General features: G+C 51.8%; 49 protein-coding genes, 1 tRNA gene and 3 pseudogenes (1 of these 53 running past the window's edge). 27 read left to right on the top strand and 26 right to left on the bottom strand.

Annotated elements, in window-relative coordinates; translation table 11 throughout:
• A protein-coding gene (locus tag GOV45_RS21425; protein WP_170481987.1) for an arylsulfatase crosses the window boundary here: on the bottom strand, positions 1 to 1,087 show its 5' portion. It extends 524 nt beyond the left edge of the window; the window shows 1,087 of its 1,611 coding nt (coding positions 1–1,087); it begins with the start codon at positions 1,085 to 1,087; its stop codon lies beyond the left edge, outside the window.
• 201 nt (positions 1,088 to 1,288) lie between these two features.
• On the opposite strand from GOV45_RS21425, the gene GOV45_RS21420 reads away from it, so the two are divergent.
• Positions 1,289 to 1,969, top strand: a complete 681-nt coding sequence (locus tag GOV45_RS21420) for a Crp/Fnr family transcriptional regulator (RefSeq protein WP_170481985.1) — start codon at positions 1,289 to 1,291, stop codon at positions 1,967 to 1,969.
• Between the two features lie 2 nt (positions 1,970 to 1,971).
• Here GOV45_RS21420 and GOV45_RS21415 read toward each other — a convergent pair whose 3' ends face one another.
• The 8 genes from GOV45_RS21415 to GOV45_RS21380 all read right to left on the bottom strand — a co-directional run bounded on the left by GOV45_RS21415 (position 1,972) and on the right by GOV45_RS21380 (position 10,403).
• Positions 1,972 to 3,192 (bottom strand): BatD family protein, encoded by a 1,221-nt coding sequence (locus GOV45_RS21415; RefSeq protein ID WP_170481983.1) that lies wholly within the window; start codon positions 3,190 to 3,192, stop codon positions 1,972 to 1,974.
• Complete coding sequence (locus GOV45_RS21410) at positions 3,189 to 4,694, bottom strand: VWA domain-containing protein (RefSeq protein WP_170481981.1); 1,506 nt, start codon at positions 4,692 to 4,694, stop codon at positions 3,189 to 3,191. Before GOV45_RS21410 ends, GOV45_RS21415 begins: the two co-directional genes overlap by 4 nt.
• Positions 4,691 to 5,674, bottom strand: coding sequence for a VWA domain-containing protein (locus tag GOV45_RS21405; RefSeq protein WP_170481978.1), 984 nt, complete (start codon positions 5,672 to 5,674; stop codon positions 4,691 to 4,693). Before GOV45_RS21405 ends, GOV45_RS21410 begins: the two co-directional genes overlap by 4 nt.
• Complete coding sequence (locus tag GOV45_RS21400; protein WP_170481976.1) at positions 5,671 to 6,147, bottom strand: DUF4381 domain-containing protein; 477 nt, start codon at positions 6,145 to 6,147, stop codon at positions 5,671 to 5,673. The genes GOV45_RS21405 and GOV45_RS21400 overlap by 4 nt, the downstream gene beginning before the upstream one ends.
• A complete protein-coding gene (locus tag GOV45_RS21395) occupies positions 6,144 to 7,091 on the bottom strand; it encodes a DUF58 domain-containing protein (protein ID WP_170481974.1) in 948 nt (315 codons plus the stop codon). The genes GOV45_RS21400 and GOV45_RS21395 overlap by 4 nt, the downstream gene beginning before the upstream one ends.
• Before the next feature lie 19 nt (positions 7,092 to 7,110).
• The gene (locus GOV45_RS21390; RefSeq protein WP_170481972.1) at positions 7,111 to 8,088 is read right to left on the bottom strand and encodes an AAA family ATPase; all 978 of its coding nucleotides are present in this window, start codon (positions 8,086 to 8,088) and stop codon (positions 7,111 to 7,113) included.
• Between the two features lie 113 nt (positions 8,089 to 8,201).
• Positions 8,202 to 9,314, bottom strand: coding sequence for an acetoin utilization protein AcuC (locus GOV45_RS21385; protein WP_170481970.1), 1,113 nt, complete (start codon positions 9,312 to 9,314; stop codon positions 8,202 to 8,204).
• Positions 9,315 to 9,317: 3 nt separating this feature from the next.
• Positions 9,318 to 10,403: an AI-2E family transporter gene (locus GOV45_RS21380; RefSeq protein ID WP_170481967.1), complete on the bottom strand. Its 1,086-nt coding sequence runs from the start codon at positions 10,401 to 10,403 to the stop codon at positions 9,318 to 9,320.
• A gap of 170 nt (positions 10,404 to 10,573) precedes the next feature.
• Here GOV45_RS21380 and GOV45_RS21375 point away from each other — a divergent pair, with 170 nt between their 5' ends.
• From GOV45_RS21375 to GOV45_RS21365, 3 genes are all read left to right on the top strand, one after another.
• Complete coding sequence (locus tag GOV45_RS21375; RefSeq protein WP_170481965.1) at positions 10,574 to 11,443, top strand: YihY/virulence factor BrkB family protein; 870 nt, start codon at positions 10,574 to 10,576, stop codon at positions 11,441 to 11,443.
• Positions 11,440 to 13,368 (top strand): multiheme c-type cytochrome, encoded by a 1,929-nt coding sequence (locus tag GOV45_RS21370; RefSeq protein WP_367648714.1) that lies wholly within the window; start codon positions 11,440 to 11,442, stop codon positions 13,366 to 13,368. Before GOV45_RS21375 ends, GOV45_RS21370 begins: the two co-directional genes overlap by 4 nt.
• Positions 13,369 to 13,455: 87 nt before the next feature.
• On the top strand, positions 13,456 to 13,650 hold the full coding sequence (locus tag GOV45_RS21365) for a hypothetical protein (protein ID WP_170481962.1): 195 nt from the start codon (positions 13,456 to 13,458) through the stop codon (positions 13,648 to 13,650).
• A gap of 1 nt (position 13,651) precedes the next feature.
• Here GOV45_RS21365 and GOV45_RS21360 read toward each other — a convergent pair whose 3' ends face one another.
• The 3 genes from GOV45_RS21360 to GOV45_RS21350 form a co-directional block, all read right to left on the bottom strand.
• Positions 13,652 to 14,353, bottom strand: coding sequence for an RlmE family RNA methyltransferase (locus tag GOV45_RS21360; RefSeq protein ID WP_170481959.1), 702 nt, complete (start codon positions 14,351 to 14,353; stop codon positions 13,652 to 13,654).
• Positions 14,354 to 14,439: 86 nt separating this feature from the next.
• Entirely contained in the window at positions 14,440 to 15,555 is a 1,116-nt protein-coding gene (locus tag GOV45_RS21355) for an acyltransferase family protein (RefSeq protein ID WP_170481956.1), read from the bottom strand.
• A gap of 35 nt (positions 15,556 to 15,590) precedes the next feature.
• Positions 15,591 to 16,703, bottom strand: coding sequence for a Ppx/GppA phosphatase family protein (locus GOV45_RS21350; protein ID WP_170481953.1), 1,113 nt, complete (start codon positions 16,701 to 16,703; stop codon positions 15,591 to 15,593).
• Positions 16,704 to 16,941: 238 nt separating this feature from the next.
• Here GOV45_RS21350 and GOV45_RS21345 point away from each other — a divergent pair, with 238 nt between their 5' ends.
• From GOV45_RS21345 to GOV45_RS21335, 3 genes are read left to right on the top strand one after another with little or no spacing between them, the layout of a single operon-like run.
• The gene (locus GOV45_RS21345) at positions 16,942 to 17,238 is read left to right on the top strand and encodes a virulence factor (protein WP_170481950.1); all 297 of its coding nucleotides are present in this window, start codon (positions 16,942 to 16,944) and stop codon (positions 17,236 to 17,238) included.
• A gap of 26 nt (positions 17,239 to 17,264) precedes the next feature.
• Positions 17,265 to 18,191 carry a methylenetetrahydrofolate reductase gene (locus GOV45_RS21340; RefSeq protein WP_170482074.1) on the top strand — a complete coding sequence of 309 codons (927 nt, stop codon included), beginning with the start codon at positions 17,265 to 17,267 and terminating at the stop codon, positions 18,189 to 18,191.
• Positions 18,192 to 18,200: 9 nt separating this feature from the next.
• Positions 18,201 to 19,259 (top strand): methyltetrahydrofolate cobalamin methyltransferase, encoded by a 1,059-nt coding sequence (locus GOV45_RS21335; RefSeq protein ID WP_170481947.1) that lies wholly within the window; start codon positions 18,201 to 18,203, stop codon positions 19,257 to 19,259.
• A gap of 69 nt (positions 19,260 to 19,328) precedes the next feature.
• On the opposite strand, the gene GOV45_RS21330 is transcribed toward GOV45_RS21335, so the two are convergent.
• The gene (locus GOV45_RS21330) at positions 19,329 to 19,865 is read right to left on the bottom strand and encodes a winged helix-turn-helix transcriptional regulator (protein WP_170481944.1); all 537 of its coding nucleotides are present in this window, start codon (positions 19,863 to 19,865) and stop codon (positions 19,329 to 19,331) included.
• Between the two features lie 40 nt (positions 19,866 to 19,905).
• Between GOV45_RS21330 and GOV45_RS21325 the strand changes: the two genes are divergently transcribed.
• Both GOV45_RS21325 and GOV45_RS21320 read left to right on the top strand, forming a co-directional pair.
• Entirely contained in the window at positions 19,906 to 20,280 is a 375-nt protein-coding gene (locus GOV45_RS21325; RefSeq protein WP_170481941.1) for a VOC family protein, read from the top strand.
• A gap of 101 nt (positions 20,281 to 20,381) precedes the next feature.
• The gene (locus tag GOV45_RS21320) at positions 20,382 to 21,209 is read left to right on the top strand and encodes a polyphosphate kinase 2 family protein (protein WP_170481938.1); all 828 of its coding nucleotides are present in this window, start codon (positions 20,382 to 20,384) and stop codon (positions 21,207 to 21,209) included.
• A gap of 98 nt (positions 21,210 to 21,307) precedes the next feature.
• Here the strand turns inward: GOV45_RS21320 and GOV45_RS21315 are convergent, their stop codons facing one another.
• The gene (locus GOV45_RS21315) at positions 21,308 to 22,159 is read right to left on the bottom strand and encodes a class I SAM-dependent methyltransferase (protein ID WP_170481935.1); all 852 of its coding nucleotides are present in this window, start codon (positions 22,157 to 22,159) and stop codon (positions 21,308 to 21,310) included.
• Between the two features lie 26 nt (positions 22,160 to 22,185).
• On the bottom strand, positions 22,186 to 24,228 hold the full coding sequence (locus tag GOV45_RS21310) for an ASKHA domain-containing protein (protein WP_170481933.1): 2,043 nt from the start codon (positions 24,226 to 24,228) through the stop codon (positions 22,186 to 22,188).
• Positions 24,229 to 24,446: 218 nt separating this feature from the next.
• On the opposite strand from GOV45_RS21310, the gene guaB reads away from it, so the two are divergent.
• From guaB to GOV45_RS21295, 3 genes are all read left to right on the top strand, one after another.
• The gene (gene guaB, locus GOV45_RS21305; RefSeq protein ID WP_170481930.1) at positions 24,447 to 25,895 is read left to right on the top strand and encodes an IMP dehydrogenase; all 1,449 of its coding nucleotides are present in this window, start codon (positions 24,447 to 24,449) and stop codon (positions 25,893 to 25,895) included.
• Between the two features lie 63 nt (positions 25,896 to 25,958).
• Positions 25,959 to 27,122, top strand: a complete 1,164-nt coding sequence (locus GOV45_RS21300; protein ID WP_170481927.1) for an RsmB/NOP family class I SAM-dependent RNA methyltransferase — start codon at positions 25,959 to 25,961, stop codon at positions 27,120 to 27,122.
• 109 nt (positions 27,123 to 27,231) lie between these two features.
• Positions 27,232 to 29,523 (top strand): ATP-binding protein, encoded by a 2,292-nt coding sequence (locus GOV45_RS21295; RefSeq protein WP_170481924.1) that lies wholly within the window; start codon positions 27,232 to 27,234, stop codon positions 29,521 to 29,523.
• Positions 29,524 to 29,528: 5 nt separating this feature from the next.
• Here GOV45_RS21295 and GOV45_RS21290 read toward each other — a convergent pair whose 3' ends face one another.
• Entirely contained in the window at positions 29,529 to 30,122 is a 594-nt protein-coding gene (locus tag GOV45_RS21290; protein ID WP_170481922.1) for a sulfotransferase family 2 domain-containing protein, read from the bottom strand.
• A 191-nt stretch (positions 30,123 to 30,313) separates the two neighbouring features.
• On the opposite strand from GOV45_RS21290, the gene recA reads away from it, so the two are divergent.
• The 4 genes from recA (at position 30,314) to GOV45_RS21265 (ending at position 35,495) form a co-directional block, all read left to right on the top strand.
• Positions 30,314 to 31,381 (top strand): recombinase RecA, encoded by a 1,068-nt coding sequence (recA, locus tag GOV45_RS21285; RefSeq protein WP_170481920.1) that lies wholly within the window; start codon positions 30,314 to 30,316, stop codon positions 31,379 to 31,381.
• 176 nt (positions 31,382 to 31,557) lie between these two features.
• Positions 31,558 to 34,230, top strand: a complete 2,673-nt coding sequence (alaS, locus tag GOV45_RS21280) for an alanine--tRNA ligase (RefSeq protein ID WP_170481918.1) — start codon at positions 31,558 to 31,560, stop codon at positions 34,228 to 34,230.
• 1 nt (position 34,231) lies between these two features.
• Positions 34,232 to 34,519, top strand: coding sequence for a DUF1330 domain-containing protein (locus GOV45_RS21275; RefSeq protein ID WP_170481916.1), 288 nt, complete (start codon positions 34,232 to 34,234; stop codon positions 34,517 to 34,519).
• 352 nt (positions 34,520 to 34,871) lie between these two features.
• Positions 34,872 to 35,495 carry a transglutaminase-like cysteine peptidase gene (locus tag GOV45_RS21265; RefSeq protein WP_254448086.1) on the top strand — a complete coding sequence of 208 codons (624 nt, stop codon included), beginning with the start codon at positions 34,872 to 34,874 and terminating at the stop codon, positions 35,493 to 35,495.
• A gap of 96 nt (positions 35,496 to 35,591) precedes the next feature.
• Here the strand turns inward: GOV45_RS21265 and GOV45_RS21260 are convergent, their stop codons facing one another.
• The 4 genes from GOV45_RS21260 to GOV45_RS21245 form a co-directional block, all read right to left on the bottom strand.
• Positions 35,592 to 36,560, bottom strand: a complete 969-nt coding sequence (locus tag GOV45_RS21260) for a hypothetical protein (protein ID WP_170481914.1) — start codon at positions 36,558 to 36,560, stop codon at positions 35,592 to 35,594.
• Positions 36,561 to 36,848: 288 nt separating this feature from the next.
• On the bottom strand, positions 36,849 to 38,666 hold the full coding sequence (typA, locus tag GOV45_RS21255; protein WP_170482067.1) for a translational GTPase TypA: 1,818 nt from the start codon (positions 38,664 to 38,666) through the stop codon (positions 36,849 to 36,851).
• Between the two features lie 475 nt (positions 38,667 to 39,141).
• Positions 39,142 to 39,387 (bottom strand): hypothetical protein, encoded by a 246-nt coding sequence (locus tag GOV45_RS21250; RefSeq protein ID WP_170481912.1) that lies wholly within the window; start codon positions 39,385 to 39,387, stop codon positions 39,142 to 39,144.
• Complete coding sequence (locus GOV45_RS21245; protein WP_170481911.1) at positions 39,387 to 40,040, bottom strand: alpha/beta hydrolase; 654 nt, start codon at positions 40,038 to 40,040, stop codon at positions 39,387 to 39,389. The genes GOV45_RS21250 and GOV45_RS21245 overlap by 1 nt, the downstream gene beginning before the upstream one ends.
• A 177-nt stretch (positions 40,041 to 40,217) precedes the next feature.
• On the opposite strand from GOV45_RS21245, the gene GOV45_RS21240 reads away from it, so the two are divergent.
• The 11 genes and pseudogenes from GOV45_RS21240 (at position 40,218) to GOV45_RS21195 (ending at position 49,292) form a co-directional block, all read left to right on the top strand.
• Positions 40,218 to 40,676 (top strand): Rrf2 family transcriptional regulator, encoded by a 459-nt coding sequence (locus tag GOV45_RS21240; RefSeq protein WP_170481909.1) that lies wholly within the window; start codon positions 40,218 to 40,220, stop codon positions 40,674 to 40,676.
• Positions 40,677 to 40,736: 60 nt separating this feature from the next.
• Positions 40,737 to 41,780, top strand: coding sequence for a cysteine desulfurase family protein (locus GOV45_RS21235; RefSeq protein WP_170481907.1), 1,044 nt, complete (start codon positions 40,737 to 40,739; stop codon positions 41,778 to 41,780).
• An 18-nt stretch (positions 41,781 to 41,798) separates the two neighbouring features.
• The gene (sufB, locus tag GOV45_RS21230) at positions 41,799 to 43,319 is read left to right on the top strand and encodes a Fe-S cluster assembly protein SufB (protein ID WP_170481905.1); all 1,521 of its coding nucleotides are present in this window, start codon (positions 41,799 to 41,801) and stop codon (positions 43,317 to 43,319) included.
• Positions 43,320 to 43,387: 68 nt separating this feature from the next.
• Complete coding sequence (gene sufC, locus GOV45_RS21225) at positions 43,388 to 44,143, top strand: Fe-S cluster assembly ATPase SufC (RefSeq protein ID WP_170481902.1); 756 nt, start codon at positions 43,388 to 43,390, stop codon at positions 44,141 to 44,143.
• Positions 44,143 to 45,423, top strand: coding sequence for a Fe-S cluster assembly protein SufD (gene sufD / locus GOV45_RS21220; RefSeq protein ID WP_170481899.1), 1,281 nt, complete (start codon positions 44,143 to 44,145; stop codon positions 45,421 to 45,423). Before sufC ends, sufD begins: the two co-directional genes overlap by 1 nt.
• Positions 45,423 to 45,908, top strand: coding sequence for a YIP1 family protein (locus GOV45_RS21215; RefSeq protein ID WP_170481897.1), 486 nt, complete (start codon positions 45,423 to 45,425; stop codon positions 45,906 to 45,908). The genes sufD and GOV45_RS21215 overlap by 1 nt, the downstream gene beginning before the upstream one ends.
• Positions 45,905 to 46,498 carry a YIP1 family protein gene (locus GOV45_RS21210; protein ID WP_170481893.1) on the top strand — a complete coding sequence of 198 codons (594 nt, stop codon included), beginning with the start codon at positions 45,905 to 45,907 and terminating at the stop codon, positions 46,496 to 46,498. The genes GOV45_RS21215 and GOV45_RS21210 overlap by 4 nt, the downstream gene beginning before the upstream one ends.
• Positions 46,491 to 47,711 carry a cysteine desulfurase gene (locus tag GOV45_RS21205; protein WP_170481891.1) on the top strand — a complete coding sequence of 407 codons (1,221 nt, stop codon included), beginning with the start codon at positions 46,491 to 46,493 and terminating at the stop codon, positions 47,709 to 47,711. The genes GOV45_RS21210 and GOV45_RS21205 overlap by 8 nt, the downstream gene beginning before the upstream one ends.
• 77 nt (positions 47,712 to 47,788) lie before the next feature.
• A tRNA-Arg gene (locus GOV45_RS21200) sits at positions 47,789 to 47,865 on the top strand.
• Between the two features lie 504 nt (positions 47,866 to 48,369).
• Positions 48,370 to 48,474 (top strand): annotated as a pseudogene (locus GOV45_RS23395) (IS6 family transposase); the annotation flags it as partial.
• 188 nt (positions 48,475 to 48,662) lie between these two features.
• The gene (locus tag GOV45_RS21195; RefSeq protein WP_170481889.1) at positions 48,663 to 49,292 is read left to right on the top strand and encodes a hypothetical protein; all 630 of its coding nucleotides are present in this window, start codon (positions 48,663 to 48,665) and stop codon (positions 49,290 to 49,292) included.
• A 67-nt stretch (positions 49,293 to 49,359) separates the two neighbouring features.
• Here the strand turns inward: GOV45_RS21195 and GOV45_RS21190 are convergent.
• The 6 genes and pseudogenes from GOV45_RS21190 to GOV45_RS21165 all read right to left on the bottom strand — a co-directional run.
• Positions 49,360 to 50,067 (bottom strand): annotated as a pseudogene (locus tag GOV45_RS21190) (transporter substrate-binding protein); the annotation flags it as partial.
• A gap of 56 nt (positions 50,068 to 50,123) precedes the next feature.
• Positions 50,124 to 50,684, bottom strand: a pseudogene (locus GOV45_RS21185) (IS5 family transposase); the annotation flags it as partial.
• Positions 50,685 to 50,750: 66 nt separating this feature from the next.
• Positions 50,751 to 51,470: a transporter substrate-binding domain-containing protein gene (locus tag GOV45_RS21180; protein ID WP_170481886.1), complete on the bottom strand. Its 720-nt coding sequence runs from the start codon at positions 51,468 to 51,470 to the stop codon at positions 50,751 to 50,753.
• A gap of 151 nt (positions 51,471 to 51,621) precedes the next feature.
• Positions 51,622 to 52,647: a pentapeptide repeat-containing protein gene (locus GOV45_RS21175; RefSeq protein ID WP_170481883.1), complete on the bottom strand. Its 1,026-nt coding sequence runs from the start codon at positions 52,645 to 52,647 to the stop codon at positions 51,622 to 51,624.
• 28 nt (positions 52,648 to 52,675) lie between these two features.
• Positions 52,676 to 56,593, bottom strand: a complete 3,918-nt coding sequence (locus GOV45_RS21170; RefSeq protein WP_170481880.1) for a response regulator — start codon at positions 56,591 to 56,593, stop codon at positions 52,676 to 52,678.
• Positions 56,594 to 56,606: 13 nt separating this feature from the next.
• The gene (locus tag GOV45_RS21165; protein WP_170481877.1) at positions 56,607 to 57,548 is read right to left on the bottom strand and encodes a type IV pili methyl-accepting chemotaxis transducer N-terminal domain-containing protein; all 942 of its coding nucleotides are present in this window, start codon (positions 57,546 to 57,548) and stop codon (positions 56,607 to 56,609) included.
• Positions 57,549 to 57,671: the final 123 nt, after the last annotated feature.

Genomic DNA, 57,671 nt, shown 5'->3' with positions numbered 1-57,671 from the left:
GATGAACGATCTCGTTTGTCACCGATCCTGCCTCGATCTGACCGGGCCAGCGAACCATCGAAGGTACACGCCAGCCACCTTCCCAATTGGTGTTCTTTTCCCCCCAGAATGGTGTCGCAGCAGCGTCCGGCCAAGTATTCATATGTGGGCCGTTATCCGTCGAGTAATGAACGATCGTGTTATCAGCTATGCCCAGCTCATCCAGCAAGTCCAGCAACTGTCCAACATGCATGTCGTGTTCGATCATCCCAGCCGTGTATTCATCTGCAACGCCACCAATGATTTCATTGGCCTGAGCCCGCATTTCGTCTTTGACATGGGTGCGGAAGTGCATGCGCGTACCGTTCCACCAAACGTAAAATGGCTGTCCCTGTTCATGCGCGCGTTTGATGAAATCGATGGCTGCAGCGACCGTTTCGTCATCAACGGTTTCCATGCGCTTCTTGGTCAATGGGCCAGTGTCTTCTATGGTTCCATCGGACTTTGATTTGATTACCCCACGGGGACCATAGGCTTCGCGGAAAGTGCGTCCGTCAGCCAGGACCATGTCGCCCGGATAATCTTCGTTTTCAGGCTCTTCTTCGGCGTTCAAGTGATAGAGGTTGCCAAAAAACTCATCAAATCCATGGTTTGTCGGTAAATGCTCATCTTTATCGCCCAAATGGTTTTTGCCAAATTGACCGGTCACATAACCGTGGTCTTTGAGTAACCCGGCAATTGTGGGATCTTCGGTTTGCATACCAAGATCAGCTCCCGGCAAGCCAACCTTGGAAAGTCCTGTCCTGAAAACAGACTGGCCCATTATGTACGATGATCTGCCCGCAGTGCAGGATTGCTCGCCATAATAGTCGGTAAAGATCATGCCCTCGTCGGCAACCCTGTCGATGTTCGGGGTCTGGTATCCCATCAGACCCATTGTATAGGCAGATATGTTCGACTGGCCGATGTCATCGCCCCAAATCACAAGGATATTTGGCTTTTGATCCTGCGCCCAGGCGGGCACCGCCAGCGCAAAAGCCACAGAGGCGACGGCGAAACGGCGCAAACCGCGACGCCAACTATCTGCTATGGAAAAAGGTGGTGACATGATGAGCTCCCTGAATTGTTTGGGTCTTAATGACCCGTTTATTGTAAAGTCATCGATGGCGGCTAGTTTTCTATAGCAATCCGCCAACAAGTTCCTGAATCCCGGCGATAAAAAACCTGAATAGGACGGGAATCGTACCAAAGTAGTCTAGGCTATGATAATACCCTGAAACCTATCATATGATGAGATTGATGAATACTAATGTTTGATATTCAGGATGATAGAAAGCAATTGTTGGCCACTGGTTGGTTCGGCTCGCGGGCAGCTAGGTTTCAAAAGGATTTGCTCGAATGCGCCACCAAAAAGACTTTCGGAGCGTTTGAAACCCTTTATCACAGCGGCGATCCTGCCAACGGTGTTTACACTGTTTTGGACGGCGCGGTACAGATCACCGCCCCGGCCGACGATGGTCAAGAATTTGTTCTTCATCGTCAGGGAGGTGGTTTTTGGATCGGCGATTTAGCTTTGTTTGCTGATGCCCAGAGACTTGTTAGCGTGGTCGCCACGCAAGAAACGCGAACGTTGTTTTTTCCGAGCACCCGAGTGGACAGATTGGTAAAGGAAAACCCTGAATACATTCGGGATTTTTACGCTTTATCCCATGAGAATATGCAAACAGCCCTTCGTATTATGGCTAACCTTGCGGTCACTGGTACGGAAAAGCGTTTGGTGCTGCGACTACTTCATCTGGATGAAGGAACGTCGAAGTCTAATGGATGGATAACGGTGTCGCAGGATGAACTGGCAGAAATGGTTGCCGTGTCGCAGCCAACACTTCATCGCAATCTTCACCGCTTGGCAGATCTCGGTTTAATCGAACTTGGCTACGGCCGCGTTCGACTGAGAAACCGCCGAAAACTCATCGCAAGCTGTCAAAGTTGACCTCATGGATTGAGCGGAGGAAGTTTTTCTGGTCGTTTTTCACTCATGAGCCGCAAAGATTTCAATTCTGCTATTGCTTCGGACCATTCCTCAGCGTTGGGGAATGCCTTACCCGAATACCGCCTTGCGCCTATGTCAGCCAGTCGATTTTCAATCCCAGCGACATCAGGAGGATCACAGAGGGCTTTCAGTGAATCCAACGCCGAATAAGCTGCAGAAAGATCATGCTCTTGGAGAGCGTGCTTGAGTTTTTTTTGCACGATTTTCGGTGACGCCTCATACGCAATACGCCTCTTGGTCCTCCACGAGTTTATACGAGGACGCAAAAACCGCATAAACGCCCATATAGCGAGAGCTAGCAAGGTGATCCAAAAAACAAAGGTTCTTATCGTGTCGGCGTCAGGTGGTTCCCACTTGGGGGGGGCAAGTGTCAAACTTACTGCTTGGATGTCGATGGTTTCCACATTGTCCGTTTCCAGGTTGTACCATTGGACAGATATTGCTGGCAGCTGTGTCTCGCCGCCGTCCTGTGCAAGGTAAACGACTTCGTCGACTCTTTGACCGGAAAGTACACCTCGGTCCTCGTTTTCCGCAAAGCGAGGCTCTTTGGGATATGCGCGCAGCAGCGGGTCCTGCACCTCGGGTATCATTGTTGGGATTAGGAAGGGTGTTGTTCCCGATATTTTGGCGGTCAGTCGGCGGGTTATGGCACCTCCGTTTTGCATGTCGGTTTCGCCTTCAATCTGCTGATTCAGCCCAAAATCCGTGGCGAGTATCAACGGATTGAGATCTCTGGCTCCTTCGGGCACCGTCGCCGTCAGGGTAAGGGCAGGCAGCGGGACCGACACCTGCTTCGGTTCGTTTGTTTCGGGATCAGCAAACGTCACAGAAACGTCCAGAGCGCCCAGATCGATGTCTCCTGCCTGTAAAGGGTACAGACGATAACTACGCTGGACGCCCGACCAAGTTTCACCCTCCACGGACTCGCTTATGGGACCAGACGCCCCCTCCGGCAGGCGTACAAGCAAGTTTTCTTTTTCCAGCGACGGAAACACAGGTGGGGACGGCATGAAAGTTGGCACCAACACTTTGATCCGAACGATAGCCGGTTGCCCGACCACAACTGGATCGCTTGGTGCTGCAATCGTCACTTGAGGCTGCTCCGAGGCTTGAGCAAACCCTCGAATTGGAAACAACAACATGAGGAATATGACGTATCTCATTGCTGTTGCACCTGATTTTCCAACAAAAATCGATTGCGTAAGAAGTCTTGCATGTCAGTGTCGATCGTGCTGATCCACTGATCTGCAGTCATTGCCTGCCCACCATCAACTGATGCGTTGATGGTTGTTTCTTTACCGCGGCCTGCCTCATTATCAAAAACAGTGTCATCAGCCCCAATTCCTGCTTCTTCACCAGTATCCGACTGTTCGCGCGTGGTTTCGACGAACTCCAGTATGGCTTTGGATATTTCTAGGTTGTGCTGAGCCTCAGGCCAATCTGGGCGGCGTTCCAAGGCTGTCTCAAAGGCGGAAATGGCAGGCCTGTATTCCCGGTTGCGGATCCTTGCGATGCCTTCGGAAAATGCAGCCTCTGGCGTATTCAACTCAGCGAAAATTGCGGATGCTTCGGGATATTGCCCGGCCTTAAGATGAGCGTATCCCCGTCGGTAAGGGTCCTGAAACAGCGCGGCGGCTTCAGCAAATCGTTTTTGATTCATTGCGATTTGGCCTTGTTGATCGGCTGTTAGGAACCAGTCTCTCCACCCATCGGCGAAAACGGGTCCGGATGGCGAAGTAAAGAACATTATGACGAATGCCCAACGTATGACCCAGCCTCTGCGAAACCACAGAAGGGACAACAACGCAGCAGGCCACACGAGGATCCAACCGCGGTCTTCCCAGTCTAACCGATTATCATCATCCAGTGCAGCTGAATATGCTGACTGAATTCTGCGCTGAAGTAGGGTGATATCCCTGTCATCATTGGAAAAGGGAACAACAGTGGCGTTGCTCAGCGTGTCGACCTGCGCGATGCGTTGATCGTCGGGCAAAGTGGTAAGAAAGAATAACGGCACGGTCGCAGTCTCGAAACCGGTTAGTTGCGAAGGGTCAAGATCGTCCAGGACAAACAGCACTGCGCCGGGAGTTTTACTATCGAATAAAATCGATTCTGATAAAGACAGTGCATCGGCAGCGGCGTCGCCCTGCTTTGGCATAACGGCTGGTGACAGCCCTTCAAGGAGTGGACGCAGGATATTAGCATCCTCTGTCAACGGAGCGACGCGATGAGATGTTCCGGCGTAGGCGATCAAAGCTGTTTGCGCACCCGCCCTTGCTTTTATCAAGTCAGCCACTTTGAACTTGGCGCGATCCAGACGCGACGGCGCGAGGTCACTATTTTCCATACTGTCGGTGACCTTCAAAGCTATGACCAGCGGAGCCGTATCCGCGATTAAAGGATTGGGCGCCCGAGACCAGCTAGGGCCGGAAACCGCTAAAGTGATCAGAATTGCCGCGATCATTGCGAAGTCGACGGGGTAGGCTTTCTGTGTTTCACCTGCCCCAGTCTGCAACACTCGTGCAAGATGCGGGGCAATCCCCGCCGGCAGTTGAGCGTCAGATTTTGTTCTTGGTCGCACAAGCCACCAAATGAAAAAAATTGGGATTAGCAACAGCAACCAATATGTTCGAATAAAATGGAATTCCGCCAGCGCGCCTATCATGCCGTACCTCCGCGCCTTTGAATGATATACTGCCCCAGGGAACCGCCAAGTATAAGCAAGAGCGCAATTCCCAGCGGATAGTGTGCCATACTTTGGCGTGGGCGATAGCTCTGTGTTTCGACCGTTCGGGGATTGAGCTCGTCGATGCGCTGATAGGTTGCTTGCAGCGCGGCCTCATCGTCGGCATAAAAATATTCCCCGCCGGTACGGTTAGCGATGTCCTGCAGCGCGTCCAGATCAACTCGATCTTCACCCGAAGCGTTGGGGTCGCCGACCCCAACCGTGTAAATTACAACGCCTTTGTCTGCTGCGACAGCAGAAGCATTGACTGGCGTCATTCGGCTGGACGTGTCAGCGCCATCGCTCAATACAATCATTAATCGTTGTTCCACGTCGCTTGACTCGAACGTGCGGATACCCAGACCGATAGCATCGCCAAGCGCTGTGTTTGGGCCTGCCATTCCCACTTCGGTCTGGTCCAAGAAGCCATTCAGGCTTTTTAAATCTTCAGTGAACGGTGCCTGAACAAATGCGCGGGTGCCGAAGATAATCAGGGCCATGCGATCGCCTTGCCGATCGGCGATGAAATTACTCAGAACGTCTTTGACCGCTGCTAGGCGTTGTTTTGGCGTGCCATCAGGTGCTTGAAAGTCTCGCTGATCCATCGAACCAGAAATGTCGAGCGATAGAACGACGTCGCGCGCCGACTTTTCGATAATTACTGGGTCCCCAAGTTTTTCAGGACGAGCCAGCGCAGTCAACAGCATCAACCAGATAAAGATTACCAAAACGGTTTGGGCCCACGTGCGGGTTCGAATGATAGACCCTGATCTCGGTTCGATCCCCGCAGCTTGAACCACATGGCGGAAGAACGGAATACGGATGGCGTTACTTTCTTCCCGATGCGGTGGAGCGAACCAATATACCAATAGCGGCAAAGGCAACAGCAAAAACACCCATAGCGAAGCGAAAGAGATCATCGCGCTCTTTTCTCCGGTTGGTGGGTCCTGATCCACCGCTGAGCGAAATTAGTTAGACAGGGGTTGTCTGGATTGTCTCGATATGGCGCCTCCAAAAGAATCTGACCTAATTCGTTCGTTAGTTCATTTTTTTCAGCTGTTTGCCTTAAAAAGTTCAGCCAATTTTCTCCGTACAAACTGGCAACTTGACGGCGTGGGTAAGCGACCAGAGCTGTCCTGCGAAGGATCTCGGCGATTTTAGCCGGGTTGTCGTTGGAAACTCCCAATTCCAACAGTGCTTGGCGCCGGTAGGCGTTGATATTTCGATGCCGGAGGTAGGTTAGCGCAGCGAGAGCAATCAACCCAAAAAGTAAAACTGCTAAAACAACCCACCCCCATGTCTGAGGCATCATCGAAATTGGGTTTGGCACTGGGGCTGGCTCCAGCATGTCTAGCAACTCAACAAGCGATTTTCCTTCAACATCAACGCTCATTGCTGACCTCCTTGATGGCCAAAGAGCTTTAGAAGTTGTTTGAGGGTCGGTTCAGCCGTAGTCAGCGGAACGATCGAAAATCCATATCTGCGCGACCAGAGTTGAAGTTGGTCCAGGCGATCCTCCATCGCGGCACTAATGCGAATGGATAGTTCAGGATTGGAACTGTCGAGCTCAATCTGCTGATTGCCATCAGAAACCGTCAGCTTTAGATCGGGCTTTAGCGCCTTGGAACTAGGGTCGGAAATATTAAACAGTATCAGGTCGTTGGATGCCGCCAACCTCCGTATCAATCCTTCCGAAGCTGTGTCCAATCCATCGAAGTCGGAAAACACGCAGATGATAGTGTTATTGTGCGCAATTCGTATCGCCTGAGTAAGAACGTTGTTCAAAGTGACCGTTGGTTCAGGCTGCATGGACGCATTCAACATTGAGTTCAAAGCGCCGACAGACGAAAGGAACCGGGTCAGTGCAGCAGCGCGGCGTTGTGGTCGGTGTTCCGCCAGATCGGTATCGCCGAAAACAATACCGCCGACCCGATCCCCCTGACCAAGCACGCGATGCGCGATTATTGCGGCCGCTTCCGCGGCTATGACCGATTTCATGAATGATTCAGTTCCAAAAAACATCGAAACCCTTTGATCTACCAGCAAAAGAGCAGGGCGGTCGCGTTCTTCGGTGTAGACCCTGACATGGGGTTCGCCCGTTCGGGCGGTAACTTTCCAATCAATGGTTCGAATGTCATCGCCCGGCAGATAATTACGCACCTCTTCGAAATTCAATCCTCGCCCGCGCAAACGCGAGGCATGACGGCCATTCAAAATTGATCGGGCTGGCTGTCGCGGCAAAAGGCTGATCGCGCCCGAGTTTAGACCAAGCCGCAGCAGGTGGGGCCCATCGACATGGATGCGCGGATCATTCGGATATACGGCGGTCTTGGACACGCGGCTTTTTCCTCGGTCGTCAGGGCAACGCCACAAGGCGAAGAATTTCTGCGATTACGTCGTCTGCAGACTTCGCATTTCCTTGCGCTTCAAAACTCAACGTTATGCGATGGCGGAACACATCGTGTGCTATCGCGCGTATATCTGCGGGATCAACATAATCGCGCTGGTTCATCCAGGCGTGCGCTCGACCGCATTTGTCCAACGCCAACGAAGCGCGCGGGCTGGCGCCAATTTCGATCCAACTGGCAAGTTCAGAACTCAGGTTTTCAGGCGTCCGAGTGGCTTGTACTAAATCCGCCATGTAACGGTCCATAGCATCAGAAACGTGAATATTCCCAATTTCGGATCGGGCCTCAAAAACGATACTCTGCGGTATCGGAGACGGCGTTTCGGATGGTGTTCCAGCTCCGGCCGCGATTTCTTCGCCGCGGACCAAACGTATAACCTCGACCTCATCCTGAACCGGCGGATAGGTAATCTGCACATGCATTAGGAAGCGGTCCATCTGGGCCTCGGGCAGGGGATAAGTACCTTCCTGCTCGATTGGGTTCTGAGTCGCCATCACGATAAACAGAGGTTCCATCTTATGCGTGGTGCCAGAGACGGTAACTTGCCGCTCCTCCATCGCCTCCAACAAGGCTGCCTGAACTTTGGCAGGTGCCCGATTGATTTCATCGGCAAGCACGATGTTCGCGAATATCGGCCCTGGTTCGAACCGAAAAGTACCACCCTGATCTGTTTGCTGATACACTTCTGTCCCGGTTACGTCAGACGGCAACAGGTCAGGGGTGAACTGAATACGGCTGAACTTTGCATCTAGATTACGCGCCATCGCCTTGACTGCGCGGGTCTTCGCGAGCCCGGGCAAGCCTTCAATTAAAAGGTTTCCATTGGCCAGCATCCCGATGAGCAACCGGTCGATCACATCGGTTTGACCGATAATGTCCCGCCCCATTCGGGCTTTTAAGTCATTTATCTGATTGTGTGCATTCATTTTGGTGTCCACGCTCCGCCAACTTCTGTGAAATAGCGAGTTCGTCAGCCATGATCCTGGCGGGATGAAAAGTTTTGTAATGTCGGCAGGTTAGCAGGCTTTAGCGAATCGATCTACCGCGAAGTCCGAACCGCAAGTTGGCGGAGATCGCTCAGTAATTCCTGCCGAATTGCCCCATGATTTGGTGCATCTCTAAGAGTCTGAAACCAATGCAGCGGCGGTTTCCGACCTGCTGCTCGGTTCCAATTCAAACTACTCAGAATTTGTTGTGATTGGGCATCCAAAAGCGCAGGGATTTCAAAGCCGTTCAACATTGCCCACACTCCGCTCCACAACCGTGCAACGGACCAAGGGTTATACCCGCCTCCGCCCAGAACCAGAAGTCGGGGAGCAAGATCGCGCAATTGCACAATAGTGCGCCAATGAGAATTATTGGATAAAGCAAGGCGCGACAGAGGGTCCTCGGCGACAGCATCTGCGCCGCACTGGAGAACAATTGCCTGAGGACGAAACGCCTCGGTCGTTGGTAGGATCAATTGGTCCAAGATGACGCTAAATTCGTCATCGTTTAGGCCCTTTGCCACCGGCAAGTTCCACGCAGCGCCACCGGCGTGATTGTTTAGCAGTCCAGTAAACGGCCATCTGCGCGCTTCGTGCACAGAAATCATCCGGACCTTGTCCGAGCCTTGAAAAGCGGATTCGACACCATCGCAATGATGCGCGTCGATATCGACATAAACGACGCGACCCATGCCCATTCTTAATAACGTCAAAATGGCAAGAACTGGATCATTTAGGTAGCAGAAGCCATTGGCACGGCTTGGTAATCCGTGATGTGTACCTCCGGCCGGATTGAACACGATGCCGCCATCTCGGATCAATTCGGCACCCAACATAGATCCGCCTGCCGCCGTTGCGGGACGCCGATACATTTCTGGAAACACCGGGTTCGACAAGGTGCCCAGCGCATATTTTTCACGCTCAGTGTCAGTGACAACTTGAGACTTTTCTGCCGTTTGCAGGATCTCAATGTAGTCTGGCGTATGGAACGCGTGCAAAGCGTCAGGTTTTGCACAAGGGCTGATCCTGTAATTTTCTGAGTTTAGCCAACCAAGTGCACGGCAAATGTCAATTACAGTAGACACCCGCGGAATCGCCAGAGGATGTTTGGAACCATATGTAGAATGGCGATATATTTCGGACCCTAAAAAGACAGGGTTCTGCATGGCTTATCGCACGTCTGTTGCAGGCTCGGTGTCGCCCAGCCTTCCGTCCAGCGACATCAGAATGGCAACCGGCCTTAGCGCGGGAATATGGCTGAAGATGATAAGTATGCAGACGGTCAGCGGCACACTGAGAAACGCACCTATAAGGCCCCAGACGGTGGTCCAGAATGTCAGGGCCAGTACTACAAGAAAAGTCGACATGTTGAGTGAGCGACCCAACATTGCGGGATCCAGGAAATTGCCAATTAAAAACTGAATTGTCCCACATCCCAAAACGATGATCAGAAACGGACCAATAGTTTCGAACTGAACCAGTGCGATCATAGCAGGGAAAAACACGGCGATAATCGATCCGATGGACGGGATGAAATTCAGCGCAAAGGTCAAAACGGCCCATGTTTCGGCGTATTCTAGGCCAAGAACCCGAAAGACCGTGTAACTGATCGAAGCGGTTACCAGGCTGATAAAAGTCTTTACACCCACATATCTTTGCAAGCTGAAAGAGATAGCGTCCAGAACGGTTGCTAATTCGGCCCCCAATTGCGGATTTCCCGCAGCCAGTTGTATCTTTTTGCGAAATGCCAGCCGCTCTGCCATCAGAAAAGCAACATAGAGGCTAATCAAGAAAAACTGATTTAGCAGTGAGGTTGCGCTGCCCAGCAGTAACCTTGCGACATAGGACATGTCGATACTGATCAGGTTGTCACGAATAAATGAGGTAACATCATTCCCCACCAGACCAGTGATACGATTCACAGCGCCATCAAACTGGTTTTCGTAGGTGTTTATGGATCTGGCAAATTGCGTGGCCTGACTGCCTAGTACGTACATGATCGTAAACAAACCGGCTAGAACCACGGTGACCCCGGCTATGTTTGCAAGCCAAACTGGCAGCCGGGTCAACGAAACAACCCGATCGCTGAGGGCGATAATAAGGACATTGACCAAAAGAGCCATGGTCAGTGGGATCAGGAATTTGGCTCCGGCGTAAAGTCCCAAGACGACCAATGTCGCTACGATCGTGATATCGCGCGTCGCCGACAATTTGAGGCGAGGTTTGGCAGGTTTGTTTTGCGGTTCGGACGGCATGCCTTGGTCCTGATCATTGTCGCCGGGGTGTCACGGTCCGACGATACTTGTCGCGATCCTGCACGGGATCAGGGCTTTGTGCAATCCGGTCAGTCAGTTATGCGCGGAAATTAACTGGCGAATTGGCAAATGTGGTTCTGCCAGAAGCAAAGGACGGGTAGGGTCGACGAATGAAACCTATAGCGATTCTTGAAAAAAACCGTTTTGTTGGCGCTCTGTTCCTAGCTTTGCGGAGGTTCGGCAACAAGGATGGTTTTGTCATGAGCAGCCACGTTGCCATGTCTCTGATGATGGCGCTTTTTCCCTTTGTGCTTTTCACTGTTGCCTTGGCGGGAGCATTGTCGCAGGGCTATGTCACCGACGAACTGATCGAATTAATTTTCGGCGCTTGGCCCAGTGATGTTGCAGATCCAATTGTGCGGGAATTACGCGCGGTGTTAGAAAACTCAGGATCCGGAGTAATTACGATTGGGGGATTGCTGGCAGTATATTTTGCCTCAAACGGTGTGGCTGCAGTACGCAAAGCCATGACGCAAGCCTATCATGATCAGGATACCTGGCCGTTTTGGAAGGCACGATTAATGTGCTTTGCCTTGGTCATCATCGGCGGTGCCGCAATTCTCGCTATCGCAGCGGTCGAAGTAGTACTGCCCGTCTACACAAGACTTGTCTCAGAAAATACTGCCTTTGACGTGGGCGGCTGGCTGTCTGTTGACCGTTTGCGTTGGACCTTTACCGTGGCAGTTCCTGCGGGCACTGTAATTCTTGCGCATCTGATACTTCCGACACGACGACACAGGCTGTCACAGATAATACCTGGGGTCATTTTAACCCTCGCGCTTTGGGCAGCGGGCGGCTGGGGTTTTTCCGTCTACATAGCTCAATTCGCGACATATAGTGCGACCTACGCAGGGTTGGCGGGGGCCATGGCTGCATTGATCTTTCTTTATTTGTGTTCTGCAATGTTGATCCTTGGAGCCGAGTACAATGGTGCTCTCATTGATCTTGAAAGTGTCTCAAGTTCGGAGGGAAACGGGTGATCGGTTCCCGCACAAGCTGCATTCCGTGGTTGGCTGTTATATTTCTGGCCTCATTTTTCCCTTTGCCACAGGCAGTTATGGCGCAAAGTTATATCGGGTCCGAGGCATGCGTAGACTGCCATAAGGACATTGCGGACAGCTGGAAAGCTTCACACCATGCCTTGGCTTGGACTGAGGTTTCTGAAGGTTCAATTCAAGCAGATTTCAATGACACGAGTTATGAAGATGACGGCATGTCTGTTTTGTTTTCCAATAAGGACGGAGCGCCGGTTGCGACCGTGACTGAAAAAGACGGTATGACGACAGAGTATTCGGTTCATTCCGTAGTTGGTATCGAACCTTTGCAACAATATCTTTTTGAGACCGAACCTGGGCGTTTACAAAGCTTCGATGTCGTATGGGATACTGATGCAGGTCGTTGGTTTCACCTTTATCCCGATCAGGACCTACCGCCGGATGATGGATTGCATTGGTCGGGGCCTTATAAGAACTGGAACACTCGCTGCGCGGAATGTCATGCAACAGGATTCGTAAAAAACTATGATCCTGTCTCCAGAAGCTATGCGTCGGTTCACTCCGAAATCGGGGTCGGGTGCGAGGCGTGTCATGGACCAGGCTCAGCGCACATTGAGTGGACGAACGGTAAGGCTGTAAATGAAAGCCTGAGCGAGTTTGGGTTTCCGATTAATTGGGGAATAGGTGACACCGAAGCCGAAATTCAGCAATGCGCTGGTTGCCATTCGCGACGCGAGGCCCTGGAGGACGGAAATCCGTTGCCGGGTACACCTTATCACGATGCTTATAATCTGGCGGTACTGAGACCGGGCCTTTATCACTCGGATGGGCAAATTCTTGACGAAGTATATGTTTACGGCTCGTTCCTACAGTCGCGAATGTATGACAAGGGTGTCGGCTGTATGGATTGCCACAATCCCCACAGTGCGAACCTCGTTGCAGAAGGCAACGGCATTTGTACACAATGCCATTCGCCAGCCGGAAATCCGAAATTTCCCTCTCTGATACGCAAAACCTACGATGCACCCGAACACCACCATCACGAGGATGGCTCGGATGGGGCGCAATGCAAGAGTTGTCACATGATCGAACGGGTTTATATGGGCAACGATTGGCGTCGCGACCACAGTTTCCGAATTCCACGCCCCGATCTGGAGTTAGGGCCTGACGCGTGCACAGATTGTCACCAAGATAAAGATCAACGCTGGGCCGCTGCAAATATCGAAACATGGTATCCGGCATCAACCCGGCGCGCGACGCATTTTGGTAGCGCGTTTGACGATGCTGCAACTGGACAGTTACAGGACCCCGAAATACTATTGGAAATAGCAAATGACCCTCAAAACGCAGGGATTGTACGCGCTACCGCCCTTTATCTGCTGCAAGCTTTCGGATCAGCTGAAATAGCTGCGGCTACCGCTGAGAGCCTTTCCGACCCTGACCCCTTGATACGGGCAAATGCGGTTGCCTTGCAACGCGAAGCGACGTTGACCGACCGAATTGAACGTCTTGAACCGTTGCTTTCGGATCCGCTGCGCAACGTACGTTTAACGACCGCCAAGGAGTTCTTGTTGATCCCCGCAGGAGCATTGTCGCCTGCGCAACAGGTTGTTGTACAAAAGTCGATGGCGGACTGGCAGAAGACCATGTCAAATAGGTTGGATTTTCCGGAAACTCATCTGGTTCTTGGGGGGCTGGCGTTGTCGCTTCGAAATTCCCAGGCAGCTGAAGGCGCGTTTCGCGAGGTAGTCCGATTGGATCCCCAGCGAGCCGAAGCCTGGCCGATGTTGGTACAGTTGGCTCATATCAATCGCGGACCGCAGGCCGCGATCCAGACGCTGGATGAGGCCCTAAAAATTCTGCCAAATGACCCGAACCTCAAACAACTTGCAAATCAGTACGCGCGGTAAATCGGCACTTCACAGACCAATTTGTGCCATTTTGCGGGCGAATTTCACCTTTAGTGTCTGGCGGCAGTTAGGTAACCCCGGTGTTTCATGCCCAAAAGGTTTTCGACCAAAACTCAACCCCTAGTGGGTCCGCGCAAAGACAGTTTGGACAAGCGCATAGCGAAGCTGCGCGCGAAGAAACCCATTGATCTGAATCACGGAGAGGCTTTGTTACTGCAGGGCATCGCTTCGTCTTCATTGCGTGAACAGCGCATCGCCGCAGGCAAGTTTCACTTGGATTGAATCATCCTCGATACCCGGTTGCGACAACAAATTTTTCGGAACTGTCTGATCGGGAAGATGGTGGCTTAACGTTAGCTACTTTAGTGAATTTCTGTTTCAGCAACTTTTGCAGATCGCCTTCCGCTCCGCCGGCCAAGACTTTTGCTACAAAAGTACCGCCTTCTTCAAGGACGTCAAAGGCGAAATAGGCTGCTGTTTCGCAAAGCGCCATAATACGCAAGTGATCCGTCTGCTTATGTCCCGACGAGGAAGCTGCCATGTCCGACATAACCACATCAGCCTTGCCGCCAAGCCATGCCTTTACCTTTTTGTCAGCGTCATCCTCCATGAAGTCCAGCTGATGAATCTCGGCACCCGCAATTGGTTCCACCTCTTGCAGGTCAATACCTAAAACCGTTCCAATCCGCTTACCGGACCGTTCACCCAGCGCATTGACCCGCTTTACCGCAACCTGACACCAGCCACCTGGCGCACAACCTAAATCAACCACGCGTGCGCCGGGCACCAGAAATCGGAATTTTTCGTCCAATTCTAAAATTTTGAATGCTGCGCGCCCCCGATAGCCTTCGGCCTGTGCACGTTTCACGTAGGGGTCGTTCAATTGTCGCTCGAGCCACCGGGTCGAACTGAGCTTACGTCCACGCGCGGTTTTGACCTTGGTTTTTAAGTCACGTTGACCGCGACCCGAAGTGTTTTTTGCCATTTCAGGACCTCCTTGAAGCGGGTCTTTGGCCAAGCACATAACGATTTGCCCTTACATAATAAACCCGCCTGACGGGTATTATTCTCTCAAGCACCGGAGGTTTTGGGACGAAAACGAGTAAAATACGCTTCGAGTGTTCGGAAACTGATTTCGGCGATCAAGTAGGATAAAAGACTGTAAACAATTAAGAGCGCCCAAGGGTCCACACCGCCGAAAAGGCCTGTGCTAATGCGGTTAACGACATCCAAAGCGATCAGGTGATACAAGTAAATTCCGTAACTGACGACACCGAACCGGGCCACTGGTGGAAATGTCAGTATTCCAGATAGAATGTTTTTTTCACGAACGACTAGTGCAACTAACGTGTAAGTCATTGCGATGTGTATCAAAAGATTGGGCCAGCCCCGCAAGTCGTAAGGGGCCAGCACCATAAGTGCCGCGATGCTCAACAGTCCAATAGCCGACGCGTAATATCCGCCTGCGAAGCCAGACAATTTTTCAAAGCCCTTTTGTCGGTGCAGCACCACAGCGGACAGTGAACCAAGAATGATTGGAGCGTAGGTCGCGTTGGGTAACTTGAACAGCAAAGGTCCCAGAGAAATTGGCTCGAATGGAAAAAGACCGCTGATGATCGCAACATTCAGACCAACAAAGACGATGCAAACAGGTACTAATAATCGAAATGGCAAGATCAGCAACACCAGAGGCCAGATCATATAATATTGTTCTTCAACGGAAAGAGACCAGGTGATCCCCAGCAGTGGAATATGCTCGGTCAAAAAGTTGGAAAGAAAAAAGTAATAGAACGGCCAAATACCAAGAAGCCCGGTTTGACCCTTAATCACGACATAATATGTGCCAACCAGAGTGACCACAAAGAAGTAAACCGGAAAAATCCTAATAATTCTTCGCAAGTAAAAATTGCGTAGTGAAAACCTGCCGTACCTTTTGGACTCGCGCAGCAGAAGAGTTGTGATTAAAAAACCGCTGAGAACAAAGAAGAAATCTACACCAAGAAACCCCCTTCCGAAAATGTGAGTCTGGCTGTCAGGAAATGGATTCGCGTGGTGCCACAGAACCATCGCAATGCAAATAAACCGAAGACCATCCAAATTCGAAAAGCGTCTTGTTGTTTGATAAGCGTTAAAATCCGGCTGGCCTGAAATGGGTCGATCAGAACCGAGTTCGGCAGTGTCGGTCATTTTGCTCGCCTGAGTATCGTTCAAAATCCTTAGTCTCAGAACGGTCCGTCTTCCAAAACGCCGTCCGCGCTCATTTGAGCGTAAAGAAGACCCTCACGCAAACCGCGGTCCGCAACGGAAAGACGATCAGTAGGCCAACACCTTAGAAGCGCTTGCAGTATCGCAGAGCCAGACATTATCAGCGCTTGGCGATCATCACCAATTCGGGGATCGCGACGACGCCCGTGAGGGCCAAGCTCCAGATATCCCCGAATTACCTTATCTATCTGATCACTTGTCATACGCAACCCGTCAACTTTGGTCCGGTCATATCGTTTGAGGCCCAAATGCGAGGCAGCAACTGTTGTGACGGTTCCACTTGTACCTACGATCTGGAAACCTTCGCGTGCTTGTTCGTCTTTATAGGGTGCAAAATCAGCAAGATTTTCTTCGAAAAACCAACTCATCAGGGCGAACCGGGCCGAATCGTCCTCAACGTCATTAAATTGGTCTCGCAACGTTGCAACGCCGAGTGGGACACTGATCCAATCCACCACTTTAGCTGCAGGAAACGGACTTTCTGCTAAGTGAAAACCGTTATGAAGCCGCATAATAGCTGCTGGTCGATCCCGGCGCGGTACTGACGATATGTCAATCCAAACCAATTCGGTTGAACCGCCGCCGATGTCCACAACAAGCAACTGCTCGGTCTTGGTTGAAACCAGCGGGGCGCAGGAAATGACGGCAAGACGCGCCTCTTCTTCGGGTTGTATGATTTCCAGCGTAAGGCCGGTTTCACGTTTGACTTGCCGAATGAAATCGCGCGCATTCTTGGCGCGACGGCACGCTTCTGTCGCAACCAAGCGCATCCGTCGAACTTTGTTCCGTTTGAGTTTTTGTTGGCATATTCGCAATGCCTGAACGGTGCGGGACATGGACGCCCGCGACAATCGTCCGGTGCGTTCCAAACCCGCGCCCAGTTGCACGGACTTGGAAAAACTGTCTACCACATGGAACCCGCTGCCCTTGGGCTGGGCTATCAACATGCGGCAGCTATTTGTTCCCAAATCCAGCGCCGCATACAATGCATCTGGATCGGGCCTTGCCGGCGCGGGGCTTTCGACCGCCTTCGGGAACGCGCCCGCACCTTTGGGACGCTTGGGCGCCATGGTCACGCCCTCCGATTTTCAAGTTACCCCGACCATAGGTGGCGCAATTCGATCACGCAAGACGCTCATTAAGGTCATTAGAATTTTGATGTTCGGATTCGGCGCTCTGGCCTTTAAAGCTACAACATCTTCAGAAGGCAAAAGGTCGCTGGAAATGCGCCGTGTGTCGAAAACCGACCGACTTGCGCCCACATAGAAGTCTAGAAACTGTCCATCTGGTTAGGAGGAATCAAAGGCAATGCCTGACGTCACCATTGTTTTTTGGCGCGACATTCCCGCTCAGGTCATCGTTGGCAAAGGTCGACGAGGCGCCAAGCGGCAGTTAGAGGAGCGGTTTGAGCAGGCGATCGATCGCGCGGCCATGAAGGTGAACGCCAAGGACAGCGATGCCTACCTAGCTGAGTGGCGCAAGGCCGAGCCTTTCGAGGTCGAAGGCGACCCGTCAGAAATTGCTGAGGCAGAAGCCGTGCGTTTGGAAACAGAGTATGATCAGGACCGTATCAAGTTGCTGATCGCCAATGACGGTTGGGCATGAGCCCGAAACAGCTATGGGAGGCCGCAATGGCTTTGCTGAACTTCAAGAAACGTGATGTGGCCGAAAAAGCCCCAGTGAACCCGACCGTCGAAGCCTTTTTGCAAGGCTATTCGATTGAAGTGATGCCGCGTACTGCTGAAAAGGTGGAGGATTTTCGCGCTTTGCTGCCCATCGGGACCCGTGTCTATATAGCCCACATCGAAGGTACCCCGATTGAGGATATGGTCAAAACAGCCAAGCGTATCGCCGACGAAGGGTATCCAGTGATGCCGCATTTTCCCGCGCGGATCATCAAAGATGCGGCTACGCTGGAAAACTGGATATCCATGTACCAGGGCGAAGCGGGCGTAGATCAGGCGCTGTTGTTGGCTGGCGGTGTTGCCAAGCCGCACGGCGATTTTGACAGTTCCATGCAGTTGCTGGAAACCGGCTTGTTTGACAAAGCTGGGTTCAAGCGTTTGCACGTTGCTGGTCACCCAGAAGGCAATAAGGATATTGATCCTGACGGTTCAACAACAAACGTTAACGACGCGTTGCGTTGGAAGCAAAAGTTCAGCGAAACGACGGACGCAGAAATGGCACTGGCCACCCAATTTGCTTTTGATGCCAAGCCAATCATTGAGTGGGCAGACGGCCTGATGGCGGCGGGCATTGATTTGCCTATCCACATCGGTATCGCGGGTCCAGCCAAGCTGCAGACGCTTATAAAATTCGCTATTGCCTGCGGAGTTGGACCATCGCTGAAGGTCCTGCAAAAACGCGCTATGGACGTGTCCAAACTGTTGCTGCCTTACGAGCCGACTGAAGTGTTGACTGAGTTGGCCAATCACAAAGCGGCAAATCCAGACTTTAACGTTACCAACGTGCACTTCTTCCCACTTGGCGGAATTAAGACAAATGCCAACTGGGCAATCGAAAATGGCGGCGCTTCTGCGAAGCCCGTGAACTCCTAAGGACCAGACATGACCCGTACAGTCGTCGAATCTAAGACAAAAACAGCCATTCTCGGCTTTGACGAACCTTTCTGCGTCATAGGTGAACGCATCAACCCAACTGGCCGAAAGAAATTGGCTGCCGAACTGGAAGCGGGCGATTTCTCGACAGTTGAGAAAGACGCGCTGGCTCAGGTGGCGGCAGGCGCGACCGTGCTGGATATCAACGCGGGCGTTGTTTATAATTCGAACCCCAACCCGAACGAAACCGAGCCACCGCTGATGCGCAAGATCGTCGAGCTGGTGCAGGGTTTGGTTGAGGTTCCGCTCTGCATCGACAGCTCGGTGCCGGGCGCGTTGGAAGCTGGCCTTGAGGCGGCTGAGGGCCGTCCACTCTTGAACTCAGTTACTGGTGAAGAAGAGCGCCTTGAATTGGTTCTTCCGCTGGTAAAAAAATTCAACGTTCCTGTTGTTGCAATATCAAACGACGACACCGGAATATCCGAAGACCCGAACGTGCGCTTTGATGTAGCCAAGAAAATTGTTGAACGCGCTGCCGACTTTGGAATTCCTGCGCATGACATCGTTGTTGACCCGCTTGTTATGCCTATTGGTGCAATGGCTACGGCAGGTCTGCAAGTTTTTGCATTGGTTCGACGTTTGCGTGAAGAACTGGGTGTGAACACCACTTGTGGTGCATCCAACATTTCATTTGGATTGCCCAACCGCCATGGCATTAACAATGCATTCCTGCCAATGGCGATGGGAGCCGGCATGACGTCCGCGATTATGAATCCGGTTGCACTGCCTGTTGGCCCCAAGAAGCTGGCCGAGAAGAAGGCCGAGGTCGAAGCCAAAGGTGTGATTTTGCCACCTGATATGGACGACGAAACTTTCTGCCAGCTGTTTGGTCTGGGATCGACCATGCCCCGTGTGGGAAAAGAGATGGAGGCAATCCGCGCAGCCAACCTGCTGACCAACAATGACCCTCACGGTGGCGAGTGGATCAGGTTCAACAAATCTCCTGACGAAGCAGGAGCGGCAGGCGGAGGACGCCGCGGAGGTGGCCGTCGACGACGTGCCGGATGAAATTTGAGACCGAAAAGGCCGGGCTTAGTCCCGGCCTTTTTCTGTTCTGCAAGTTTTCGGTTCCGTAATTTATCCTCTCAGGGCTATGGCGTGATTGATATCGGCACCTTTGTTTGCAGCGCAATAAGTGGGGAAGGGCGCTCGTGCTGACAATTCAATCTCGCGCTTGACCCAATTTCGATCTTCCAGCTGATGTAGCGAGTTTGAAAGTGCCCGGTCAGTAATAGGTGCTAAATCCGACTTCAGAATCGAAAAGCGTTTAGGTTTTTTGACAAGGGCTAATATTGGTACTGTCCAGTTGCGCCGTAGCAATGCGAGCTCTTTGTCATCCGGAACCGCAGCCATAATTCTGTGAGCTATAATTGCAGCTTCTCTTCCAGCTGGGGTTAGGCGAAATTCGGGCCGCAATGGGTGGCCGTGACCGGGGTTTCTTTCAATCAGTTTGAGTTGAACAAGGTGATCAAGGCTCGCTGAAAATGATGTTCTGCTAGCTGGCGTAGCCTCCAATAAAGGCGCCTGACGACCGGGAACGCCAGAATGCAGAAGTGCCAGAATGTTCAGTGACCAGGCCCGGGAAGTCAGGTTGACAAGCGTTTTTGTGTCCATAAAGTATAGTAACTGTATTTTTAGAACAAAGGAAAGTTCAATGGCGCTTGTTTCTCTTGAAAATACAATAACGCTTGCGATTTCCGTACGTGACCGACACCTGAGCGCGGAATGGTATAGCTCTAAACTTGGATTTGAATTGATCCATGACATTGATGAAGTCGGCTGGAGCGAGATGCAGACAAAGACTCCGGGCGTAACCTTGGGGCTGGGGGAACAGTCTGTGCCTTCGCCGGGTAATTCCGTTCCTGTCTTTGGCGTGGCTGACATTGCGACGGCGCGCAGAGCACTTGAGTCAGAAGGCGTGCGGTTTGATGGTGCAACAGAAACTATTGAGGGCATGGTCAGCACTGCAACTTTCTATGATCCCGATGAAAATGCGTTGATGCTGGCGCAAGACCTAAGTCAAGGCTGATAGCCTCGCCCAAATTGTCGCAGTTCCGCCCCCGATTATTGCCAAACTCGATCAATCAGGGAACACTAAAACAACGCGCGGCGAAAAAAACGGTGGCTGTCATGCAAAAAACACGCCCTCCGAGATTGTCGGATGCGGACCTTTCTAAAAGACTGGGAAAAAAAGAATATTTCGAACAACTGATCGACTTGCAAGCGGTGCTGGCGCGAATTCAGCAAGCCTTTTTGTTTCATGGTCTAAAAGGTGTGATCGTATTGGAAGGCTGGGATGCAGCAGGAAAAGGTGGAGCGATCCGGCGGATCAGTCAGGCCCTTGACCCTCGCAGCTTTAAGGTCTGGCCAATCGGGGCCCCACGAAATTATTACTTGAATCGCCACTATTTGTTACGGTTTTGGGAGCGATTACCCCCTCAGGGAGCAATTTCTGCATTTGACCGCAGTTGGTACGGCCGCGTTTTGGTGGAACGGATAGAGAATCTGACACCTGAACATAGATGGCGCGATGCCTATCGAGAAATCAACGATTTCGAGCGCATGTTGGTTGCTGACGATACGCGCATTGTGAAGTTGTTTTTTCATATCTCTGCTGATGAGCAGATGGATCGTTTTACAGAGCGATTGCGTAACCCTCTTAAGCGTTGGAAGCTAACGTACGAGGATTTCCGAAACCGAGAAAAATGGGCGGAAACTGAAACGGCGGTGGATGAAATGTTGGCGCGAACCTCGACGGACTTTGCTCCTTGGCAAGTTATTGCGGGGAATAACAAACGGTATGCCAGGATCGAAGCTATGAAGGCTATTGTAGCAAGGTTTTCCGAAGGGGTTGACCTCAGCCCTCAGGTTTTGGACCACAAAACGCTCGATGCTGCGGGGCATGCATTGGATGGTGAACAGGATTTAATTGATAGCCTTCGTGCACGGACCGAATAGGCCTCAAGGCAGTGAAGCCTTGTCAGGCTCTGTTGCAAGTGAAGTCTAACCTTTGCGATTGGCAAAAGGCACCGCGTCCGCTGACGCGAACCCACCAGTTATTCTGCGCGTCGGGCCTGAAGCAAGTTGATGACAGCAGGAACGCGTGTTCCATTTGCAGAATGATAGCTCGCAAAAGCGTTTGCAACGCTGCTCTGTATGATTTTAACGTCGTCGTCCGTGCCCTCGAAATGCGCGATCACGCGGGCTGCAGGACCCACACGTGTGCAAAGCTTTGCCGCTTCGTTTAAGTCATCTGGTCCAGTCAGAGTCAGGGGAACAGGTCGGACCTGAATGTCGGTTAATCTTGCTTGGGCCATCAAATTCGCAACACGCTCCCTGTCATGAAAAGCAAGAGGGCCCGGCGCGTTGTGATCGACTTTGGGTGGTTGGCCAAGGTGTTTTACTGCGGCCACATGAGGTATCTTGAACCACGGGTTTTCTGAAAGGCTACCCCACGCGGCGAAGGTTATCCGTGCGCCGGGTTTCAATCCTTGTGCCATGTTAGCAAACGCTGCCACGGGATCCGAGAAGAACATTACCCCAAAGCGGGAGATTAGTGCGTCACAATTCAGTTCGGACAGATCAGCAACCTGTGCATCTGTTACTTTAAATGAGACGTTGGGCATCTGTTCTGCCCGTGACCGCGCCCTTTCAAGAAATTGTTCGGAGATATCCAAACCTTGCACCTCGCCGGAGGGCCCGATTAGGTTTGCGGCAGCAAGCGAGCTTGCCCCAGTACCGCAACCAATGTCCAAGACTTTCATTCCATCCGACAGGTTGGCTTCGTCAAGAACCAGTGCCAATACCGGAGCCAAAAGGTGATCCAGTTGATCCTCGAAGGTCAACCATCTGGATCCCATGTCAGACTTTCCCCAAAACTCGGCTTGGTCGTCGTTTGCGATTTGCATATCGTTCCCCTCACTGGGTGAGTGGACTATGACCTCCTGCGCCTCCGGCGGCCAGACTTTTCCTCATCCGAGCCGGTATTAAATGACGGAGAAGGCAGGGTAACAACTTGGGCAAGTTCCGGAAATGGGTCGGTCTTATGCGGTATTGCATTTGCAGCAACAAAGTGGTCTTGAAACTTCGGTTCGATCGCTGTTTCGACCTTGGTGATTTCGCGTACGACCTGTTCGATCTCGGCCCTGGAGCCTATGTTGCACAGTGCAATCCGCGCCCCAGTGCCAGCTGCGTTTCCCGCACTTGTGACCTTTTCCAAAGGTGCGTCTGGTATCATACCCAGTACCATCGCGTGTTTGGTCGATATGTGCGCACCAAAAGCGCCAGCCAGAACTACACGGTCCACCTTGTCGACCTCCATTTCGTCCATGAGCAAACGCGCACCGGCATAAAGCGCGGATTTTGCCAGCTGGATGGCTCGAATGTCGCCTTGGGTCACTGTAATCTTAGGGCCACCTTCGGCGCTGGCGTCGTGAATCAGGTAGGAGTGAGTGCGGCCTTCGGGAACGCATCTTTCCGTACCGGTTTGCGCCGCTGAACCAATCAGCCCGCTTTCGTCCAAAAGCCCGGCGATACGCATCTCTGCAACCGCTTCAATTATTCCTGACCCGCAGATGCCGGTGATTCCGGTGGTGGCGATATCAAGTTCGAAACCTTCCTCGTCCGACCACTTTTCTGAGCCGATGACCCGAAATCTCGGTTCCTTTGTTGTCGGATCAATCTCAATCCGTTCGATGGCTCCTGGCGCGGCCCGCTGACCAGAGCTGATTTGCGCCCCTTCAAAGGCGGGTCCGGTGGGTGAAGAACAGGCTAGAACACGGCTAGTATTACCCAAAAGAATTTCGGCATTTGTGCCGACGTCGACGATCAAAACAAGATCACTGGATTTTCCCGGTTCTTCGGATAAGGCCACAGCGGCGCAGTCGGCGCCAACGTGTCCAGCGATACACGGTAGGATATAAACCTGAGCACGCGGATTCATGTTGATCAGGTCCATTTCCTGCGCGGGTAAGGACATGCTTTCTGAAGTGGCAAGCGCAAATGGAGCCTGACCAAGCTCTACCGGGTCCAGACCAAGCAGCAGATGATGCATGACCGGGTTGCAGACAAACACCGTTTCGACAATCAATGTTGCATCTATTCCAGCTTCATCAGCGATTGATGTAGTCAGATCATTAATTGCGTCCCGTACCGCGCGTGTCATTTCCTTGTCACCGCCGGGATTCATCATGGCATAAGATACGCGGCTCATCAGGTCTTCGCCAAAGCGGATCTGTGGGTTCATGAGACCTGATGAAGCTTTGACTTCGCCTGTTTCAAGATCGGTCAGGTGTGCAGCGATGGTCGTTGAGCCGAGGTCGATGGCCAGCCCGAAAAGGCCGTTTTCGTGTAGCCCGGGCCAAATTTCCACAATACGCGCCACAGAGCCTTTGTGATCTTTATGAACGGCGACTGTGACCTCCCATTTTCCCTTTCGTAATACCGGTTGCAATTTGGAAAGCAGTGACACGTCGGCAGTAACTGCGTCGATGTGCCATTGTTCGCGAAGCGCGCGCTCTAACCTTTCCAGATCGCCTGTAGGCGAGTGCATGTCCGGTTCTTCCACCACAACGAAATACAATCGCGTGGCTGGGTCCATTGTGATTGCACGTGCGGCGGCAGCTTTGCGAACCACCTGACGATGGACCTGACTTTCAGGGGGAACGTCGATCACGACGTCGCCTTGCACAGAGGCCTGACAACCCAGACGCCGCCCCGGTTTCAACCCGCGCTTGTCATCGTAACGTTGTTCGACTGCATTCCAATCACTCAAAGCGTCTTGGGATACGGTCACGCCATGCTTAGGAAATTCGCCGTAGCTCGGCGTGATTTGGCATTTTGAGCAAATGCCCCGCCCACCGCAAACCGAGTCCAAATCCACCCCAAGTTGGCGGGCCGCAGTTAGGATCGGCGTGCCGACAGGAAAATGTCCGCGTTTGCCCGACGGGGTAAAGACGACAAGTGGATCGGTAGTCATTCAGGCCTGCCTTTTTCAAATTCGCGCGAGTCTCGCGCAAAATATGGTTTTAACCACAAAGGGAAAGGGCTGTCAGCGGCACGATTTGCGCGGCTTGCGTCGTTTTCTGCCTCGGCATTAGCTGGATAGGGTCAACAACATAGCATCAGGGGCTTTTCCTTCGACACAATCCATGCCATAGGGTCACCGCCAAACGGGCTTTTGCATGGGGTTAACAGATGCAGATTCGTGAGGCACTCACCTTTGACGACGTTCTTTTAGTTCCGGGCGCATCTTCTGTGCTGCCGGCGACGGCGGATACGACTACGCGTGTAACGCGCGAAATCTCGATGAATATCCCTTTGCTGAGTTCAGCGATGGACACAGTGACCGAAGCCCGCATGGCCATTGCGATGGCGCAGGCTGGCGGCATCGGTGTTGTTCATAAGAACCTTTCAGCGGAAGAGCAGTCCCGCGAAGTGCGGCGCGTCAAGCGTTTCGAGTCGGGTATAGTTTATAACCCCGTGACTCTACGTGCCGATCAAACCTTGGCTGATGCCAAGGCTCTGGTCGAGCGGTACAACTTCACTGGTTTTCCTGTGACAGATGATAAGGGGCGCGTAGTCGGTATTGTCACAAATCGAGATATGCGCTTTGCCACTTCAGACGACACTCCGATCAAGGCGATGATGACCTTTGACAATTTGGCAATGCTTCAGGAACCTGCTGATCTTGAAGAGGCCAAAAGCCTGATGCGCGCACGTCGGATCGAAAAGCTGTTGGTTGTAGACGGTCAAGGAAAACTTACTGGTCTGTTGACCTTGAAGGACACCGAACAAGCCGTTCTAAACCCGACCGCGTGCAAGGATCAATTGGGCCGGCTTCGGGTTGCTGCCGCCACTTCTGTCGGCGACGCTGGTTTTGAACGCTCAGAAATGCTTGTGGACTCGGGCGTCGATATCATCGTTGTGGACACTGCCCATGGCCATTCTCAGGGCGTTATTGATGCAGTGAAACGAGTAAAGACATTGTCGAACGAGGTCCAGATTATCGCTGGCAACGTGGCGACCCAAGAGGCAACCCGCGCTTTGATCGACGCCGGCGCGGATGCCATCAAAGTTGGTATTGGTCCTGGTTCGATTTGTACCACCCGAATGGTTGCCGGGGTGGGGGTTCCGCAATTGACGGCAATAATGGATTGTGCAGCGGCGGCTGGCGATGTTCCGGTAATTGCCGACGGCGGTATAAAGTTTTCTGGCGACTTCGCGAAAGCCATCGCCGCGGGCGCATCATGTGCGATGGTCGGTTCGATGATCGCAGGAACGGATGAAAGCCCCGGTGAAGTGATCTTATATCAAGGCCGGTCGTTCAAATCCTATCGTGGGATGGGAAGCCTTGGCGCGATGGCGCGTGGTTCAGCGGACCGTTATTTCCAAAAGGATGCCGCCAGCGACAAGTTAGTGCCCGAAGGGATCGAAGGGCAGGTGCCTTACAAAGGATCCGCTAGCGCGGTTGTACATCAGCTCGTGGGTGGATTGCGCGCCGCCATGGGTTACACAGGTTGCGCCACGATCGATGAGATGCGGCGTGATTGCAACTTTGTCAAAATCACGGGTGCAGGCCTGAAGGAAAGCCATGTGCATGACGTGCAAATCACTCGGGAGAGTCCCAATTACCGGATTATGTAAAATTAGTGCGGCGCACGCGCTGTTGCCTAATGAAGTCGCTTAGGCGGAGGACTTGAAACTAACATGACGCCCTCCGCCCGAGTTCAGGCAGCAATAGAAATATTGGATGATATTCTTGATGGATCGCCCGCCGAAAAGGCTTTGACCGGGTGGGCTCGAAGAAGTCGATTTGCTGGCTCGAAGGATCGCGCGGCAGTCCGCGATCATGTGTTTGACGCGCTTCGGTGCCGCCGGTCATTCGCAGCGCGTGGAGGCTCAGAAAACGGGCGCGGCCTAATGATCGGCGCAATAAGGTCCTTGGGAGCTGATCCTAATGAGTTGTTCACAGGTGATCGGCATGCGCCCGATCCGCTTGAGGAAAGCGAAGTTGGCCGGGACTTTGTGACCGAGTCAGAAAGGTTTGATGTCCCAGAATGGCTGTGGCCAGAGTTTCAACGTTCGCTTGGTGACGAGGCGCAGGCGGCGGCGACCGCGCTTCAAAGTCGTGCGCCATTACATTTACGTGTAAATTTGCAAAAGGTTAATCGCCAGCAAGCTGCCCAAGAACTTATGCGGGAGGGGATCAGCACAGAGGTTCACCCAGCTTGTGAGACGGCACTTGAAGTAAAAGAAGGTGCCCGCAAGGTCGCCCAAAGCCACGCTTATTTATCTGGATTGGTGGAGTTACAAGATGCTGCCAGTCAAGCTGTTGTTGCTGCGCTGCCTTTGCGTCCGGGTATGCGGATTATTGACTATTGTGCCGGAGGCGGCGGAAAGGCTTTGGCCATTGCAGCCCTTTCCAATTCTGTAAAAATTTTTGCGCATGATGCGAACCCAGCCAGAATGCATGATCTACCAGCACGCGCCCAACGCGCAGGGGCTGAGATCAAGATTTTATCTACTGAAGAAGTGTTCGCGCACCCCGGATTTGACATCATTCTTATCGATGCACCGTGTTCCGGTAGCGGATCCTGGCGCAGAGCGCCCGCAGGTAAGTGGGCGCTAACTCCAGACCGCCTTTCAAAACTTGTTAGTGCTCAGATGAAAATCCTTGGTTCAACAGCACCGCTTGTTTCACCTGGCGGATTGTTGGCCTATGTTACCTGCTCGATTTTGTCGGCTGAAAACGATTCAGTGGTGGAGGGTTTTTTGAATAATCACCCGGGTTGGCAGTCTGACTGGCGTAAGCAGTGGATGGTATCCAAACGGACCGACGGGTTCTTTTCTGCGCACTTGACGCGATCGTAACTATATGAAATATAGTCAAAAATAGAGTTTTCGCATTTTGTGCGTGTTAAGCTATGGTTAACCAATTCGAACCAATACTGGTTATAAAAGTCTATAACCTGAGAATTTTATGTCTGATAATTTGGAACTTTCTTTTAATCCGTCTGGCCAATGGCGCGTCGGACACCGGCGCGTCGCTTCGTTGGCGGTTTTTGCAATCGTACTGAGCGCTTTGCCTGTATTGAACCTTGTTCCACCTCAATGGCAAACAGGCGTGATAGTCGTCGCCGCTTCAATTCTTTCGCCGGCCATATTTTTCAAAGCTAGAGCCTGGATACACTGGCACGCAGAAAAGAAAGTTCGCGCTGTCCTGAGGGCCTTTGTTGAACGCGAAAACGAGGCTTGCATGGTCGCAAACGCCGAAGGTGAGGTTTTGGTATCGAATCCCGAGGCAACCGACCGGTTCAATGCTGTCATTGGTTCTCAACTGGAGTCTTGTTTGCGGTCATTGATTGCAAACCCTGCAGCTACTCTTTTGCGACTCCAATCCAGAGCCAATGCGAAAGGCAAGGCAAGTGACGAAGTTGTCCTTGATGGGCATGTTGTTCCAGTGTCTGCGTCTCGTCTCAGTGAGGATGTTTATTTCTGGCGAATTGGTATGGCCGCCCTTCCCAGATGGCAAAACATTGACCTGCCGATATTGTCGATCGGGCGCAAGGACAGGGTTGTCAACGTAAATTTTGCTGCGGAACAGTTCTTGGGACGCAAACCTAATACTCTGGCTGAAGTTGTGTCTCAGAATACATGCAATAACGGATGCCAATGTTTAGTGGACACCACACAAGGTAAGCGTCTGGTTGTCACCACGACTATAAATCGCGACGGGGGCGAGCGCGATTTGCTTTTGCTACCGGTAAATAGCCCGAGCAATTATCAAGCGAGTTCATCCATCGCTGCATTGCCTGTTCCAATGATGAGCTTATCGCCAAACGGAGACATTCTGGAGATAAACAGCTTAGCCAGCCGATTGATAGGCGAGGTCGAGCCGGGGACTACTAAATTTACGGACATCATGCAGGGTCTTGCACACCCTATCGCCGATTGGTTGAGCCGTACGGCGGAAGAGGATTTGCCACCGCATTCAGAGATTTTGCGTCTGACACAAAATGATAAAGACATTTTTGTTCAAGTCACGCTGTCCCGGATCATTCGCGCGGGGCGTGTCTGCTTGATCGCTGTTCTAAATGATGCAACCGAACTAAAGACACTAGAAGCTCAGTTCGTCCAAGGGCAGAAAATGCAAGCTGTCGGACAGTTGGCAGGGGGGGTGGCGCACGATTTCAACAATTTGCTGACAGCAATTTCCGGTCATTGCGATCTGCTGTTGCTTCGTCACGATCAGCGTGACCCCGATTATGGAGATCTGGTGCAGATAAACCAGAACGCTAACCGTGCGGCAGCTCTTGTAAGTCAGCTTTTGGCCTTTTCCCGAAAACAGAACCTAAGACCCGAAGTTCTGGATATGCGGGACACAATTTCCGACCTCATCTACCTTTTGAACCGATTAGTAGGTGAAAAGGTCCGTTTGGTGCTCAGTCATGATCCGGTGCTCAAGCCAGTCCGTGCGGACAAGCGGCAACTTGAGCAGGTGCTGATGAATCTTGTTGTCAATGCAAGAGACGCAATGCCTGAAGGGGGCGAGATTCGGATCGAAACCGAAGTGCTCAGCGTGGACCAACCGATAGCGCGGGATCGGGCGACAGTTCCAATTGGCGAGTATGTAACGGTTAAAGTCATCGACAGTGGTGTTGGAATTCCCGGCGACAAATTGCAAAAAGTTTTTGAGCCATTTTATACCACCAAACGCACCGGAGAAGGCACTGGGCTTGGCCTTTCCACAGTTTACGGCATAGTTAAACAGACCGGTGGCTTTATTTTTGTCGACAGCATTGAGGGGAGTGGTAGCGAATTCACTGTTTTCCTGCCAGTCAGTGCGCACACAGAAATCCCTGAACCGAAAGTCACAATTAACCTTGCGGATCAAAACCCGCGACAAGGAGATGGGGTTGTTCTTTTGGTCGAAGATGAAGCGCCAGTACGTGCCTTTGCAACCCGAGCACTTCGGTTGAAGGGATATACTGTCCTTGAAGCAGGCTCGGGTGAAGAGGCTTTGCGTCTGCTTGAAGATGAAAATTTAACCGTGGATGTATTTGTCACCGATGTCGTAATGCCCGGAATGGACGGCCCGACGTGGGTGCGTAAGGCTCTTAAAACGAGGCCGGATGTACACGTAATATTTGTATCGGGTTATACAGAAGGCGCTTTTGGTAAAGCGGGACCGGACATAACAAATTCAACTTTCCTGCCAAAACCATTTTCGCTTACGCAACTAACCGAGGCTGTATTTCAAAACATTAACTAGACAGCTTATTGAGCCATTTCGTGCAATCTGAACTCTTCGGCACAGATATTACGGTAACGCCGGACGGTTTCCGGATTCAAATCAACAGGGCATTTGGGAGACACATTCATGCGCGGTAATCGGATGTCGCAATTTAAACGTGATTGCAAGAAATTCAAAATCCTATCCTGATTTTCGTATTTGAAGAGATGAATTGCCCCTGCGCCATTACTACGAGGTCGAAAGAAATCTGTCTGGCTTCCAACGTCGGCAAAACTAGCTCGTGGTTTGTGCAGGTAGCCTCTTACGAATTCTTCAAATGTCACGCTGCGGGTAGAATTGGTGTGACCTATCAATTCGGGCCGACTTCGGTATCTGTACCAGCTTGCGAGCCAATCGACTGGTTCCCGTACGACGCCCATTATTTCCATCTCTGTTGCCAGCATTTTTCGAAACATGGTTTGAAAAAACCGGTCAAAGCGGCGGACCGTCGCGTGTTTGAGCTCTGGCGGGTTGGTGACAACAATATCGGCCCGATCACAAAGCGCTGCCTGTAACGCTGTACTGCCTGTTTTGGGCACTGACAAAAGCGCAAGTCGTTCTTCAACAAATACCAGCATTTTATCGTTTGCCTTCAATAGCTTTAGGATTTCAGATTGTCGTAAACGACTCCTTAACACAAATCCAGAACAGTTCTTTTCATAAGTTTTTGTTGAAATGTTCTCTTTTTGGTCTCATAAGGAACAAGAGGCGAACAAAGCAGTGATTGCCGCCCGTTCAAGGGTGTGACAAAAGAGAAAGCGACAGGACAATGGCGGATCTTCTGACAATGAGCGACAAAAAAAACGCAGACAAGCAAAAGGCGCTCGACAGTGCGCTGGCCCAGATCGAGCGGCAGTTTGGTAAGGGCTCAATAATGAAGCTGGGCGATGAGGCCAAGCAAGAGATTGAGGCTAGCTCAACAGGCTCGTTGGGTCTGGATATCGCTTTGGGTATCGGTGGTCTGCCTATGGGAAGGATTGTCGAGATTTATGGACCAGAAAGCTCCGGTAAAACGACATTGACTTTGCATTGCATAGCCGAACAGCAAAAGCGCGGTGGAGTTTGCGCTTTTGTGGATGCTGAACATGCACTTGATCCGCAATATGCGCGCAAATTGGGAGTTGATCTGGATGAGTTGCTGATTTCGCAGCCTGATACGGGCGAACAGGCTTTAGAGATAACGGATACGCTTGTTAGGTCCGGTGCGGTGAACATGGTTGTGGTCGACTCGGTGGCGGCGCTAACGCCAAAGTCTGAGTTGGAAGGTGATATGGGTGATAGCAATGTCGGTGTGCAGGCTCGCTTGATGAGTCAGGCGATGCGTAAGCTGACGGGCTCCATTAGTCGATCGAATTGCATGGTGATTTTCATCAACCAGATTCGGATGAAGATTGGCGTGATGTTTGGAAGCCCTGAAACAACGACAGGCGGTAATGCCCTGAAGTTCTACAGTTCGGTTCGCCTTGATATCCGCAGGATCGGTGCCATCAAAGATCGGGACGAAGTCGTTGGCAACCAGACGCGCGTTAAAGTAGTCAAGAACAAGGTGGCGCCACCATTTAAGCAAGTGGAATTCGACATCATGTATGGTGAGGGCATCAGCAAGATGGGTGAATTGCTTGACCTGGGCGTAAAGGCTGGTGTGGTCGAAAAATCGGGATCTTGGTTCAGCTATGGTGACGAAAGGATCGGGCAGGGTCGTGAAAACGCTAAGCAATATTTGCGTGACAATGACCGCGTCGCCCTTGAGATCGAAGATAAAATCCGCGCAGCTCATGGGTTGGATTTCGATATGCCTCCCAGCACCGCCGAGGAGGACGATATTCTTGAGGCCTGACGTCCGCGAATTTGGGCTGAACAAATTGGCAATGCTAAATCGGCACTAGTATTTCCGAATGCAAGACGGACCTTCGGGTTCGTCTTGTTTGGTTTCAGCAGTCTACGCTGTGGACACTCACGAGGCGTAGGGCTAAACCATCGCGTGTCCTTGTGAATACGCGCTGAGAGAGCCTAATGCCCACGCTAAACGATATCCGTTCGACCTTTCTGAACTACTTCTCCAAGCAAGGGCACGAAGTTGTTGCATCCAGCCCGTTGGTCCCTCGAAACGATCCGACACTTATGTTTGTCAATTCGGGCATGGTCCAATTTAAGAACCTGTTCACAGGTCTTGAAACGCGGGATTACAAACGTGCCACTACGGCGCAGAAATGTGTGCGGGCCGGCGGAAAACATAATGATTTGGATAACGTCGGTTATACCGCGAGGCATCACACTTTTTTTGAAATGCTCGGGAATTTCTCTTTTGGTGACTATTTCAAAACAGAGGCGATCCCTTTTGCCTGGGAACTGATTACCAAGGAATTCGGTATCGACAAGAACCGTCTGTTGGCGACTGTCTTCCACACCGATGACGAAGCGTTCGACATCTGGAAAAAAGTTGGAGTCCCAGAAGATCGGATCATTCGTATCGCAACAAACGATAACTTCTGGCAAATGGGACCGACCGGTCCATGTGGTCCTTGCACCGAGATATTCTATGATCACGGTGATCACATTTGGGGTGGCCCTCCAGGATCTGCCGAAGAGGATGGCGACCGTTTTATCGAAATCTGGAACATCGTTTTCATGCAGAACGAACAGTTCGAAGACGGATCGATGACCGAACTGGACATGCAGTCAATTGATACCGGCATGGGGCTGGAACGGATTGGCGCTCTGTTACAAGGTAGCCATGACAATTATGACACCGATCTCTTCAAGACACTGATTGAGGCATCGGCTGATCTGACTAATGTCGATCCCTACGGCGATCAAAATGTACATCACCGGGTGATTGCAGATCATTTGCGCTCTACTTCGTTTCTGATTGCGGATGGCGTAATGCCGTCCAACGACGGTCGCGGCTATGTATTGCGCCGGATCATGCGACGGGCGATGCGTCATGCTCATTTGTTGGGTGCTAAAGACCCTGTGATGTATCAACTGGTGCCAACGCTGGTTCAATTAATGGGCGCGCAATACTCGGAACTGGGACTGGCTCAGCCTTTGATCGAAGAAACGCTGCTGCTGGAAGAAACCCGATTCAAGCAAACGTTAGATCGTGGTTTAAAACTGCTTGATGATGAGGTGGCCGGGCTGCCTGAAGGCGATCCGCTGTCCGGTGATGCGGCATTTAAGCTGTATGATACCTACGGCTTCCCATTGGACTTGACACAAGACGCGCTTCGGGAAAAAGGCCTAACTGTAGACACGGATGGTTTTGATGCGGCGATGGCCGAGCAGAAAGCCAAGGCACGTGCGGCTTGGGCGGGGTCTGGTGAGGCTGCGGATCAGGCTGTTTGGTTCGATGTACTCGACACATCGGGTGCAACCGACTTTCTTGGTTATGAGACAGAAAAAGCCGAAGGGCAGGTATCGGCATTGGTTGTGGATGGAGCATTGGTTGAAAAAATCGATCAAGGCTCAAGCGGTTGGGTGATTGTAAATCAGACGCCTTTTTACGGCGAAGCTGGTGGACAGATTGGCGATACGGGCGAGATCAGGCGCCTGGATAGCCCAGATGATCTGGCAAGAGTTGAAGACACCCGCAAGTTCGCCGACGGTAAGGTGTATGCGCACAAAGTAACAGTTGACCATGGAACGCTTTCCAAGGGCGACGCGGTTGTTCTTGAGGTCGATCAAGCCCGAAGAACGGCCATACGTGCCAATCACTCGGCAACGCACTTACTGCACGAGGCGCTCAGAGAGACTCTGGGTGATCACGTTGCTCAGCGGGGCTCACTAAATGCCGCGGAACGACTGAGATTTGACTTTAGTCACTCCAAGGCTCTGAGCTTGGAGGAAATTCAGAAGGTTGAGCGAGAGGTGAATGAATTCATTCGGCAGAACTCGACTGTTGAAACCCGGATCATGACCCCAGACGACGCCCGCGAATTGGGGGCTCAAGCTCTGTTTGGTGAAAAATACGGGGATGAGGTGCGCGTGGTTTCAATGGGCAAAGCCCCCACGGGCAAAGGTCACAACGGCGACACCTGGTCGATAGAGCTGTGCGGCGGTACTCACGTTCGTCAGACCGGCGATATTGGTACTTTCGTTGTTTTGGGCGATAGCGCCAGCAGTGCTGGCGTACGCCGGATTGAGGCGTTAACTGGGGATGAGGCATTCAGTTATCTCTCGGCGCAGGACCACCGACTCGCGCAGGTAGCATTGGAGCTCAAGGCCCAGCCAGATGCTGTTGTCGATCGGGTCAAATCCTTGTTGGAAGAACGTAAAGCCCTTCAAAATGAAGTGGCGCAGCTCCGTCGCGACTTAGCAATGACTGGGGGGGGCGGAAAGGGCGGCGGTGTGGAGCCACGTGACGTGAACGGCGTCAAGTTCCTGGCGCAAACTCTAACAGGCGTGTCTGGTAAGGACCTACCGACGCTCATTGACGAGCATAAAACCCGTCTCGGATCGGGCGCCATTTTGTTGATCGCGGACACGGGCGAAAAAGCGGCGGTTGCGGCTGGCGTGACCAACGATTTGACAGACCGTGTTTCGGCAGTGGATTTGGTAAGGGCGGCTGTCGCGGAATTGGGCGGAAAAGGGGGCGGTGGTCGTCCTGATATGGCGCAGGGTGGGGGAAAGGATACCTCGAACTCGGACGCCGCGATAAAAGCTGTTGAGCTGATTTTAGGAGGATAGAATGACCGCACTTTGGATTGCTCATGTGACCGTGACCGATGCAGAAGCCTATGGAAAATATGCGGAACTCGCGGGACCTGCTTTGGCGGCACATGGCGGAGAGTTCATTGCGCGAAATGCGCGTTACGTTCAATTGGAAGGCAAAGATCGTCCTCGCAATGTGGTAGCTCGGTTTCCTTCAGTGGAAGCAGCCGTGGCCTGTTACAATTCACCTGAATACCAAAAGGCGTTGGATCATGCGCGTGGCGCCAGTGAGCGCGAATTGGTCGTGGTCGAGCTCACTGATTAAGAATCACTCGACCTCGGTAGTCCGAACAGGTCGGGTAGCATTTACACCCACTTGCAGTGCCCGGGACTAGTATAGCGTTGTATGCTTTCAGGGCACTAAATTAGAAAATAAATTCCAATGGTTACGCCTTATTAGATCGATGATTGTGTCTGTGCTTTCACTACAATTGTGTTTGGGCTTGCCACTATCTTGAACGCAAATGGCCACCAAAAGTGACGAATTTCCGCCGTTTTTCCCCGTCACCTTGTACGAAGATTGCGCAAAGGCCCCCGTTTACGGATAGTTTCCGAAAGACTGTAAGTGGTCCTTATACGCGCCAATCAACTGGAAGCGACAGGATTGAGGGACAGGCATGACACCCGTTGGCGAAAAACTAAGCGCATTGATTAAGCGCGCAAGGACCCTGATGGGGCGTGCAGCAACTGCTTCCGCTCTATTGAGCGTCTCATTTCTACTTGGGACACCGGTGTCGGCTACTGGAACAGCATTTATTCAGAGCGCGGTTGCTTCACCGCCACCGTCAGGTGCTCAGCAGCTTTGCCGTCAATATTCCTGGGCATGCGCGCAAAAAGCTTCGTCTTCTCTTTCCAGCAGTCAGGAACTGAAGATAGTGAAGCAAATCAACAGCAGGGTTAACCGCTCGACAAGGGAAGTCACCGATCAATCTCAATATAAAACGCGTGAGTTCTGGGCATTACCCACATCCTTGGGTGGAGATTGCGAAGATTTTGCTCTTTTGAAGAAGCGAGATCTAATAAAAGCAGGTATCGATCCACGCAGACTTTTGCTGGCTACTGTGCTGGATACCCGCAGAAATGCACATGCAGTTCTGGTATACAGATCCAGTCAAGGCGATCTGGTTTTGGATAACCTGACAAATCGGATTAAACCCTGGGCGGCGACACGCTATTTATTTTTGCGGATGCAGGACCCCAACCAACCTCGCAATTGGGTGGGAGTCTACGGTCGTAGTTGAGCTTTCCTCGAAATTTTAGCGAAGAAAAAGGGCGGATGCGCAAGCGTACCGCCCTTTCTGGTTGTTGAAGAGGTAATGTCCTCGCGGACCTAAATGTTACCTTCCAATATCGTCTTCGGAACGCCCTTGGCGACCACCACCTCTAGCTTCACGAGCAGCTTCTCGTTCTGCTCTGGCAGCATCTCTGTAATGATCGGCCAGTTCCTGCAGGTCATTCGCTCGCTGCCGCTGCAATCTTGCATCGTCTAAGTTACCGGCCTCGCGAGCCGCTCGTGCAGCTTCTCGATGCTCTTTTGCAGATTCGCGGAGCGTTCTGGCCAACTCACGCTTTTCTCTCGCGGGGTTGCTGCCATCGCTGCAATCGCTTCCCTGACAGTCGCCCTCGTCGCCATTTCCGTGACCGTTGTTGTCTTTCGGATCACCATCGTCAGTAGGATCACCATCGTCCGTAGGGTCTCCATCATCTTTCGGATCACCATCATCCGTTGGGTCACCGCCATCCTTTGGATCGCCGTCGTCAGTAGGATCTCCACCGTCAGTAGGATCGCCGCCGTCGGTTGGATCGCCGTCGTCAGTAGGATCGCCGTCGTCAGTAGGATCACCATCGTTGGATGGATTACCACCACCTCTGGGGTCTGGGTCACTGCTCGGGTCGCGACCGGCTTGCGTGCTATCGTCACTTGGATCGCTGTCATCGGCAGAATTGTTTTCGCCACTTTGGCTACCATCGCCCGAACCACTTCTGCGTCCGGAACTTTCATCAGCAGGTCCATCTCCCGAACGTTGCTCAGCTAGGCCAATCGATGCTGTCGGCAAGTCGGTCAAGACAGCTGCGAAAGCAGGGCATTCGATGAGTGTGCGTTCCAAGATGCTTTCAAAGTCTGCGCGACGCTGAATGTATTTCAGCATGCGTGAACTTACGACATCACAAGCACACAATGTATTAGTAGAAACAGATTGCCTTGCCGTGGCTACCGTACACATAGCGCTGGCTGAAGTCGGAGCCATCATGGGCAAAGCTGCAGAGACAAATACTGCAGATAACAAACTTGACTTAATGCGCATAGCGCTTCTCCTTAGAACTCGTTAATTACTTGCTCGCCTTATAAGCCGTGTGGCTTTGATTTGATTGTGATCAAGGTCACATTTTGGCCGCAGTTACACCCCTGTGATGCCTGAATTGCAAGGCGGAGATCAATCGAGACAATTGAATTAAAGTTGACTCAAATTAAAAAAATACAACCAAAACAAACAGAAAGCTGTTTGCTTGCAACGATTTTTGAAAATCGTAAATCTTGCAAATGGAAGCAAAAATGTCACAATTAGGGCACTGTTGCCCGATTGGAAACAAGTCTACACCGCCTTGGACATGCGTTTTCGTTCGTGCGGATCCAAAAATCTTTTGCGCAGACGAACCGCATTTGGAGTGACTTCGACCAATTCATCGTCATCAATATATGCAATGGCTTCCTCCAGCGAGAACTGGATGTGCGGTGTCAGGCGCACTGCATCATCTGAACCGCTGGCCCGGACATTGGTCAGTTTTTTGCCCTTAAGTGGGTTTACTTCAAGATCATTCTCCCGGGAATGCTCACCTATCACCATGCCTTGATAGACCTCGGTTTGCGGCCCGACGAACATTCTGCCACGTTCTTCTAGGTTCCAAAGAGCGTAAGCTACGGCTTGTCCTTTCTCCATTGAGATCAAAACACCGGCACGTCGCCCCGGAATAGGCCCCTTGTGTGGTGCCCATCCGTGAAAAACGCGGTTCAGAACGCCTGTTCCGCGGGTGTCCGTCAGGAACTCCCCGTGGTATCCGATCAAACCACGTGATGGCACCAGCGCAATAATCCGGGTTTTGCCAGCACCAGCCGGTCGCATTTCGGCCAGCTCTCCTTTCCGGGCCCCAGTTATTTTTTCGATCACGGCGCCAGAATATTCGTCATCAACGTCGATAGTAACTTCTTCGATCGGCTCCAAGCGCTGCCCGTTTTCCTCACGAAACAGAACTTGAGGGCGCGAAATGCTAAGCTCAAATCCTTCGCGGCGCATGTTCTCAATCAATACACCCATCTGAAGTTCGCCGCGGCCCGCAACTTCGAAGGCCTCTCCGCCGGGGGTATCCGTTATTCGAATGGCCACGTTGGATTCAGCTTCTTTAATTAACCTGTCGCGAATTACCCTAGATTGCACTTTCTTGCCGTCGCGCCCGGCCAGAGGTGAGTCATTGATGCCAAAAGTGACGGATATGGTCGGGGGATCGATCGGCTGGGCGGGTAGGGACTCGTCAACCTGAGGTGCAACAAGGGAGTCAGCCACTGTAGCCTTGCTCATCCCAGCAATGGTTACAATGTCACCCGCCTCAGCTAAGTCGATGGCCTGCTGGCTGAGGCCCCTGAACGCCAAAATTTTGGAAGCGCGAAAATTCTCTATCAGAGTTCCATCGCGGCTAAGTGCTTTAAGGCTGTCGCCAGCTTTGAGAGTGCCGCTTTCTACGCGACCAGTCAGAATTCGGCCAATAAAGGGGTCACTGCCCAGAGTGGTCGCCAACATGCGAAAGGGTTCGTCCTTATGCGATGCTTGCTGGGGCGCTGGAACGTGGTCGACAATTAGGTCAAACAAGGCGGTCAAATCCTTGCGCGGTCCGTCAAGGTCCATATCAGCCCAACCGGACCTACCCGAAGCGTACATTGCCGGAAAGTCCAGCTGATCATCGTCTGCGCCCAGATTTGCGAACAAGTCAAAGCACTCGTCCAATGCGCGATCTGGTTCGGCATCGGGTTTGTCGACTTTGTTCAGCACAACGATTGGGCGAAGTCCGAGGGCGAGGGCTTTTGACGTTACAAACTTGGTTTGCGGCATCGGCCCCTCGGCGGCGTCTACCAGGAGCACAACACCGTCCACCATGCTAAGGATACGTTCGACCTCGCCGCCGAAATCCGCGTGACCCGGGGTGTCAACGATGTTGATGCGCGTACCTTTCCATTCCACTGACGTTGCTTTGGCCAAAATCGTTATGCCGCGCTCGCGCTCCAGGTCATTGCTGTCCATTGCACGTTCAGCGACAGCCTGATTTTCCCGGAATGCTCCGGACTGTTTGAGCAGTTCGTCCACAAGAGTTGTTTTGCCGTGGTCGACGTGGGCGATGATCGCGATATTACGCAGGTCCATGAGAGGTATGCCTTTGAACGGGAAGTTGACGGGCGCATAACGCGGCACGGACAAAGTTTCCAGCCCCTACCCGCGATCAATTGCCAGAGATATCCGAAAAGGGTCACATTGACAGGGTAGGTGGCATACTGGAAATGAAACCGGCGATACCCATAGTGAAGGCAAACAAGAAGGAATTGACTGGTTTCCGTCGAGTAGTTTCATTGAACCAAGAAAGTTGGACAGCCAATATCTAAAGAGAGAGCGTTGTAAAGCAGTCGTTCGTTAATGATTATCTATTGAATTCTTGAATGGCTTGTTTTGTAGAATTCGTCACCGCGATCTCGACTCTAACGACTTTTCGGTGAGTTTTTCGTCAATAATTGCTCGGGCCAGAGCTTTAGATCGAAAATACGTGTTCGGGTTTTGCCCTATATTGGCAGACAATAAAAAAGGAGCTTTTTAGCTCCTTTTTGCGGTTCAGTTATACTGGCAATTATTGCTTCTCGATCGCCTTAAGTCGCGACCTATGCTCTGTCAGTCGTTTAACTACGAACTGCCGAGCTTTGCGTTCAGCCATACGGACACGGATTTCCGTTAAAAAGGCCTCCTCCAAAGTTTGCGACGCGGCGGCCAAAACTTCTCCGACCTCGACAAAGAAACGGTCTTCGCCGGTTTCATCCATTACCTTCATGGTGTCTTCGGCCAATTTTGCTGCCAATGTGGTAATGGTGTCTGACATTAGCGTGTATTCTCAGTCAGCCTGCGTTTCACGTATTCGGTCACCTCGGTAATCAAAGTGTCCATGTGGCGATCCTGAAAGAAATGGTCAGCACCTGCCACCTCGTTATGAGTGATAGTGATGCCTTTCTGTTCGTGCAGTTTATTCACCAAGGCCGTCGTATCGGCAGGTGGGGCTACACGGTCCGCAGAACCATTGATTATCAAGCCCGAGGATGGGCAGGGCGCCAAAAACGAAAAGTCATACATATTGGCAGGCGGCGACACACTGATAAATCCGGTAATTTCTGGTCGGCGCATCAATAGCTGCATTCCAATCCACGCACCAAACGAGAAGCCGGCAACCCAGCAATGTTTCGAGTTGTTGTTCATGGACTGAAGATAATCCAACGCTGAGGCGGCATCGCTCAACTCGCCTACGCCCTGGTCATATTCCCCCTGGCTTCGCCCAACGCCACGGAAGTTGAACCGCAGTACGGTAAAGCCCATGTTGTAAAAAGCGTAGTGCAAATTGTAGACCACCTTGTTGTTCATGGTCCCGCCAAATTGTGGGTGCGGGTGCAGAACAATCGCAATCGGTGCGTCTTTTTCCTTCTGTGGGTGGTAGCGGCCTTCAAGGCGGCCTTCGGGTCCGGGAAAAATCACCTCGGGCATATGGGCTTTTGTCCTGTCTTTTTCTCGTTGGCACCGGGATACGCTTGACGGTAATCCGCGGGCACCTTAGAACGGTTCTAATTATTTCACTGTGCGCAATAGCGCTGTCAGTCGGAGATACGCACTGGCTGCGGCGGCGTCAATGTTTTCGCACTGATCTTACCGCGAGGGTACGATATGAAGCTTTCGACTAAAGGTCGCTATGCAATGGTCGCTCTTGCCGATATCGCCTTACAACCGTCTGATCAGTTGGTCACTTTGAGTGAGATTTCCGAGCGCCAGGATATATCGTTGCCTTATTTGGAGCAGTTGTTTGTTAAACTTCGGCGAGCAGATCTTGTTGCATCGGTACGCGGTCCCGGAGGTGGATACCGCCTGGCGCGTCCAGCGTCAGACATTCGTGTGGTCGAAATACTTGCCGCGGTCGACGAGACAGTTGATGCTATGCACAAAGGGGCTGGCGCTTCGGGCGGTTCTTCAGGCAGCCGCGCACAATCGCTAACGAATCGGTTGTGGGAAAGTCTAAGTGCCCACGTCTATGTTTTCCTTCATCAAACGCGGCTGTCAGATGTAATAAGAAACGATCTCGCACCTTGTCCTGCAGTGCCGACCCTATTTGCAGTCGTGGACGACTGAAAAGAAAGCGACGCGCGGTATGGAAACAAGCTCAAGCCCAATTCAAGAAAAGATGCATTCATGAAACGTGTTTATCTGGATCATAATGCGACTGCTCCACTAAGACCCGAGGCAAGGGCGGCGATGATTCAAGCAATGGATTTTGTTGGAAACCCATCATCCGTCCATGCGGAAGGAAGAGCTGCGAAATCCTTGGTGGAAAAAGCCAGGGCACAGATTGCTAATGCTTTTGGCGCCGATGGAGCTGACGTTGTTTTCACTTCCGGGGCAACTGAAGCGGCCGCCTTGGCGTTGCAAGGGCGGCAACTGCAAAGTGCTGCAATTGAACATGACGCGGTAAGGGCATGGACTGATGAGGTTTTACCCGTTTCCACCAGCGGTATCGTGACAATTGACGATCCCATAAATTCCACATTGCAGTTGGCAAATTCCGAAACAGGAATTGTTCAGAATTTACCTAACGGGCTTGCCGTTACAGATGCGACCCAGGCATTTGGCAAGTTGCCGATCGCCTTCAACTGGTTGGGCGCGCAAATTGCACTGATTTCCGCGCATAAGCTTGGCGGTCCTAAAGGAATTGGTGCAATCGTGATGAAACGCGGCACAGACCTTGCCCCACAAATAAAGGGCGGCGGGCAAGAAATGGGCCGTCGATCTGGAACCGAAAACGTTGTGGGGATTGCCGGATTCGGCGCCGCGGCCGAGGCATCGGCACGAGATTTGGCAAATGGTGTATGGCAAAGGGTTGCAGAATTTAGAAATATTCTAGAAAAGGCCCTTGAGGCCGGGTCACAAGCGACTATTTTTGTCGGGAAAGATCAGGATCGTCTGCCGAACACATCGTGTTTTGCCACACCCGGATGGAAAGGCGAAACGCAGGTTATGCAGATGGATTTGTCGGGGTTCGCGATTAGCGCAGGCTCGGCGTGTTCAAGTGGTAAGGTCTGCGCCAGTGCGGTGTTGACTGCAATGGGTTTTGACGAGGGGATTGCAGCCAGCGCGATTCGCGTGTCGCTGGGCCCTGAGACGACCGAAGAAAATGTGCTTCGTTTCGCGGAAACGTGGCTGGAAAAAGAGAAAAAGCATCGCGCGCGAGCCGCGTGATCTGACGGAGGGTATCTAATGGCCGCATTGGACCAGACCCAGGTAAAAGAGGGTGTCGATCAGGAAACCGTTGACGCGGTTCGCGAAGTCGGCACCTATAAGTATGGCTGGGACACTGATATCGAAATGGAATATGCGCCCAAGGGCGTGAACCCAGATATAGTCCGGCTGATTTCCGAGAAAAATGAAGAACCTGAATGGATGACCGAATGGCGTTTGGCAGCGTTTGAACGTTGGACCAAAATCGATGAGCCGACTTGGGCAATGGTGCACTACCCAAAAATCGATTTCCAGGATCAGTATTACTATGCCCGGCCGAAGTCGATGGAAGTGAAGCCGAAGTCACTGGATGAGGTTGACCCAAAACTTCTGGCCACTTACGAAAAGCTTGGTATCCCTCTGAAAGAACAGATGATTTTGGCCGGCGTGGAAGGGGCTGAAAACATGCCCGCCGAAGGGCGTAAGGTAGCCGTTGATGCAGTGTTTGACTCGGTCTCAGTTGGCACGACCTTCCAAGAAGAGCTGAAAAAGGCGGGCGTCATCTTTTGCTCTATATCTGAGGCGATTAAGGAACACCCGGATTTGGTCAAAAAGTACTTGGGTACGGTAGTCCCGGTATCTGACAACTTCTATGCAACGCTGAACTCAGCGGTGTTTTCGGATGGGTCGTTCGTATACGTTCCGCCGGGCGTTCGCTGTCCGATGGAGCTGAGCACTTATTTCCGCATAAATGCAGAAAATACAGGTCAATTCGAACGCACGTTGATCATTGCTGATAAAGGCTCTTACGTTTCTTATCTTGAGGGATGCACGGCTCCGCAGCGTGATACAGCGCAGTTGCACGCAGCTGTGGTAGAGATCATCGTCGAAGAAGACGCCGAGGTTAAGTACTCGACCGTTCAGAACTGGTTCCCGGGCGACGAGAACGGCAAAGGTGGCATCTATAACTTTGTGACCAAACGGGCCGATTGCCGGGGTGACAGGTCCAAGGTGATGTGGACGCAAGTTGAAACAGGTTCTGCTGTTACCTGGAAGTACCCTTCTTGCATCCTGCGCGGCGATGACAGCCAGGGTGAGTTCTACTCGATCGCCATCACCAACAACATGCAGCAGGCCGATACCGGCACCAAGATGGTGCATCTGGGCAAGAATACAAAGTCGCGGATTGTTTCCAAAGGCATCAGCGCTGGCAAGGCTCAGAATACCTATCGCGGACTTGTTTCGATGCACCCTAAGGCCAAGAATTCACGGAATTACACGCAGTGCGACAGCCTGTTGATCGGCGACAAATGTGGTGCGCACACAGTGCCTTACATCGAAGTGCGTAACAATTCATCGCGTGTTGAACATGAAGCCACAACGTCCAAGGTCGACGACGATCAGCTTTTTTATTGCCGTCAGCGTGGCATGGACGAAGAAGAGGCTGTGGCACTTGTTGTGAATGGCTTTTGCAAGGATGTACTGCAGGCGTTGCCGATGGAATTTGCAATGGAAGCGCAACAACTGGTTGCAATTAGCCTCGAAGGTTCAGTGGGTTAACGCCTCACTTGCCGATACCAATATATCGGGGCCGTGTGGCCCCTGGCGATACTCAAAAAGGGCAAAAAATGCTGGAAATCAACAACCTGCACGTCAAACTTGAGGAAGAGGAAAAAGAAATCCTCAAAGGTGTCGATCTGAAAGTCGAGGCCGGGAAAGTTCATGCGATTATGGGCCCGAATGGCTCGGGCAAATCCACACTCAGCTACGTTCTGTCAGGTAGGGACGGATATGAGGTGACGCAGGGCTCGGCCACCTTGGACGGTAATGATTTGCTGGAATTGGAGCCAGAAGAGCGTGCAGCAGCAGGCCTGTTTCTGGCGTTTCAATACCCGGTTGAAATTCCTGGTGTAGGCAACATGACTTTCCTGCGCACCGCCGTGAACGCCCAACGAAAAGCGCGGGGTGAAGAGGAGTTGTCGGCAGCGGAGTTTCTGAAAGACATCCGGGCAAAAGCAAAAGCATTAAAGATTGATGCTGATATGCTCAAACGCCCTGTCAACGTCGGATTTTCGGGAGGCGAGAAAAAGCGCAACGAAATCCTTCAGATGGCAATGCTGGAACCGAAGATGTGCATTCTTGACGAAACGGATTCAGGTCTCGACGTCGATGCAATGAAACTGGTTTCTGAAGGAGTGAACGCATTGCGTGATGAAGGGCGCAGCTTTTTGGTGATCACGCACTACCAACGCCTGTTGGATCACATCAAACCCGATGTGGTGCATATCATGGCCGATGGCCAGATCGTTAAATCTGGTGGCCCGGAACTGGCGCTGGAAGTTGAGCACAATGGCTATGGCGACATTTTGGCAGAGGTGAACTGATGGCTTTGCCACAACCAAATCAGACTGCAACGGAAGAGCGGCTGACATCGCTGACGATGCCTGACGCCGGTTGTACCCGCAAAGCGCGCGAGGCCGCTTTGTCCCGCGTGCGGGAAATGGGATTGCCTGGCCGTCGGGATGAGTACTGGAAATACACGCGACCAGATACTTTGGTTTCTGCAGAAGCGCCGCCAGCTGCGGTGTTTCACAATGACGAACCCATGCTGTTCAGTGAGTTCGATAGGCTGAAGATCGTTTTCGTTGACGGTGTTTTCAGCCCTGATGCATCGGATGAACTGGAATTAGAAGGCGTCAAGATCGATCGGCTGGAAGATATCTGCTGCAAAGATATCCATTGGGCAAAGGAGTTATACGGCGTACTTGAAGCAAGGGGTCAAAAACCTGTACAGCGTCCTTTGGCTGCGTTGAATACAGCATTTGCAACCGACGGCGTGGCTATCCATGTAACAGGTAAGCCTTCGAAACCGATCAGCCTGATCTACAGGCACGAGTCTGAAACCTCAGATGCCATTCTGCACCACATTGTGCGGGTAGAAACTGATGCTGAGGTAACAATTCTTGAGAACGGGCCCGCCGCCTCGCGTTTCAATAAATGCATGGAGATTGACATCGCCGATGGTGGGACGCTGCATCATATCCGCGCACAGGGCCGTGACCATCAGCGCCGGGCCGCGACGCACATGTTCACTCGCATGGGGAGTGAAGCGGTCTACAAGTCATTTACACTAACCGTAAACGGCGTTTTGACCCGCAATGAACAAGTTGTCGAACTGACCGGAGATGATGCAGTTGCTCATGTTTCGGGCGCCTGTGTTGGCGACGGAGATTTTCATCACGATGACACAGTCTTTATCACTCACGACGCGGTGAATTGCGAAAGCAGGCAAGTTTTCAAGAAAGTGCTTCGCAACGGCGCCACCGGCGTTTTTCAAGGTAAGATTCTGGTCAAAGAAGGCGCACAGAAAACAGATGGCTATCAAATCAGCCAATCGCTTCTGTTAGACGATGACAGTCAATTCCTTGCTAAACCTGAGTTGGAGATTTACGCCGACGACGTCGCTTGTTCGCATGGTTCAACTTCGGGCGCAATCGATGAAACCGCTCTTTTCTACCTGCGGTCACGCGGAGTACCGACCGAAGATGCCACTGATATGTTGACACTTGCGTTCCTCGCCGAAGCGGTCGAGGAGATCGAGGATGAAGATCTGGCTGACGTTATAGTGTCACGGTTGAAAGATTGGCTGGCGCGTCGCCGCTGATGCCAGTTACGCGGGATATCGTGGCCATGTATCGCGGTCCGGGTCGCGTCGTGCGTCGTCTTTTAGACATGGGTCCGCGCGAGGACAGGGCGCTAGCAATCGCCATGATAGCCTGCGCGATCGTTTTTGTGGCCGACACGCCACGTCTTGCGCGCGAAGCTCATATTTCCGGCCAAGAACTGAATGCGTTGTTGGCAGGCAGTCTGTTCGCTTGGGTGATTTGTATGCCGCTGGTTCTGTATTTCCTGGCTGGGCTTACGCATATTGTGGCACGAATATTCGGGGGCAGTGGGAATTGGTTCGGCGCGCGGTTGTCGTTGTTCTGGGCGCTGCTTGCTTCTTCTCCTTTGATTTTGCTGAACGGCCTGGTTGCCGGTTTTATTGGCCCGGGTCCCACGCAAACTATGACGGGCCTAGTGTGGTTTGGCGTGTTTATGTGGTTTTGGATATCTGGACTTATCCGGGCAGAAGGTAGTTCCGCATGACTGGTATTTCCTTGCGTGCGTTGGTGATGACCACAGTAACGAACCCTGCCGAGGCTGCTCGTCAGCTTTTGGCACTAAAACTCAATCGTGAAACACTGTGGCTCGGGCTCGCACTTGCTATTGTGCTGAACAGCTTGGTGCATGTCGTTTCGAACATGCTTGCTCCGCTGCAGGACCCCGATCTGCAAGTCCTGGCTGGATCATTAGTGCTTTATGTCGTGCTTGCTGGTGGCAGCCTGTTACTTAGTATCGCGGCAGTTTTTCAGGTTGGTCGCTTGTTGGGCGGAACAGGGTCATTTGAAGACGTAATGATCCTTATGGTTTGGATGCAATTCTTCAGGGTATTGGTTCAGGTATTCAGCTTGATCCTTATGTTGATTATGCCGGGCCTTTTCGCAGTTTTGGCATTCGCAGCCGCGCTATTAATGCTGTACGTCGTCGTGCATTTCATTGATCAGGCGCATCGCTTTGGATCGCCGCTCAAAGCGTTGGGTGTTTTGGTTCTATCTGCGCTTGCAATTGCTGTAATTGTAATCGTTCTGCTGTCCCTTGTTGGGGGGCCAATGTTGGGAACTCCGGCTTATGTATGATGTTCAAAAAGTTCGAACCGATTTTCCAATTCTGTCTCGAGAGGTGAACGGTAAGCCGTTGACATATCTCGATAACGGAGCATCAGCTCAGAAGCCTCAGGTGGTTATTGACGCAATTACACAGGCTTACTCATACGAATATTCAAACGTACACCGTGGTCTGCACTATCTGTCGAATTTGGCCACTGAAAAATATGAGTCCGTTCGCGGAACAATTGCCCGTTTTCTTGGGGTCAGGGATGAGAATGAAATCGTTCTGAACTCTGGCACGACGGAAGGGATCAACTTGGTTGCCTATGGTTGGGCGATGCCCAGACTTCAAGCTGGTGACGAAATCGTTTTGAGCGTTATGGAGCACCACGCGAATATCGTGCCTTGGCATTTTCTGCGTGAAAGACAAGGCGTTGTGCTGAAGTGGGTCGATGTTGACGCCAATGGGTATCTCGATCCGCAGGCAGTGATTGATGCGATAGGACCGCGGACCAAGCTTGTCGCGGTAACTCACTGTTCGAACGTTTTGGGAACAGTTGTAGATGTCAAAGCGGTCACGCAAGGAGCGCACGCCAAGGGAGTTCCCGTTTTGGTAGATGGCAGCCAAGGCGCGGTTCACATGCCAGTCGACTTGCCGGATATCGGATGTGATTTCTATGCTATTACCGGACATAAACTTTATGGGCCGTCGGGATCTGGAGCGATCTACATTAAGTCTGAACGCATGGCCGAAATGCGACCCTTTATCGGCGGCGGAGACATGATCAAGGAGGTTTCCAAGGATCAAGTTGTCTACAATGATCCTCCAATGAAGTTTGAAGCCGGAACACCTGGGATCGTTCAGACGATTGGTCTAGGTGCCGCCCTGGATTACATGATGGATCTTGGGATGGATGCCATCGCGTCCCACGAAGCTGGGTTGCGCGATTATGCTATGAAGCGATTGACTGGTTTGAATTGGTTACAGGTTCAGGGCTCTACTCCGACAAAGGCTGCAATCTTTAGCTTTACTCTGGATGGGGCAGGGCACGCGCATGACGTTTCGACAATACTGGACAAAAAAGGTGTCGCGGTTCGCGCCGGTCACCATTGTGCTGGACCGCTAATGGATTTCTTGGGGGTGACCGCGACCTGCCGGGCGAGTTTTGGTCTTTACAACACGACGGAAGAAGTTGACACGCTTATAGATGCCCTTGAACTTGCGCATGATCTTTTTGCTTGATCCGTGTTGGATACCAAGCGATTGCACGCGTATTTTCAGTTGCACCCCGCTGGGAAGAACGATACCTAACCACCAAGGCACCTGTAGCTCAGCTGGATAGAGCGCTGCCCTCCGAAGGCAGAGGCCAGAGGTTCGAATCCTCTCAGGTGCGCCAGATAAACCAATTAACATATTGAATTTAAATTAAAAAGCAACCATCCACAAAGTGCATTCCCACTATAATTCCCACTTGGGAAGTCGGAACCCCTCGGTACACCCCGGAAAATTCTTAGCTAAAGAGTGCGCAACACCAATTGTTCAAACACATAAATTTTGAATATTTTTGAATGTCGTTCCGTCATGGTGCGACATGGCGACATGTGCGACACCAGCTTTCAATTCCTGCAGTAAGTTTAGTTTTCTTAATACAACCGGTGAACCTAAGTTCACTAAAACCGAGCGATAGGTCTGTAGGTGTCCGCTTTGGGCTCAACGCGGTCATCTGAGTGGTTCCGTAAGATGTCCGCTTTACTGCCTTAAGCGGTCAAACGCGGCGTGCGACACGGCGACATGTGCGACATCAGTGATCGTCTCAATTATGTATTAAGCCTAGTAGTCCAATACGTTCGAGTGCGCGCCTTGTTGCGTTGCCAACAAGATCAGCAAGGCCTTCGTCCTTATCTACAACCATTTCAACTAGGAAAGATCGCTAGCCAGCAGAGTCACTTTCAAGCTGACACGCGCCGCTGCTCTTACCGAGTGGCGCGAACTTGGCGCGGGATAAGGGACAGCGTCACTGGCCTGACAGAGACGAGTTCGAATTCGTCTGACAGCACCGCTTGTCGCTGGTTTCCTCAGCTTGCCACATGAGCTATCAAACAACATAGTCCCGTCGTAGGACTACCATCTTGCCACTCGCCATAAATGGAAGTGGTTCAGTCGGATAAGACTCCCGAGGAGGGCCACTAGCGTATGAAAAATGTCATCAGAATTGGCGTTTTATCTCAACCAGAGCTTCCGAAGCAGCTTGAGCCCATGATTAAAGCCATATTTCGGGAGCAGTTCAGAAAATTACTCTCAATCGTCGGGCCAAAAAACATAGCTTTGGTCAGTTCAGTCGAGTGTAAGGTTCGTGAATTAGCTTGTATCTCTGCTGTTGAGGAGGGTTTGAATCTCGAACTTGAGCCGTTTGAAACACCTGGAGAGGGTGGTGAGGAGGAGGCCGAAATTATGGCCAAGATACACGCTGTTCTGGAAAAGCAGCCAAGGACAACTGAATTAGAAGAGCGCATTCCGGAGATGGCGCTGACTAAATTTTGTGACATAATGTTTCTTGTTTTTGAGAAATCAGCCCCGGATCAGTCGTCCAGATTGGAAGAGTTAAATAGACTCTTTTTTGCGAATAAAGCGAAGGATACAAGATTGGAGAAACTAATAATCGATGTGAATTGCCCTAAGCGTTGGAGCGCCGAGGCTGATGGCGAGGTCTACTTCGATTATGTCACGCGAGCATCAGGGCAGCTTGGTTTATCCTCTGAAGTTGAGATTCCAAATCGATTGATAAAGGAATGGAAAGATACAGTTTCCGCTACGCCTCACTAGGAAAACTACATACAATCCGAAAAAGGCTATGAGAGTGGTCGCTTCAGCGCTACATGATTGCCAACGCCTAATAATTTGACCGGATCTCAACGCAGGTCTCTGTGTCAGTTCTGTACATCCCGCAGTCAAGGTCTTTCCAATCCGAGATAAGCACGGCGGACTCAGGCAGGTAGTCTGTCCAGGCGTCACCAGGGAGTTCCTCGGTTTGGCTGATGATGTCGAACTGCCCATCGGCCTGGATTTCGCCAATCAGAACAGGCTAGGAAAGGTGGTGGTTCGGCAGCATTACGGCTGTTCCGCCTGTCAGGTTCGGAAACTCCTGCCCGTACATAGCTGTCCGCACAGCATCCACATCAGTGGTGCCAGCAACAGTTACGGCATTGATCCACATATTGAATCCAATGTAGTGCGCCTCCATCGGATCGTTGGTCACGCGTTCTTCGCCCATGCGCTCTTTCCACGCAGCTACCCAGGCTTCGTTGGCTTCGGTGTCGGCAGACTGGAAGTAGTTCCAAGCCGCAAGGTGACCGACCAGGTTCGACGTGTCGAGGCCAGAGAGCTCTTCTTCGCCAACGGAGAAGGCAACTACTGGAATGTCGTAGGCAGAAACACCTGCAGCCGCCAGCTCTTTGTAAAAGCCCACATTGGCGTCCCCGTTGATCGTCGAGATTACACCGACTTTCTTGCCGTCGGCGCCCAAGGCATCGACATCGGCAACAATCTTGGACCAGTCGGAGTGGCCGAAGGGCGTGTAGTTCACGAAGATATCGTCAGCGGGGCCTTGTTGCATAAATCAGGTTCTGAGCGGAGTTCCCCTTTCCCCGGACGGACTTATCCTACGGCCACTGTGACGGGTATGCCGAGCGCGGTATAGCCGTTCAGCACGGCGATGCGGACTTGCAGCTCCGCGACCTGGCGGTCGAAGTCTCGAGCCATCAGTGACTGACCAAGCAGCTTGATGCAGTTCATCTTGCTTTCGACCCTGCTACGGCGGTGATACCCGCTCCATCGTCGCCAAATGGCTCGGCCCCGGTACTTCGAAGCGCGCAGGGCTTCATTGCGTGCGACGGCACCTGGGCTCGTCGGCTTCCAGGGTTTGGCGTTCTTGCGTGATGGGATGACCGCAGTGGCACCGCGGGTGGCAATTGCTTCATGGCATTTGCGCGTGTCGTAGGCACCATCGGCAGTCACAGAACCGATCTGCTCATCAGCCATAATCTGATCCAGAAGCTCGGGCAGGATGGGCGCATCGCCGATGTTGCTGCCGGTGACTTCGACAGCCCGGACTTCTAGCGTTTCTTCGTCAATTCCGATGTGTATCTTGCGCCAGATACGCCGTTTGGAGCCACCGTGTTTGCGGGCATTCCACTCGCCTTCGCCCTCGGCCTTGATATAGTTGTTCACGCAGTCCGGCCTTTGGCTATGCTCAGGGAATTCTGGAATAAGCATGCAGTGTTTTTAGTTGATGTGCGAAATTGCGTCATTGAGCAGCTGAATTCGTTCAACAGGAAACGACTTGCTGCAAATTATGTGTCGGGTGTTGCCAGGTGGAATATCTGGAAAATTTCTTTGGAGCAAACTCTCCGATCCTTTCAACTGATTGATTAAGTAGCTATATTCCTCGGGAGGCATAAGTGTAAAATCTTCGAAACCGTTGATGATCCTTTTGAGGTTGCGAAGTGAGTCAGTCGCGACTTGTCTAACGATGTCTTGGGATTTTTGAATCTTTTGGTCAATCTCCGAACCAAAGGAAAAGCCGATTGGAGCTAACATCTCCACTTTCTCCTGTGAGATCAGTTCCTCAAAAGTTGCTACCCAAATTTGTGGATTGTCACTCCTTCCAACTACGATTAAAGGCTGGTCTTGATAGATTGGAGACGTAAAGCGCGCGTATTCTTCGCGTTCTTCAGTTTGGAACCAGCCAGCGGCACATATCGGGTGCTCGTCCGACCGAATTACCTCCAAGTGGGTGTGAAATAAAGCCGTGGTCCAGGAAAACGGTATCCCGGCATCTTGGAAAGCTTGCTGTATAGGGGTTGCAACAAGACCTGAAAAGGTTCCGTCATCCTGTCTTTCATAGTAAGGCGGGCGATCGTAAATTAGAACCGGTACTGGCTCTTCAGCGCTTAATGCATTGGGAAGAATAGCAAAAAATCCTACTATAAGTTTACTCGTCACTCTTCTTCGCACACCAGTAGACGTACTTGATATCATGATTCTGTAGCGAAAAATTTTTCGTTGGTTGCTTTCATCGGATCACCTCCTTCAGTGTGGCTAATATCTGGCAAACATATACTGGTTCAGACGCCTAGCCCCCTGTTTATGGGTACTAACTCCGTCGAGCAATCGTGTTTGCAATAATCGAGAGAAGAAGGCCAAGAGTAAAATATCCCAAAACCACTTCGCTAATGACCAGAATTTCCCCGTATACGTTCTCAGCTGTTACGTCGCCATATCCCAGTGTAGTGTATGTAACCAGCGAAACGTAGAAGGGCGTAAACCAGCTTTGTGCCGAGTTTGAGTAGTCCAGCATACCCCACTCTAACCACATATCAAACGAATAAATAATCCCGTACAGTGTCGCTAGAAATAGTGCGTAAACTCCAACTTTTAGTAAGCTGCGGCCGTGGTCAAAAAGACCCCATGCTTTGAACAATGCCAGTTCGACGGACTTGGCAAATCCCTTAGGCATCTTTGAAATAGAAGCTTCCAGGGTATCTATGTAATCTTGATCTCTGGCGTCTCGTACAAAGAGTGCGTTGCCGTAAACCGAGTCAAGGCCGCGGATCCCGAGATAGCATCCGCTCATATCTCTAAGGCTTCCATAGACCACGCCGGTCACATTGGCCCCTTCAACTCGAGCTGTGCAGAGTGACGCGCAAGAGATATTTGCATTTTCTAGACAGGTATCTCGAAGGTCGGCATTTGCTAGGTTTGCATTACTAAGGTCCGCACCAGTGAGATCCGCCCCCACAAGATTTGCGCCACGCAAGTCTGCGCCAGAAAGATCAGCTTGCGTCAAGTCGGCGCCCTCAAGGTTCGCAGCTGTCAAGGTGGCTGCGGTAAGTTTCGCCTTGTAAAGTCCAGCGCGTGAAAGATCCGCCCCTGAAAGCTCCGCGCGATCCATCTTTGCGTGCTTTAAGTTTGCAGATGACAGTCTGGCTTCGAAGAGGTCTGTGCCGGTGAGGTCAAATCCTGAAAGGTTGCGTTCCGCTAGGTCCGCCTCGGAAAGGTCGGCCCCGGCGAAGACGGCAGAAATATGATGGTGACTTGAGAGGAAAAGCTCCCAGTTCGTTACTTCACCTTTAAGTGCCTGTAATGCCTCATCAAGCCCAGGAGCCTGTTTGCCAGCCATTTCTTTCAAATCAAGAATCCCTTACGCTCTATCGATGAATCAGTGAGAGTATTTCTTCCAATACGCCCTCCACATCTCCGCCAGACTTTTGCACGACATCGCTAACACTAGTCTGTAGGCGTTTGTGGTCTTCGGTGTTCAGTTCCATCGCTGTAACAATAATTATTGGGCAATTGGCTGAGGGGTGTTCGCTTGATCTGAGGCGCTCGAGAAACTCAAAACCGTCCATGACCGGCATCATAAGATCAAGCAGAATAAGTTCGAATTCATGTTTTTCTGTTTTTCCAAGCGCTATTTTGCCATTCTCCGCTTCATCGACTTTCCAGCCGTCGCCTTGAAGTGTGCGCACCATGGTTTCGCGGGCAGCCGGATCGTCTTCAACGACAAGTGCTGTCTTTTGACCTTTCGACGCATACTTTTTGACAAGCCCCGACAGCTTGCCTCGGTCAACAGGTTTTTGAAGGGATTCAACGGCACCAAGTGAATAGCTCATGGCCTTGTCTCCAACCATCGAAATCATGACTACCGGAATATCCTTGAGATTGTTGTCAGCCTTCAGCTTACGAAGTACTGTCCAGCCGTCCATTCCAGGCATCATGACGTCGAGTGTAATGAGAGAAGGGTGGTACTTCGCCGCAAGTTCAAGGCCTTCGCCGCCACTCTTGGCTAAAAGAACTGTACACCCCTCTGCTTCCAGGCGTTTCTTGAGCAGTCCTCGAGCAGATGCCTCATCATCAATGACAAGGACCGTGTTCAGAGATGACGCCTCTTCAATTGGTTGATTTGAGGAGGTTTTTGTGTCCGGGTCCGATGAATAATGCTCGGGCGTTGCATCCGAAATGCTCGCCTCCTCTTCAAGACCTGCATGCTTCTTTTTGGCTTTCTTCGGCAGCGTGACGATAAAACTCGAACCCTTTCCAACAGTACTTTCGACACGGATGCTGCCACCCATCATTTCGCAGAATCTTTTCACGAGCGCGAGCCCCAGGCCGGTTCCGCCATAGTCACGTGTGGTAGATTCATCCGCCTGAGAAAACTCCGAGAAGATATGCTCAATTTTGTCCTCAGGAATGCCGATACCTGTATCGACAACAGCAAACCGAATTGCAGGCTCATTCGATATGGAGGCCGCGTTTGCGGTAAGAGTAATCTTTCCTTCCTTTGTGAACTTCGCTGCGTTGGAGATCAGATTGAAGAGAATCTGACGAATTTTCGTTACATCGCCGTGCATGGTGTCTAAATCCTGATCGATATCCAGAATGAGTTCATTGGCATTCTTTTCGATAAGGCTGAGTGCTGTACTGGCAACGTCTTCGGCAATGTCCTTGACGGCGATGTCTTCAAGGAAAAGCTCCATTTTTCCAGCTTCGATCTTGGAGAGGTCGAGAACGTCGTTGATCAGGGACAATAGATGCTTGCCAGCGTTGGTGATCTTGTTCAGATCGCCGAGCATCTCTTCCAGCCCGTCATCTTCAGCATCCTCAGCCAACATCTCTGAGTATCCAATGATCGCATTCATCGGTGTGCGAAGTTCATGGCTCATATTTGCGAGGAACGCGCTCTTGGCTTCATTGGCTCGTTCGGCTTGCTCGCGCGCCTCCTCGGCTTGCCGTTCCAGTTCAAGGCGTTCAGTTATGTCCTCAACAAGCCCGATATAGAAGATTTCATCTCCGACTTGAACTTCTTCAACCCGCGCTTCCAGTTTAAATACCGACCCATCTTTTCGAACGGCGTTGACGATCCGACTTTGACCAACGATCTTTGACGACGCGCCATGAATACGGCGTTCGAGATAAAGGTCGTGCTCAACGGCCACGTGTGTTTCCATCAGGATCTTGATGTTCTTTCCAATGACGTCCGACGCGTAGTAACCAAATATCTGCTCAGCAGCCGAGCTGAATGTCTCAATGGTCCCTTTTCTGTTGATCGAAACGATACCAATGGGACTGGCTTCAATAATCTTCGATATTCTCTGCTCACTGAACGCGAGATCGCTTTGTATCTTCTTCAGGTTTTCATTCTGCGTGAGGAGCTCGGCCTCATTGCGCTTAATTGTGGTGATATCCGTGACGACCCCGACCAGTCCTCCGCCACTGATTGGCGTCGTCCTGATTTCAATCGTTCGACCTGCCGCGGTACTTAGTACAATGTTCGACGAGTGACCCTCGGCGAGAGCTTCCAACCGTGTACGAATTAGCTGTTCAGTATCTCCGGGCCCGTAGTCACCGTTTTCAGCGTGCCAACGAATGACCTCCTCTTCAGGCTGTCCTGGTTCGACCAGACGTGGCGGTAGAGCAAACATTTCGGTGTAACGCTCATTTGCCAGGACATAATTCATGTCGGCATCGAGCATGTAGATGCCGTTCGACATGTTCGACAACGCAAGCTGAAGCTGAGCCGATGCTTCGTCTAGTTCGGTCGTCCGTGCAGCCACGGTTGTTTCCAAGTTCGACTTTTGGTTTTCAACTTCCTCAAGAGACTGAATGATCGATAGGCGTAACGCTTCGAAATTCTGCGCGAGGTCGCCGATCTCGTCGCTTGTCTGCGCCTCAATGGGCTCGTCCAATTCACCAGCAGTTAATCTCGCGGCGCTGCCAGACAGTAATCTAAGCGGTCGTGTAAGCGAAATTGAAAATAGATAGGAAGCATAGATTGCGATGGCCAGAACTATCGAGGCAACCAAGATCAATCGGTCAATCAGTTGGTCCGCATCGCGCAGGGCTTCTTCGCGATCAATCTCGCTCATAATGACCCAATCTAGTCCCGACAACTCAAGCGGACGATAAGAGGATAAGACCTCGATATTTCTGTAGTCGGGAAAGATTTCTGTTCCGGTTTTTCCTGCGAGAGCTGCCCGTGTTCCAATAGTGTCGACCTCTTGCAGGCCGACAGAACTGTTGGTGCGTTCAATCTGGTCTATGATCGAGCTCGAAAGGCCAACCTCTGCGATCAACTTCAGATACTCTTCGCGATCTTCGATCAGGAATCTTGACTGATTGCGCAAGAGCTTGTCACGGCCAACAAGATATGTTTCGCCAGATTCACCCAAACCAACATCGCTCCATGCCTCGTTGGAAGTCATGATCGCGTTGATCCCGCTGAGAGGAAGTTGTACGGCAAGCACCCCAATCGGTATTGGCCCATCGTAAACGGGCAGAGCGGCGAAAGCCGCCGGTGCATTGAATGAGGGGACATACGGTTCGAAATCGGCGAAGATGACTTGACCAGGTCTGGCAGCCATCGCTGCCAATACTGCTCGTGCGAGGTTCGTGTTTGAATGCGGTCCGTCGATTAGGCTCGTGCCAAAATCGATTTCTCGTTCAACGGAGTACACGATGCGGCCGTCATCAGGCTCGATCAGAAAGACGTCGTAAAAGCCGAATCCATTCTGAAATTCGTTTAATGGCTGATCCAATCTTGAAAATGCAGACCCAAAATATGTTTCAAACTGCGACTCATTCACAAGTCGTGGATCAACAATGTACTGGTTCTGAAGAAATGCCGCCAAGGGATCATTTGGCAACAAGCTATCAATGACCGCGTCGTCGGCGCGGGTTCCTGTTTCCGCCTCATACCGCCCATGAAAGTCCTCAAGATAGAATTGAATCAGATCGTCTTGATATTCTTGCGCTACAAGATCTTCGGATGTTTTCAGATAAACGATCCCGCGCCGAAGTTGTTGAAGATGATCTTTCAACGATGCGCTTTGCGAAAGAAACCTGAGCTCATTCTCGACTTGCGAAAAATAGCCTTCAATTTGCTGCGCCTTAAGTTCGCGGACGGCTGTCAGTCTTTCGAACGCCGCACGCTTCAGGGCTTCGTTTGACGAGTATCCAGCCAATACGGCCGCGATACAGACAGCAGCCATGGATATGACTATGCTGATCGCCGCCAGCTTGGTGCCGATCGTCAACCCCAGTCGTGGTGTTTGCCTTTCAGTCGTCATATCTGGGTTCCCTTCATTCGGCGGCCTCTTCATAAAGCAGGACGATTTCGTTCATCCTCGTGAGAAGTTCTTCTGCTCTTCCGTTGAGATACAGGATTTGTTCTACGGACCCGTCTTCTGTGATCCGTAGGGCCGTTGAGATACGCTGCCTTAGCGCCGCCCAGTCAACTTGAACTGAGTTGAGACGTTCAATGATCGGCTGTGATTTTGCACCTTGCAGCGCTCCGGGGGTTACCCGGTTCAGAATATTCAGCGATAGGCTGAACCTGTTCATGGTTCTGAAAAGTTCCTGGCGAGCGTCACCTGATATCGCGGAACTCCGCATCAGGCACGACAGCAAAACCAATCTTTGAGTGAACATGCGCTGTCGACCCGAGATATTGATGAGCATTGCCATCTGCGCGGATAGCTCTGCGCTTTTGTAGACCCTCTCGATCAGGTTGACCGCGGCATCCATTTCGGTAAGGGCAGGACCGTTGAGGTCCGAAATCGCCTGAAGATGCTCTTGCTCGACGCGTCGGCGCTCGATTGCATCACGGATGGTCTGACCATACGGGGCAAAGGCATTGTTCGCTCGTGTCAGCGCACTCAAAACCGAGGCATTGGTTTTCGGTTCAAGTCCGAGCTCTTCGTCTCCGTCCTTCAGCCCAGCTTCGGCTGTCTGATGAAGCGCCAGTGTCTCTGCAGCAGCCGCAAGAAGTGGGGCTGGATCGGGGTTCTGATAGGCAAGACAGACAAACTTTCCGGCTCGCTGGATCAGCATCCGCTGGCGGCCTGACAAGTTGATTCTGCGGGGCCCATCAGAATGCTCTGCTTGCGCGAGGAGATCCGTCGGATTTACAAAAAGCATCGAGGCAAAGATGCCCCCGCCCATTAGCATCGCTCGGCGTTTGAAGAGCTTCTGGGAAGACTCCATTCCACCATTTCCCGTTTTGTTGGCAGATTTCTTGTTCATGGCCGTGTTCCAACGGGCGTTGATATTGAAGCTTGCAGCTCGCTCTCCTGATGAATCCCAAGCTCAGCGATATTGAGCCCTGCGATCTCTTCCTCTTCGGTTACCCTGAATCGGAAAACCGCG

The organism is Ruegeria arenilitoris (genome assembly GCF_013035425.1).
In the GTDB taxonomy this organism is placed as follows: Bacteria; Pseudomonadota; Alphaproteobacteria; order Rhodobacterales; family Rhodobacteraceae; genus Ruegeria; species Ruegeria arenilitoris_A.
This window is presented reverse-complemented; position numbering and strand designations above follow the sequence as displayed.

Excerpts from the sequence above, each read along its gene's own strand:
- GOV45_RS21420 (WP_170481985.1), top strand. The coding sequence starts at position 1,289 with ATGTTTGATATTCAGGATGATAGAAAGCAATTGTTGGCCACTGGTTGG.
- GOV45_RS21415 (WP_170481983.1), bottom strand. The coding sequence starts at position 3,192 with ATGAGATACGTCATATTCCTCATGTTGTTGTTTCCAATTCGAGGGTTT.
- GOV45_RS21410 (WP_170481981.1), bottom strand. The coding sequence starts at position 4,694 with ATGATAGGCGCGCTGGCGGAATTCCATTTTATTCGAACATATTGGTTG.
- GOV45_RS21405 (WP_170481978.1), bottom strand. The coding sequence starts at position 5,674 with ATGATCTCTTTCGCTTCGCTATGGGTGTTTTTGCTGTTGCCTTTGCCG.
- GOV45_RS21400 (WP_170481976.1), bottom strand. The coding sequence starts at position 6,147 with ATGAGCGTTGATGTTGAAGGAAAATCGCTTGTTGAGTTGCTAGACATG.
- GOV45_RS21390 (WP_170481972.1), bottom strand. The coding sequence starts at position 8,088 with ATGAATGCACACAATCAGATAAATGACTTAAAAGCCCGAATGGGGCGG.
- GOV45_RS21385 (WP_170481970.1), bottom strand. The coding sequence starts at position 9,314 with ATGCAGAACCCTGTCTTTTTAGGGTCCGAAATATATCGCCATTCTACA.
- GOV45_RS21380 (WP_170481967.1), bottom strand. The coding sequence starts at position 10,403 with ATGCCGTCCGAACCGCAAAACAAACCTGCCAAACCTCGCCTCAAATTG.
- GOV45_RS21375 (WP_170481965.1), top strand. The coding sequence starts at position 10,574 with ATGAAACCTATAGCGATTCTTGAAAAAAACCGTTTTGTTGGCGCTCTG.
- GOV45_RS21365 (WP_170481962.1), top strand. The coding sequence starts at position 13,456 with ATGCCCAAAAGGTTTTCGACCAAAACTCAACCCCTAGTGGGTCCGCGC.
- GOV45_RS21360 (WP_170481959.1), bottom strand. The coding sequence starts at position 14,353 with ATGGCAAAAAACACTTCGGGTCGCGGTCAACGTGACTTAAAAACCAAG.
- GOV45_RS21355 (WP_170481956.1), bottom strand. The coding sequence starts at position 15,555 with ATGACCGACACTGCCGAACTCGGTTCTGATCGACCCATTTCAGGCCAG.
- GOV45_RS21350 (WP_170481953.1), bottom strand. The coding sequence starts at position 16,703 with ATGGCGCCCAAGCGTCCCAAAGGTGCGGGCGCGTTCCCGAAGGCGGTC.
- GOV45_RS21345 (WP_170481950.1), top strand. The coding sequence starts at position 16,942 with ATGCCTGACGTCACCATTGTTTTTTGGCGCGACATTCCCGCTCAGGTC.
- GOV45_RS21340 (WP_170482074.1), top strand. The coding sequence starts at position 17,265 with ATGGCTTTGCTGAACTTCAAGAAACGTGATGTGGCCGAAAAAGCCCCA.
- GOV45_RS21335 (WP_170481947.1), top strand. The coding sequence starts at position 18,201 with ATGACCCGTACAGTCGTCGAATCTAAGACAAAAACAGCCATTCTCGGC.
- GOV45_RS21330 (WP_170481944.1), bottom strand. The coding sequence starts at position 19,865 with ATGGACACAAAAACGCTTGTCAACCTGACTTCCCGGGCCTGGTCACTG.
- GOV45_RS21325 (WP_170481941.1), top strand. The coding sequence starts at position 19,906 with ATGGCGCTTGTTTCTCTTGAAAATACAATAACGCTTGCGATTTCCGTA.
- GOV45_RS21320 (WP_170481938.1), top strand. The coding sequence starts at position 20,382 with ATGCAAAAAACACGCCCTCCGAGATTGTCGGATGCGGACCTTTCTAAA.
- GOV45_RS21315 (WP_170481935.1), bottom strand. The coding sequence starts at position 22,159 with ATGCAAATCGCAAACGACGACCAAGCCGAGTTTTGGGGAAAGTCTGAC.
- GOV45_RS21310 (WP_170481933.1), bottom strand. The coding sequence starts at position 24,228 with ATGACTACCGATCCACTTGTCGTCTTTACCCCGTCGGGCAAACGCGGA.
- guaB (WP_170481930.1), top strand. The coding sequence starts at position 24,447 with ATGCAGATTCGTGAGGCACTCACCTTTGACGACGTTCTTTTAGTTCCG.
- GOV45_RS21300 (WP_170481927.1), top strand. The coding sequence starts at position 25,959 with ATGACGCCCTCCGCCCGAGTTCAGGCAGCAATAGAAATATTGGATGAT.
- GOV45_RS21295 (WP_170481924.1), top strand. The coding sequence starts at position 27,232 with ATGTCTGATAATTTGGAACTTTCTTTTAATCCGTCTGGCCAATGGCGC.
- GOV45_RS21290 (WP_170481922.1), bottom strand. The coding sequence starts at position 30,122 with ATGCTGGTATTTGTTGAAGAACGACTTGCGCTTTTGTCAGTGCCCAAA.
- recA (WP_170481920.1), top strand. The coding sequence starts at position 30,314 with ATGGCGGATCTTCTGACAATGAGCGACAAAAAAAACGCAGACAAGCAA.
- alaS (WP_170481918.1), top strand. The coding sequence starts at position 31,558 with ATGCCCACGCTAAACGATATCCGTTCGACCTTTCTGAACTACTTCTCC.
- GOV45_RS21275 (WP_170481916.1), top strand. The coding sequence starts at position 34,232 with ATGACCGCACTTTGGATTGCTCATGTGACCGTGACCGATGCAGAAGCC.
- GOV45_RS21265 (WP_254448086.1), top strand. The coding sequence starts at position 34,872 with ATGACACCCGTTGGCGAAAAACTAAGCGCATTGATTAAGCGCGCAAGG.
- GOV45_RS21260 (WP_170481914.1), bottom strand. The coding sequence starts at position 36,560 with ATGCGCATTAAGTCAAGTTTGTTATCTGCAGTATTTGTCTCTGCAGCT.
- typA (WP_170482067.1), bottom strand. The coding sequence starts at position 38,666 with ATGGACCTGCGTAATATCGCGATCATCGCCCACGTCGACCACGGCAAA.
- GOV45_RS21250 (WP_170481912.1), bottom strand. The coding sequence starts at position 39,387 with ATGTCAGACACCATTACCACATTGGCAGCAAAATTGGCCGAAGACACC.
- GOV45_RS21245 (WP_170481911.1), bottom strand. The coding sequence starts at position 40,040 with ATGCCCGAGGTGATTTTTCCCGGACCCGAAGGCCGCCTTGAAGGCCGC.
- GOV45_RS21240 (WP_170481909.1), top strand. The coding sequence starts at position 40,218 with ATGAAGCTTTCGACTAAAGGTCGCTATGCAATGGTCGCTCTTGCCGAT.
- GOV45_RS21235 (WP_170481907.1), top strand. The coding sequence starts at position 40,737 with ATGAAACGTGTTTATCTGGATCATAATGCGACTGCTCCACTAAGACCC.
- sufB (WP_170481905.1), top strand. The coding sequence starts at position 41,799 with ATGGCCGCATTGGACCAGACCCAGGTAAAAGAGGGTGTCGATCAGGAA.
- sufC (WP_170481902.1), top strand. The coding sequence starts at position 43,388 with ATGCTGGAAATCAACAACCTGCACGTCAAACTTGAGGAAGAGGAAAAA.
- sufD (WP_170481899.1), top strand. The coding sequence starts at position 44,143 with ATGGCTTTGCCACAACCAAATCAGACTGCAACGGAAGAGCGGCTGACA.
- GOV45_RS21215 (WP_170481897.1), top strand. The coding sequence starts at position 45,423 with ATGCCAGTTACGCGGGATATCGTGGCCATGTATCGCGGTCCGGGTCGC.
- GOV45_RS21210 (WP_170481893.1), top strand. The coding sequence starts at position 45,905 with ATGACTGGTATTTCCTTGCGTGCGTTGGTGATGACCACAGTAACGAAC.
- GOV45_RS21205 (WP_170481891.1), top strand. The coding sequence starts at position 46,491 with ATGTATGATGTTCAAAAAGTTCGAACCGATTTTCCAATTCTGTCTCGA.
- GOV45_RS21195 (WP_170481889.1), top strand. The coding sequence starts at position 48,663 with ATGAAAAATGTCATCAGAATTGGCGTTTTATCTCAACCAGAGCTTCCG.
- GOV45_RS21175 (WP_170481883.1), bottom strand. The coding sequence starts at position 52,647 with ATGGCTGGCAAACAGGCTCCTGGGCTTGATGAGGCATTACAGGCACTT.
- GOV45_RS21170 (WP_170481880.1), bottom strand. The coding sequence starts at position 56,593 with ATGACGACTGAAAGGCAAACACCACGACTGGGGTTGACGATCGGCACC.
- GOV45_RS21165 (WP_170481877.1), bottom strand. The coding sequence starts at position 57,548 with ATGAACAAGAAATCTGCCAACAAAACGGGAAATGGTGGAATGGAGTCT.